The following is a 55,199-nucleotide window of genomic DNA, read 5'->3' as shown; positions in this document are numbered from 1 at the left end:
TGTACCGCAGCAACGCGCAAAGCCGGGTGATGGAAACCGCGCTGTTCAATGCCGGCCTTCCTTACCGTGTGTATGGCGGCCTGCGGTTTTTCGAGCGCGCTGAAATCAAGCATGCGCTGGCTTATTTGCGCCTGCTCGACAACCCGAACGACGACACCAGCTTCATGCGCGTGGTGAACTTTCCGCCGCGCGGCATCGGCGCCCGCACCATTGAGCAGTTACAAGACATTTCACGTGCCTCGGGGTGCTCGCTGCATGACGGCGTGAGCGCGGTGCCGGGCAAGGCGGGCACCAATCTGGGCGCGTTTGTGGCGAAGCTGGACGTGGTGCGCGAACAGACCGAAGGCGCTACGCTGCGCGAAATCATCGAACTCGTGCTGCAGCACAGTGGCCTGGAAGAACATTACAGAACCGACAAGGACGGCCAGGACCGGCTGGAAAACCTGGCCGAGCTGGTGAATGCAGCCGAGGCCTTTGTTAGCCATGAAGGCTTTGGCCGCGATGCAGTCGCCTTGCCGGTTGATGAACTGGGCAGCGGCTTGAGCCAGTCGCCCGTCAGTCAGGGGCTGGACCTGAGCGCGCCGGTGATTGACCAGCCTTCACCCGAAGGGCTGGCGCCGGACCTGGAGACCGGCGAAACGCTGTCGCCGCTGGTCGCCTTTTTGACCCATGCCGCGCTGGAAGCCGGCGACAACCAGGCGCTGGCCGGCCAGGATGCGGTGCAGCTCATGACGGTGCATTCATCCAAAGGGCTGGAATTCGACTGCGTGTTCATCACCGGCCTCGAAGACGGCATCTTTCCGCATGAAAACGCCTTGAGCGACGCCGGCGGCATCGAGGAAGAACGCCGGCTGATGTACGTCGCCATCACGCGCGCCAGAAAGCGCCTGTATCTGAGCCATTCGCAGACGCGCATGCTGCATGGCCAGACGCGCTACAACGTCAAGAGCCGGTTTTATGAAGAACTGCCCGACGCAGCGCTCAAATGGATCACGCCGAAGAAACAGGGATTTTCATCGGGCTTTGGTGCTGATAATTCAGGCGCGGGTCATGGCCGCGGCGATTGGGCCAGCAGCCTGTTTGCTTCAAGATCCGGCAGCGCAGAACGTGCGGCCAGCCCGCCCGTGCCGGCGCAAAAAAGCACGCCTTCGCACGGGCTGAAAAACGGAACCAATGTGTTCCATGCCAAGTTTGGCGAAGGCCGGGTGGAAATGCTCGAAGGCACGGGCGACGACGCCAGGGCAAAAATCAACTTTACCCGGCATGGCGTGAAATGGCTGGCGCTGGGCGTAGCCAAGCTGACGGTGATTTAGCGCGGAATCCGGTGAGTTTGCTTGCTGACCACCGTTGCAATCAAAAAATCCAGCTTTTTTGCTATTGAATCAATAGCTTTGAGCACATATTCAGCCGGCGAAAAAAGCCTTTTCAATACTTGAAATTGATTTCTGGTCAGCGCAAATACGCTCTGCCCCCGGGACGCCAGGAAATCAGGCCGGTTCGTCCTGCAGCAACTCGTCCGTCTCTGAAAAACAGTCGCGAAACGTGAAATAAATCGAGGTGAAGAACATGGCGACGATCACCAGCGCCACCGGAAACATTGCGACGGTGGCCAGCATCGGATTGCCCAGCAGCGTGGCAATCAGCGACACCACAATGGCTGCCAGCACGAACACACCAGTCCAGGCCAGACCAAAAATGGTGAAGGCGCCAAAGTTCTTGTAGCAGGCCATGGCGCTGAAAAACAGGCTCTTGACCGGCGACACGCCATGCCAGTGGACCAGCGCCGGCGCATGCCAGAACAGCAGCGACAGCGGGAGATACAACGCCATTGCCACCCACATCGCCATCTGGAAGCTGTCCTGCATGACCAGCTCTTCGGTAATCTTTCCGCCCACCAGGTACAGGCTGGCAAACTGCCCGCCATCGATCAGCGCGGAAATGCCCATCAATGCCAGGAAGCCTGCGGCATACAGCCCGCCCAGCACCATCATGGCGCGCATCCGCTGCTGGCCGGCGCGAAAGGCGCTGATCAGGATCGATGGCATGGGGAACTTGCCTTTGGCCGCTTCCTGGGTCGCCGCCATCAGTCCCAGGGTGGCAGCGGGCAGCAGCGCCAGGGCCAGGGCCGCGCCGATGAAGGGCACCAGCGTGGCGATCGAGAGCATCGCCATGAACATGAAGAACAGGCCGGCCATGGCCAGCGGTTGCTTTATGAAGGTCTTGATGCCCAGCTTGACCCAGGTCAGGCCGGTGCGGGCGGGAACAATATTCAATTTCATGGCAAGGGGCTACAAAAGATAGGGCTGTGCAAGCCGTTCGCGCAGCACGCGCTCGAAATGGCCCGGATCATGGGCTTTCAGCATGGCGGCATCGCGCGGCAGGTGGAAATCCCACAGCCGCGATACCCAAAAACGCAGCGCGCCGGCACGCTGCATGGCGGGCAGCAGCGTGCGTTCCTGCGCTGTCAGGGGCCGGACTTTCTGGTAAGCCGTCATGAAGGCATCGGCACGCACTGTGTCGAGCTTGCCGGTTTCCAGCGCAATGCACCAGTCGTTCAGGCAGATGCCGATGTCGAACAAAAAGGTGTCGCAGCCGGCAAAGTAAAAATCGAAAAATCCCGTGAGCTGGCCGTTTTCGAACATGACGTTGTCGCGGAACAAATCGGCATGGATGACACCGCGCGGCAGGCTGCGGTAGCCGGGCGACGCGGCAACATGGTTTTGATACGCCAGTTCGCCCATAATCAGGCTGCGCTGGTCTTCATCCAGGTGGGGCAGCACCACCGGCACGGTTTCGTTCCACCACGGCAGGCCGCGCAGGTTGGGCTGCTGGCGCTCGTAGTCGAGGCCGGCCAGGTGCAGGCGGGCCAGCATGTCGCCGACCCCGGCGCAATGGGCCGGAGTGGGCGCAAGCTCGCTATGGCCGCGCAACTTGTGCACCACGGAGGCAGGCTTGCCCTTGAGGCGATGCAGCAGATTGCCCTTGGCGTCAGGCGCAGGGTTGGGCACGGGAATGCCACACGTCGCCAGGTGCTTCATCAGGTGCAGGTAAAACGGCAATTGCTCGAAGCTCAAGCGTTCAAACAGCGTCAGCACATACTGGCCCTGGTCGGTATCGACGAAGTAATTGGTGTTTTCGATGCCGCCTGATGCCCCCTTGAGGTGCTGCAGTTGACCCAAATCTAGAAAGCGCAAGAACGCTGCAGCCTCGTCAAACGAGACCTCGGTGAATACGGCCATGCGTGAAAAAGAACCTTGTGCTGAAGAAAAAAAGAATCGGAAATCAGAACTTCAGCACATTCCAGACGCGCGAACCGTTGGTGTCATTGTTGCTGGCTGCAGGCGCCGTGCCCCGGGCGCCTTCGGCCGGCATGACTTCGTAGGCGGCGCCGCCGGTTTTGGGTTGCACCGTGATTTGCTGGGTTTCGCCGCCGACGCGCAACTCGTCGATGCGCGTGCCGCCATCTTCGGTGCGGATGCGCTCAATCTTCCTGTCGGGCCGGGCTTGTTTTTCGCGAACCGCCGCCTCGGCAGGTGCCGGCGTTTGAGCCACGGCCGCAGCCAGCGGCAGCGCTGCAAGGGCAGCGACAAAGAGAAGGCGAAGAGCGGTTTTCATGCTTGTATTGTAGGCGTGCGAAGCCTGGCCCAGGCAGGAATAAAACGGCATGGCACCTTGTCAAATACTCTTTGAATGCCACGGCCAGGCCCATGCCGAAACGCCGCCAAATGGCTGTGTTCACGGGCCGCAAGCGTCTGGCCGATATCCCCGACAATCTCGCCTTATGACCCTTGACAAAAAAACCTTGCTGCTGGTCGATGGCTCCAGCTACCTGTACCGCGCTTTTCATGCCATGCCCGATTTGCGCGTCAACCCTGGCGACCCGGCGAGCCCGGCCACCGGCGCGATTCGCGGCATGGTCAACATGATGCAAAAGCTGCGCAAGGACGTGCGGGCTGACTACGCGGTGTGCGTGTTCGATGCCAAGGGCCCGACCTTTCGCGATGCGCTGTATCCCGAGTACAAGGCCCAGCGCTCCCCGATGCCGGACGACCTGCGCAGCCAGGTCGAGCCGATCCATGAGGTGGTGCAACTGCTGGGCTGGAAAGTGATGGCCGTGCCCGGCGTCGAGGCCGACGACGTGATCGGCACTCTGGCCTGCATGGCGTCCGCCCAGCAAATCGAGGTCATCATCTCCAGCGGCGACAAGGACCTGAGCCAGCTGGTCGATGAGCACATCACCGTCATTGACACCATGAATGACCGCCGTCGCGACCTGGCCGGCGTCGAGGCCGAGTTCGGCGTGCCGCCGCGCCTGATGGTGGACTATCAGGCGCTGGTCGGCGATGTGGTGGACAACGTGCCGGGCGTGCCCAAGGTCGGCCCGAAAACCGCCGTCAAGTGGCTGCTCGAATACGGCTCGCTCGATGCGCTGGTGGCGCGGGCCAGCGAGGTCAAGGGCATCGTCGGCGAGAACCTGCGCAAGTCGCTGGACTGGCTGCCCAAGGGCCGCGAGCTGCTGACGATCAAGAAAGACTGCGATCTGGCCGACTACATCGATGGCCTTCCTGCTATGGAATCAGTAGCTATAGGCGCACAGCAGACGAGCGCATTGAGGACTTTTTATCTTAAATACGGCTTCAAGGGGCTGGCCGGCCAGATCGACGCCGAAAGCACACCGCCCGAACTGGTCGGCGGTGCCGAGCGCCGCAAGCCGCGCACGCCCGTGGTGTCGCCGGATTCGCCCGGACTGTTTGACGACGACGAAGACAAAGACAAAGAGGCTTCACAGCCCGATGCGCCGCTGGCCGGGCGCGCTAGCAACCTGCTGTATGAAACGATATTGACGTGGGAAGCATTTGAAATCTGGCTGGCAAGAATCGAAGCCGCCGAACTGGTGGCAGTCGATACCGAAACCACCTCGCTTGACGAGATGCGGGCGCAGATCGTCGGCATCAGCTTCAGCGTCACGCCGGGCGAGGCTGGCTATATTCCGTTGACGCACGACTACCCCGATGCGCCGGTGCAGTTGCCCATCGACGAGGTGCTGGCCCGGCTCAAGCCCTGGCTTGAAAACCCGGCCCGTTCCAAGCTCGGCCAAAACGTCAAGTACGACCGGCACGTGTTCGCCAACCATGGCATCGAGGTGCAGGGTTATGCCCACGACACCATGCTGCAAAGCTATGTGTTGGAGGCGCACAAGCCGCACGGGCTGTCCAGCCTGGCCGAGCGGCACGTGGGACGCAGCGGCATCCACTACGAAGACCTGTGCGGCAAGGGGGTGAACCAGATCAAGTTCAACCAGGTCGAGATTGCCAAGGCGGCTGAATATTCCTGCGAAGACTCCGACCAGACGCTCGACGTGCACCGCGTGCTGTGGCCGCAACTGCAGGCAAATGAAAAACTGCTGTTTATCTATGAACTGGAAATGCGCAGCAGTGAATCGCTCTACCGCATCGAGCGCAACGGCGTGCTGATCGACGCGCCGATGCTGGCCAGGCAAAGCCATGAACTTGGCCAGCGCCTGCTGCAGCTGGAGACCGAAGCGTATGAAATCGCCGGCCAGCCTTTCAACCTGGGCAGCCCCAAGCAGCTGGCGGAGATTTTCTTTGACAAGCTGGGCATGAAGGTGGTCAAGAAAACCCCCAGCGGCGCGCGCAGCACCGACGAGGAAGTGCTCGAAAAGCTGGCCGAAGACTTTCCGCTGCCCGCCAAGATATTGGAACACCGGGGCCTGTCCAAGCTCAAGGGCACCTACACGGACAAGCTGGCGCAACTGGCGTTGCCGCGCACCGGCCGGGTCCATACCCACTATGCGCAGGCTGTGGCCGTGACCGGCCGGCTGTCGAGCAACGACCCGAACCTGCAGAACATTCCGGTCAAGACCGCCGAAGGCCGACGCGTGCGCGAAGCCTTCGTGGCGCCTGCTGGCAGCCAGATCGCCAGCGCCGATTATTCGCAGATCGAGCTGCGCATCATGGCGCACATCAGCGGCGACGAGGCCTTGCTGCATGCCTTCACCGCCGGGCTGGACGTGCACCGCGCGACGGCTGCCGAGGTGTTCGGCGTGGGGCTCGATGCCGTCAGCAGCGAGCAGCGCCGCTATGCCAAGGTCATCAACTTCGGCCTGATCTACGGCATGAGCAGCTTCGGACTGGCGAAAAACCTGGGCATTGAAACCAAAGCGGCGGCCGCCTACATTGACCGCTATTTCCAGCGCTACCCCGGCGTGAAGCGTTACATGGATGAAACGCGCCAGCTGGCCAAGGACCAGGGCTATGTAGAAACGGTGTTCGGCCGGCGACTGTACCTGGCCGAGATCAACTCGCCGAACGGCCCGCGCCGCGCTGGCGCCGAACGGGCCGCCATCAACGCGCCGATGCAGGGCACGGCGGCCGACCTGATCAAGTTGAGCATGGTCAGGGTGCAGCAGGCACTGGACGACGAACAGCGCCAGACCAGAATGATCATGCAGGTGCATGACGAACTGGTGTTCGAGGTGCCCGAGGCCGAGGCCGAATGGGTGCGCACCGAGATTCCTCGCCTCATGGCCGGCGTGGCCGAGCTGAAGGTGCCGCTGCTGGCTGAAATTGGCTTCGGGCCGAACTGGGAACAGGCACACTGAAACGTGCCATTTCCTGACATGGCATACGGGAGTTGCCGCTGACTTGTACGAAACAGCGCACGATCAGGCGCGTCTTGCACCGCTAACCTTGCTGCATCGGATATTTTTGGACTATTCATCAAAACAGTTTCAGGAATGTTGCCCATGAATGAACACCCCGGTTTCACAGCTGGCTGCACGCGCCGCGACGTTTTTCAGGCCCCGGCGGCTTCCGTTTTGACTGCAGGCGCCGCACATGTTGAGCACGCAGCTGACCGTGAACGGAAAAAGCCACACCCTCAAGGCCGATACACGCACCAAGCTGTTCAATGTCCTGCGCGAGCATTTGCAGCTGACCGGTTCCAAAAAAGGCTGCGACCACGGCCAGTGCGGCGCCTGCACGGTGCTGGTGGAAGGTCGGCGAATCAATGCCTGCCTGACGCTGGTGGCAATGCACGACAGCCAGGCCGTCACCACCATCGAAGGGCTGGCGCGGGGCGACGTGCTGCATCAGCTGCAGGCGTCATTTCTGCAGCATGACGGTTTTCAGTGTGGCTAGTGCACGCCGGGGCTGATCTGTTCAGCGGCAGGCATGTTGTCCGAAGTCCGGCTCGGCGTGCCCAGCCATGCCGCAGTCGACATTTCCGGCATGTCCAAAGCAGATGCATTGACCGACGAGGAAATCCGCGAACGCATGAGTCTGGGGCGTGGGTTCGGCGCTGCACGAAGAAGCAATCATTGACCCGCGATTCGGTTTTTTCGTCAACCACAACCTGGCTGAATACCATGTGCCCGTGCATGCCGACATGCCGGCCATCGAAGCCATCTTCTTGCCCGAAGTTGATGACAAGACCAATCCGCTCAAGATCAAGGGCGTCTGCGAGCTTGGCATCTGCGGCGCCGGTGCAGCGCTGGCCATTGCGGTGTTCAACGCCTGCGGCGTGCGCATTCGCAACTACCCGCTGACGCTCGACAAGGTATTGCCTGCACTTCCGGTCATTGTCTGAAGTTTTCACCTTTTTGTTGTTAGCGCAGCACTTACCGGCCAGTGCTTGACGGGATGCTGGGGCATTGGCTGAATTGCGATGATGCACTGCTGCGCTCCACTGAAAGTGGAGCGCATTTTCAGGCGCTCTCCCAGTCACCCTTGATAATCGGCACGGATTCCGATTTTGCGGTGGACGCCAAAACCGGGTTTTTCATGTTTATCGATCATTTCGGGCTCTGGCCCAATCAGGACGGGCGCAGGCAGCTATGGTTTTAATGGCAATCTTGTTGGGCACCATGGCGGCCGGCATTGGCAGTGTCTGGCTGGCGGCGCTGCTCAGTTTTGGCGCACTGGCCCGTTACACCCAGCACATGCTCAGCCTGGCGGCTGGCGCACTGCTTGGCACGGCCTTCCTGCATCTGCTGCCCGAAGCGTTTGAAAGTCAGGTCGCCCCTGACGATTTGTTTGCCACGCTGCTGGTCGGTTTGGTGTTTTTCTTTCTGCTGGACAAGGCGGAGTTGTGGCACCACGGCCATGAACATCATGGCGAAGCCTCGGGCCACGCGCATGCACCCCACCACCACCATGCCGCGCATGGCCACAGCCATCCGTCCGGTGGCTGGGCCATCCTGGCTGGCGACAGTGTCCATGCCTTCGGTGACGGCATCCTTATTGCGTCGGCTTTCATTGCCGACATGCGCCTGGGCTTTGTCGCCGCCCTGGCGGTGCTGGTGCATGAAGTGCCGCACCACATGGGCGATCTGATCGTGCTGCGCCGCCAGAGCGCCAACAACCGGCGAATTGCCATCGTCAAGGTGTCGCTGGCAGGCGCTGTCACAGCCCTGGGCGGCGTGGTCGGTTATGTGCTGGTGGACCAGTTGTATGGCTATCTGCCGTTTTTCCTGGTTCTGGCGGCCAGCAGCTTCATGTATGTGGCCCTGGCCGACCTGATTCCACAACTGCAAAAACGCGCCTCGATGCAGGAAACCGCCGCGCAGATTGCCTGGCTGGCCATTGGTATCGGGATGGTGATGGCGGTCAGCCGCCTGGCGCACGCACACTGAATCAAGCGCCGACTGGCGGAAAGCGCAAAAAAAGCACGGCGCTCGTGTCAATGCGCGCGGTACTGATCAAGCCAGCATGGTGAACAGCTCAAGTCTAGACTTGATTGCTACTGTTTTAATAGCTGAATATGCTTTCTGGTATTGCGCATAGGACAGTTTTAATCAATATTTGAATATCAACCAAAGGATTTGGCTCAGGACGCTGATTCGGCAAAAACCGCCGCAGGGCTCTCGCCGGCCAGTGCCTGCAACAGATTCGTGGTCGCCAGCACCGCCATGGCGTGACGCGTTTCAAACGTCGCCGAGCCAATGTGCGGCAACGCCGTCACCCTGGGGTGCAGGCGCAGCGGCGAATCCATCGGCAGCGGTTCGGTGGCGAACACGTCCAGGCCAGCCGCGCGCAGTGTTCCGTTGTTCAGCGCATGGAGCAAGGCGGTTTCCTGAACGGTAGCGCCGCGTCCGCCGTTGATGAAAATTGCGCCAGGTTTCATCAGACTGAACTCGCGCTCGCCCATCAGGCCCCGGGTTTCGCGCGACAGCGGCAATACGGCAGCCACGATGTCGGCACGCTGCAGCAGTTCATCGAGCGGTGTGTGCGCCGCCTTGCCCGCCAGGTCTGGCGCCTGACTGGCCAGGTCCACCGGGCGGCGGCTGTGGTACAGCACCGGCATGCCAAAGCCCAAGGCGCCACGTCGCGCCACGGCCTGGCCGATGCGGCCGAACCCCAGCAGTCCGAGCGTCTTGCCATGCACGTCCGAGCCGAACAGGTCTTCACCGATGTTGCGTGTCCAGCGGCCTTCGCGCACATGGTTTGCCAGCTCGACAATGCGCCGGCTGGTCGCCATGACCAGGGAAAAAACCGTGTCGGCGGTGGTTTCGGTCAGCACGCCGGGCGTGTGGCACAGCATGATGCCGCGCGCCGCCAGAGCATCGAGCGCGTAGTTGTCCACGCCGACCGATACGCTGGAGATGACCTTGAGCAGCGGCGCCCTGGCCAGCAGCGCTGCGTCCACCGGGTAGCTGGAACCGATCAGGCCTTCAGCGGTCGCCAGCCCGGCCTCGAAGGCCGCCAGCTGCTCGGGGAGGCGAGGGTTGGCGATCGTCACGTCGTGCTGCGCTTGCAGCCGTGCCAGCTGGTCCGGGGGCAATTCCCTGAAGACCAGAACCTTCTGGCGTTGAGTGGTAGCAGCCATTGTCAAAGTCCTGTCGGATGGAATTCAGTGAATTCATTGAGTTCGGCGCGGGTCGGCAGGCCTTCGCTGTCGCCCAGCACCTGTACCGCGCGGGCGCCAATCCAGGCACCGCGCTTGACCGCGTCGACAACGTTCAATCCTTCTAGCAATGCGCTGATCACGCCGACCGCAAACCCATCGCCTGCGCCCACGGTGTCCACCACCTGGTCCACCGGAAAGCCCGGCTCATGGCCGCTGCCGGCGGTGTCACTGTCAAAGTACGCGCCTTTCGCGCCGAGCTTGACGACCACCAGTTTGGCGCCTCGTTCGCGGTAGAAGCGGGCAATGCCTTCGGCGCTGGCTTCGCCTGTTAATAAACGGCCTTCTTCCAGCCCGGGCAGCACCCAGTCGGCGCGCCTGGCCAGGTCATTGATCGATTCACGCATCAGTTCGGGGCTGGACCACAAGGTCGGGCGAAGGTTGGGGTCGAACGATATGCTGCGGCCCGCCGCGCGCATCAAGTCCATGGTCTTGCGCGCAGCGGGCAGGGTGCCGGCCGAAATGGCGGCAAACACACCGGTGGCATGCAGATGGCGCGCCGACTGCAGCCAGACCTCGTCAATGTCATCTACATACATATGACTGGCCGCCGAACCCTGACGGTGGTATTCCACCTCCGGGTCACTGCCATCCAACACCTTGGACTTGAACTGGAAACCGGTCTTTTGTGATGGGTCGCACACCACGTGCGAGCAATCGATACCTTCCATTTGCATGGCGGCCAGCAAATACCGGCCCATGGAATCGGTGCCCAGGCGGCTGCCCCAGCCAACTTTCAGACCCAAGCGCGCCAGGCCGATGGCGACATTGGTTTCGGCACCGGCGGTGCGCTTGTAAAAAGCTTCGGCCTGCTCCAGCGGGCCGGGCCGGTCAGCGACCAGCAACAGCATGGCTTCGCCAAAGGTGATCACGTCCAGGGCGGGTGTCATAAGAGCTTCATTTTTGCGATAACGGAAAAGGAGAACGGTTTGCCATGACGGCAGCCACGCTGCGCAACTGGTCGATTTCGTGCCGCGTGACGGCCAGAATGTCGTCGCCGATCAGCGGGTATTCGATGGCCCACGGCACATCGGCCGGCAGGGCGCGCAGCACGGCACGCCAGGGCGCACTGGATTCAGCCAGCGGCACGGCCACCCAGCGATGCGGCAGGCGCTGCACGCCCTTGCAATGCACGTAGCGCACCTGGGTGGCCAGCGCGGCAGCGGCCAGCAGCGGGCATTCGCCGGTCCAGTGCCAGTTGCCCATGTCGAAGGTCATGCCCACGAAAAGGCCCTGGTCATTGACCGCATCAAAAAAGTCCTGCAGTGCGGGAAGGGTGCCGGCCGTGGGTGTCTGGTCGTTCTCGATCACGAGTTCGATCTTGGCCGTCTGCAGGCTATCCCGCAGCGTCATCAGGCTGGCGTGGGAGGCAGTGCCAAAACCACCAATCGCCATTTTCAGCCGTGGTGCGCCTAAAGTTTTGGCGGCCTGCAGGGCGTTCTGGAGTGCCGTCCTGTCCAGCGCGCCGTCAGCCGTCCAAAGGCCGTCAGCACTTGAATACACCACGCGCATCTTGGTGTCGTGAAGCGCTTGGGCCAGGGCGGGTAGTTCCCTGGCAGCATCGACCAGCAGTTCGCTGCGCACTTCAATGCCGTCAGCGCCGGCTTCGTGGCTCAGCCGGGTAAACCAAAGCTGCCCATGGCGGCGCACTTCAGCGGCACCAAAAGCGGTCAGTGAAACCAGGATGGGCGGCGCGCCCAGGGCTACTGGGACTTCAGTGCGCATGTTGCGAATTCAGGATCTGGCCGAGAAAATTACGGGTTTTTTCGTTTTGCGGGTTGCTGAAGAACTGCTGCGGCGGCGCCTGCTCGATGATCTGGCCGTCGGCCATGAAGATCACCCGGTCGGCCACGCTGCGGGCAAAGCCCATTTCGTGCGTGACGCAGAGCATGGTCATGCCGTCGTCGGCCAGGCTGATCATGGTGTCCAGCACTTCCTTGACCATTTCCGGGTCGAGCGCCGACGTCGGCTCGTCGAACAGCATGATCTTGGGCGTCATGCACAAGGCGCGCGCAATGGCCACGCGCTGCTGCTGGCCGCCTGACAGTTGGCTCGGGTATTTTTTCGCCTGCTCGGGAATGCGCACGCGGGTGAGGTATTTCATGGCGATGGTTTCGGCTTCCTCCTGCTTCAAGCCGCGCGAGCGCATCGGCGCCAGCGTGCAGTTCTGCAAAATCGTCAGGTGCGGAAACAGGTTGAACTGCTGGAACACCATGCCGACTTCCTGACGCACCGAATCGACATTCTTGCCGCCGGCCGTCAGGTCAATGCCATTGACGACGATGCGCCCCTTTTGCACCACTTCGAGCCGGTTGATGCAGCGAATCAACGTTGACTTGCCCGACCCGGAGGGCCCGCAGACCACAATGCGCTCGCCCTGCGCAACGCTCAGGTTGATGCCGGTCAGCACCTGGAACTTGCCATACCACTTGTCCACCGCCTCGATGCGGATGATGGGTTCGGCGCCGTCAGCCGGCGAGGGGGAATGCATTGTGTCTGTCATAAAAGCACCGTGGTCAGTCGCGTATCAAACATTACTGCAGCTTGGGCAGGTCTGTCTGCAGCCATTTCTGGTACAGCTTGTTGAGTTCGCCATTGGCCGTGTTGCGGGCGACAAAGTCGTCCACAGTCTTGAGCAACTCGTCCTGGCCGGGACGCATGGCCACGCCCATGACCTGCTGGCGCAGCAGGAACTTGTTTTCATACGTATTGGCCGGGGCGCGCTTGGCAATCTGCGCGGCCACGGTGGTCGAGCAGCCAATGGCGTCCACCTGTCCCGACAGCAGCGCCTGCATGGCCGATGCGTCGTCGTCGAAGCGGCGGATTTCAGTGCCTTCGGGCGCCACGGCCGTCAGCGCCACGTCCTGCGTACTGGCACGGGCGACACCGACGCGCTTGCCCTTCAGATCGGCCGGCGACTTCAGGTCAGCCTTCTTGTCGCCATACAGCACAATGCTGGCGGCAGCATACGGCTTGGAAAACTGCACCTGCTTGGCGCGCTCGGGTGTGACGGCCAGCGAGGCGACCAGCAGATCGACTTTGTTGGTGAGAAGAAATGGAATGCGGTTCGGGCCGGTCACCGGCACCAGATTGACCTTCACGCCCAAATCCTTGGCCATCAGGCGCGCCACGTCAGCGTCGTAGCCGTCGGGCTGGTTGCTGCTGTTCATGGTGCCGTAGGGCGGAAAGTCCACCAGCATGCCGACGGTCAGCTCGCCTTTTTTCTTGATCTCGGCCACGCTTTGCGCGTTGGCGGCGGGTGCCCAGACGCCCAGGGTGGCGGCCAAGCCAAGGGCCAGCGCAGTGCTGGTGAAAATGCGGCGTTGCAGATGCTTGGTCATGGTGAAGTCTCCAGTTGGTATTGAAAAACAAGTCGAAAGCGGGTCCGAATCAGCGTGCCAGTGCCGCTGCCTGCCGGCGTTCCATGCGCGCAGCCAGCAGCGACAGGGGCCAGCACAGTGCAAAATAAATCGCTGCCACCACGCTGAACACAATCAGCGGCTGAAAGGTGGCGTTGTTGATGATCTGGCCGGCACGTGTGATTTCAGTGAAACCGATGATCGCCGCCAGCGACGTGCCCTTGATGATTTGCACCATGTAGCCGACCGTAGGCGCCAGCGCAATTTTGAAGGCCTGCGGCAGGACGACAAAGCGCATGCGCGAGACATAGGACAGGCTCAGCGCGTGCGCCGCTTCCACCTGGCCGGCAGGAATCGCCTGAATGCAGCCGCGCCAGATTTCGCCCAGGAAGGCACTGCTGTTCAATATCAGCGCCACGCCGGCCGCAACCCACGGGTTGATGTCAAAGCCCAGCACCGGCGCGCCGAAAAACACCAAAAACAGCTGCAGCAGCAACGGCGTGCCCTGGAATATCTGGATGAAGACACCCGACACAAACTGGGCCAGCCGGTTTTCGGACGTGCGTGCCAGCGCCACCAGCAAGCCCCCAATGGCGCCGCCGATGAAAGCGATCAGCGACAGCAATACCGTCCACTGCGCCGCCTGGAGGATGAACAGGAATTCAGGAAATCCGAAAGTACGCATTACCGACGATCCGGGTAGTTGAGGCTGATCCTGTAGATCGCGCGGAACAGCGCCGAGAACGACATCGCCAGCAGCAGGTAAATGCCTGCCACGACGATGTAGATCTCAAAGCTGCGAAAGGTTTGCGACTGCAGGTTGGCGGCCACCGAGGTCAGGTCTTCTGCGGAAATGGCCGACACCACTGCCGAACTCAGCATCAGCAGGATGAACTGGCTGGTCAGCGCGGGGTAGATCGCCTTGAGCGCCGGCTTCAAAATGACAAAACGAAAAATCTCGTGGCGCTTCAGGTTCAGCGCCAGGCCGGCTTCGATCTGACCCTTGGGAATCGACTCGATACCGGCGCGGATGATTTCGGTTGCGTAGGCGCCCAGGTTGATGACCAGCGCCGTCAGCGCCGCTGTGTAGGCCGACCAGCGCAGGCCGAGCGCTGGCAGGGCGAAAAAGAAAAAGAACAGTTGCACCAGAAACGGCGTGTTGCGGATCAGTTCGATGTAGGCGTTAATGACAAAGCGCAGCGGTTTCGGCCCGGCGGTCTTGCCCCAGGCGCAAACGATGGCCACCACCAGCCCGAGCAGCATCGCCAGCAACGACAGCTCAATGGTGTTCCATGTGCCCTTGAGCAGCAGCGGCCAGGCTGCAAAAACGTCGCCGAACTGGAAGCTGTAGTTCATGGGTGGAGCGCTGGCGTCGTAAAAAACGTCATGGCCTTATGGACGGTGGAAAAGATAAGTTGCTCTGGAAACATGGCGAGGCGTTGGTTTTTGTTAATCCTGAAACCGGTTTCATTGAATTATAAAATCAAGGGTACGGGGTCTGTAACTCCGTGAAAACCCTAGCTTGTTGAAATAACTACGGTGCCACCGATACCGATGGAACCGATGAGCCGCGCGGCAAAAGGCGGCCTGACAACAGAATCTGGCGCGGCGGCAGGTCCAGACCCTGGAGCCGTTCCATCAAGCAATTGGCCGCCAAACGGCCGATTTCGTCAGTGGGTTGGGCGATGGTGGTGAGGCCGGGGCCAATGTAAGGCGACCATTCGGTGTCGTCAAAACCCACAAGCCCCAGGTCGCCGCCCAGTTGCCAGCCAAGTCGCGCCATGCTGGCCACCACCCGCAGCGTGACCACGGCATTGCTTGAAATGACACCTGCCAATTGCCCGCCGGCGCGCTGCCGCTGGTCGCGCAGCGCCTGGTCCAGCGCGTCGTCGCTGTCTTCCGTACTTTCAAAAGTATGGCCCTGAAGGTCTGGAAACTCTGGCTTGGCATTGCCAATGAAGCTGCGAAACGCCGTATCGCGTTCCACACGGGAACTCACGTTTTTGACCGGCTCCGAGATAAACAGCAGTTCGCGGTAGCCGGCTTCAACCAGATGGCGCGCGCCGAGCTGCACGGCGCCCGCATTGTCGAGGGAGACAAAGTCGGCCTGCATGTTTTGGTGGCGCCGGTCCACCAGCACCACGGGCTTGCCGTGACGGGCTGCATCGGCGGCGGCGCCGGCGTCGCCGCCCAGTGTGTTCAGGATGAAGCCTTCGACCTGATACGCCGAGAGTGCTTCAATGGCTTTGCCCTCGCAACGGCTGTCATTGCCGAGGTTGAACAGCATCAGCAGGTAGCCGGCTTCCTGACAGGCCTTTTCCGCGCCACGCAAAACAGCCACTGAAAAAGGATTGGTCACGTCGGCCACCACCAGGCCGATCAGCCGTGAGCGGCCGCGCTTGAGCGCCCGCGCCATCGGGCTGGGGCTGTAAGACAGTGCGGCCACCGCCACCTCGACGCGCGCGGCAATGTCGGGCGTGAGCAGGGTTTCACGGTGGTTCAGGAAGCGCGACACCGTGGCTTTTGAAACACCGGCTTTGCGAGCGACATCTGCAATCGTGGCCCGTGCAGGGGAGCGTGTGATGGAAGGCTGGATTTTTGGCAAAGACATGGACAGAGCGGGAGTGAAAAGCAGAAAGTTTTTGACGCAGTGTTGAAACCAGTTTCAGGAATGGTAGCACCGCCAACAGGCCGGCAAGAACTTGTTCTTGCTTCTATTTTTATAGCAAAGAAACAAGGTGATGTTAGCGAAAAGCCTGTTTTTATAAAATTTAATGCTGGCTGATGTGTCAGCCCTGGCGTTCATGACGCACTGTGTTCTTCGCCAAATTTTGCGCCAACGCAAAATTTGGCACCGCAGCAATAACGGCCCTTGGCTGAATGCTGCGCCAGATATTTCTGAACATTTCTGGCTGTGCCGATTTGTGCTTTCCCGGGCTTCAGCCCAACGCTTACATCGTCAGGGCATTACGGCCTATGAACCACTTGCACTGAACATCACAAACTAAGCCATAGAACAATTTACTCTGCAATGAAGGCAGGCCGGCATGAACAAGCTTTCAGACATTTCAATTGCAAACAAGCCCTGTGTCACCGTGACAGGCAAGTGCAAAAAATCCGCAATCCGCGCTCGTCAGTCCGGAAAGCTGCATGCCAGGTTTGCAGGTCACATCGCTTTCGGCGCGGCTGTACTTGTTTCACTGATGGCAGCCGCGACCGTTGCCAGCCATGACGTTCCCTTGGTCCTTGGAGGATTTTGAAATGAATGTTTCTGCTGAACCCCGTGGCGCAAGCGGATCAGACGGCGCAGCTGTTTCTATTGACGAAAACATTTCCAGCAAAGGGACTGCAGCATCGGTTCATCAACCCGATGCAGAGATTTCGACTACGCCATCGAACCAGGCTGTCGCGGACGAAGAACCCAATATGGCACTTGAACCCGATCTGCCTTCAGACGGCCGGGACGTTGTTGGCGAGGCCATGATCCGTGATTTGAAACAACGTCCCGAATTGCGCGAGTCGCCCAACCCGCCAGACCCATTTACTCAAGAAAATTGAAAGCAACATATGGCCACCAACCCAAACGTACCTCCTCCGGAACCTGTTCAGCCTTTGTCTACACCCCCTGAACCTGGGGAAGTGCAACCCACTCCAATGCCTATGATTTCCTGAACTGGCTCAGTTTCAAGCCAATCGGAAAAGTAACTTGACCCGCTGTTTATGGGGTTAGCAGGACTAAAGCATCAAATGCTTTGAAGTCTTTCAACTGTCATGTCTGTTTGGTCAGCAGTTAAGAATTTCCTTAATGCCATTTCAATAAATTCCTACAAAGCGGACTTGCTGTGTTGCTTAAAGTAAGTGCCAGACATTGGCGTTCTGTAGCTGCCTGTTTTTCGTTTCGGGTCGGTTGCCAATCTGTAGGGAGGGCATCGTGAAAACTTACAAGCCAGACAGCGGGCGAGAGTCGAAACCTTCGAGAAGCCAGCCAGAGCGTCCCGATAACGGCACTAAGGGCTGCAAAGAGCAGGGTCCGAATTCAGAGCAGTTGAAAGACAATCCACATAAATCGTTGGGTCTGGCACGTCACGCATGGTTGATCAATTAAAACACTGACGGCCAATGTCTTCCGGTTTTCATGCACAGCCGGATTGGATCAGTTGAAAGCCTGGATTTAAACATTTCAACCAAATCTTGGTTCCGGTTTTTCCCTGAAGATCGTAGAAGGGGTTTCAAGTTGAAAGTAAATTTTTAATACTTCAGCCTGTGGCGACCATTTAAAAAGCGTTGGCTAATTACCGCTATCTGCGCAAGCCGTCTGAATGCAACAGTTGATTATTTTCAGACAAAGTGCAAGCACAAAACAGCGCCTGAATTGCCCTTTGCTGCTGGCCGATACGGCTTTTTAGCGCTGCTTGGTACTTGCCTGGCCCCCTTTGCGACCGGCTATGCGCGCTTCTTCCGAAGTGAACTCATGCGCGTTGCCGCTTTGGTGTGCCGCCCTGCCACCTTCCCTGGCAATTTCACGCTGTCGCTTGGGGTCCATGGCCGCAAAGCCACGTTCGCCTTTTCCACCTGGATTGCCAGTGAATTTACTGTCTTGCTTGCTATTTGCCATTTCAGTATCTCCTTTAAATACACGCTTTGAAATTCGCAATCCATGTCAGCGCCTCATGGACGAAAGTAACCTGCGCTATATTTTTTGAATTATTGTTTTAAATATAATTTTTATCAATTTTGTCGATATTGGATGATTTTTTTGTGTAGGACAGCAGGAATCAAAAAGATCGGTTTTGTCTTGATCCGTGCAGATGTCTGGTCTTATTCCAAGACGCCAAGGCGAAAAATTCCTACATTTCGAGAAGCCGGTGTCTCATGTGTCAATTAAAAGAAGACCCGCTAAATTGACCACTGGCTGACAGTTAGTTAGCCGCCCCTCTTTTTCAAAGGAAACCCCTATGCATCCATCCAAACTGAAAACCGGAACCGCTGCTGCGCTGGCTCTGGTTGCTGCGCTGGCCCTTTCAGGCTGCAACAAGACATCAGACACTTCGACTCCCAGGACACCAGGGACTTCTTCCACCAGCCCGCCCATGGGTTCATCTGGTACCGGATCAGGGTCGATGGGAAATGGCTCCGCCATGCCGCCTGCCAAAGCCGCTAGCGGCTCTGGCGGCTGATACCAAATCAAATATATTTGATTCTCCAATTTTAAAAAAGCCTGATGCGCTCATCACGCATCAGGCTTTTTTGCCATGCAGTGGGTTCTGGCGCGTTTCAACCTTGCGCGACAGCACGCTCCGGATCCTTGCACCAGTCGCTCCAGCTGCCAGCGTACAGCGCCGTTCGTCCCAGTCCCGCAATTTCCATCGCCACCAGGTTGGGCAGGGCGCTGACGCCGCTGCCGCAGTGGTGAACCACGCTGGCCGGATCACGCTGACCCAGCAGGGCCATGAATTCGGCTTTCAATTGATCGGCAGGCTTGAATTTTCCGTCTGGCATCAGGTTCAAGCCAAAAGGGCGGTTGAGCGCCCCCGGAATATGCCCGGCGACCGGGTCAAGCGGCTCGATTTCTCCTTTGAAGCGCGGCGTGGCCCGTGCATCGATCAAGGTCTGGGTTGGACGGCCGAGCTGGCTGACAATGGTTTGCGCATCCACCAACAGGGCGCGTTCCGGTCCGGTCAGAAAGTTGGTCTGGAAGTGGCCAGGCTCTTCGCCGCTGTTGACTGCGCCGCCTGCTGCTTGCCAGGCCTGCAGACCGCCATCAAGCATGGCGACATTTTCATGGCCGGCCCATTTCAGCATCCACCACAAGCGGCCGCAGTAGTTGGCCTGGTTGCAGTCATAGACGACCGCCTGCATTTCATTGCCCATGCCGACGCTGGACAGCCAGGTGGCGAACTTTTCGCGGTTGGGCAGCGGATGGCGTCCTCCCGAGGCCGGCGCATCGGCGCCCGAGGCCGTAATCAACCCATGCGCACCGGGCACGCCGTGACGCGCCGTCAGGGCGGTTTCCAGATCCGCGTAGATGGCGCCGGGAATATGCGATTTCAGGTAGTTTTGCATTCCCGCGTGGGGCTGCATTAAATCAAAACTGCAGTCGAAGATGCGCAGTGGCTGACCGCTTTTCGTCAGGGCTTGCAATTGTTCGGCTGAAATCAGGGTGGTGTAGTTTGTCATGAGGGTTCCTTGGGTAAAGCAGTCTCAATGTTCTTCAGCCGGCGCATTGGGTGCCGCGCGGGCCCGCAGCATCGTGGCAGCCACAGCGCTGACAACGATCAGTGCCATGCCGGCCCAGCCCGTCAGGGGAATAGTGTCACCAAAAAGGACCAGGCTGTAGAGCGCGGCAAACACAATTCCCGAATATTGCAGATTGGCGACCATCAAGGTGCTGCCATGGTTTTTCGACATTGCGTAGGCCTTGGTCATGGCCAGTTGTCCGAGTGATGCCAGGATGCCGATGGGGGGCAGCCACAAAGCCTGCTCCCAGCTCCACGCCGAAGTGCCGGTCAGTGCCATGCCCAGGCCGCCCGCGACCGCGGTGCCAACGCCAAAGTAAAACACCGTGCGTATTTCGGGCTCTCCCATGCGTGAAATCGCCATGACCTGCATGTAGGCAAAGGCGGCACCCAACCCCGACAGCAGCCCAATCAGGCCGGCAAAACTCTGGTTCTGGTCCATCGCGGGGCGCAGCAGCATGACCACGCCGCCAAAGCTGGCCAGAATCGCCAACACCAGCGGACCCTGTTTCGGTCCCTTTTTGCCCGGCTTGCCAAGCATCAGCGCGCCGCCGACCAGAAAAGCGGCAATCCATACGCTGCTCATGTAGTTCAGCGTCATGGCAGTGGCCAGGGGCAAGTGGGCAATCGCATAAAACCAGGCCGACAGCGACATCACGCCGATCACGCTGCGCCAGGCGTGCATGGCCGGGTAGGCCGTGCGCAGGGACGTGCCGTGGACACGCGCATACATTGCCATGAAGACAACGCTCACCACGCCCCGGTAAAACACCAGTTCGGCGCTGGTGAAGTGCGCGGACGCAAACTTGACGCACACGCCCATGGAGGCGATCAGGAAAGCGGACAGGACCATCCAGACGGCTTGCATCGTTTGATTTTCGGATTTTGTGGGTTAAAAATGTCTTTTGCGCATGCCCAGCATGCGTGGGCAGCTATTCAATAAATAGCATCAAGCTGACGGATGCATGCCCTCAAATCATCTGGGTAGTTTTGCTGGCGCCCATTTCACGGCGGTACCACTCGTGAAAGTGCTGCATGCCGTCTTCCATCGGGCTCTGGTAGGGACCGAATTCGTTGTCGCCGCGCAGCATCAGCGCCTTGCGGCCGGCGTCCATGCGCAAGGCCAATTCATCGTCTTCCACGCAGGTTTCCATGTAGGCGGCCTGCTGGGCTTCGATGAACTCGCGCTCGAAGGCGCAGATTTCCTCGGGATAGAAAAATTCCACCACGTTCAGCGTCTTGTCCGGCCCTTGCGGGTGCAACGAGCTGACCACCAGCGTATGCGGGTACCACTCGATCATGATGTGCGGGTAGCACGTCAGCCAGATCGCACCGTACTTGGGCGGCTGGCCATTTCGGTACTGCAGCACCACGTCGTGCCAGAGCTTGTAAACATCGGTGCCAGGCTTGCCGAGTTTGTCGGACACACCCACGGTCTGCATGGAATATGTGGACGCCAGCTCCCAGCGCAGGTCGTCGGTGGTGACGAAGCCGCCCAGCCCGGGATGGAAGGGGCCGACGTGGTAGTCCTCCAGGTAGACCTCGATAAAGGTCTTCCAGTTGTAGTTGCATTCATGCCGATGCACCTTGTCGAGCTGATAACCCGAAAAATCCAGGTCAGCCATATGGCCCAGCGCTGCCATGTCGGTGGCCACATCGCGGCCGGTGTCTTCGAACACCAGGCCGTTCCAGGTCGTTGTCTTGTAGCGGTTCAGGTTCAGGCAGGGGTCAACTTCAAAATGCGGCGCACCAACCAGTTCGCCCGAGGTGTTGTAGGTCCAGCGGTGCAGCGGGCAGACGATGTTGCTGCCGGTGTTGCCCCGTCCCTGCAGCATGATGGACTGGCGATGCCGGCAGACGTTGGAAATCAGCTCGATGCCCGAGGCATTGCGCACCAGCGCGCGGCCATCGCCTTCCTGAGGCAGCGTGTAGTAATCGCCAAGGTTGGGCACAGCGAGTTCATGGCCCAGGTAACGCGGTCCGTGCGCAAACAGTTTTTGCTGTTCGCGCTGGTAAAGCCCGGTATCAAAATAGCTGGAAATGGGAAGCTGGCTGGTGGCTTGCAACAGCCGAAGGCTTTTATCGGTCATCGGGTTTCTCTCAACAGGCGGCCGAAGCCAGGCGAGGCAACGGTATAAAAGCCGGGTGAACAAGCAGGCAGTAAGCAGCCTGCGGACAAAAAATAGGGTGAATTCGCCATGTATATGGCCAGATCCGGCATCAAGAATGGTTATCAAGTGTACCTGCGCAGCCTGCCTTCAAGTGCCCATCTGCAGCCAGCGGGATAATGCCTGACCACCCGGCTTTGCGGGTGCCTACATTCAAAATAACTGCAAACCTTTAAAATCAGCCACAGAACCTTATTCACATGGCCAAAAGCTCCGCTTCCTCTACTGCCTCTTCGCCTGCGCCGGGCTTAACTGCCAGTGCCACGCCCTTGCCAGCGCTGCCTGCCACCTACGAGGCCGCGCTGCAGGAACTCGAAGGGCTGGTTGCACGGCTGGAATCTGGCCAGTTGCCGCTGGACCAGTTGCTCACGGGCTATCAGCGCGGCGCGCAGTTGCTCAAGTTTTGCCGGGACCGGCTCGAAGCAGTTGAAACCCAGATCAAGGTGCTCGAAGGCTCCGAGCTCAAACCCTGGACCCAGGCTTAGACCATTGTTTGGCATTTTCAATGCAACCCGCCCATGCTTGACCTTGCGCGTAGCGCTGCAGGCAAACATGCAGCGGGCTGGCTTGTACTGAATACGTTCCCATGTTTCCTGTTATCAACGGCGTCACCGCCCCAGCGCAAAAGACCACTGAATTGAACGCTCCTGAACATATTCCCCTGTTTGACCTGGACGCCTGGAGCGCTGGGCAACTCGCCGCCATCGAAGGCGCCTTGTCCCGATGGGTGGCCAGCCCGGCCGATGCGCCAGCACCGGCCGGCCTTGGTGACGCCATGCGCTATGCCGTTCTTGACGGCGGCAAGCGGCTGCGTCCGTTGCTGGTCATGGCGGCCTGCAACGCGGTCAATGGCGCTGCGCCGGTGGCTTTGCGTCCGGCCTGCGCGGTCGAGCTGATTCATGCCTACTCGCTGGTGCATGACGACATGCCGTGCATGGACAACGACGTATTGCGCCGCGGCAAGCCCACGGTGCATGTGCAGTTTGGCGAAGCGCAGGCGCTGCTGGCCGGCGATGCCCTGCAGGCGCTGGCGTTCGAGCTGCTGACCCCCGACGATGCGTCAGTCGACGCCGCGACGCAGGCGCGCCTGTGCCGCCTGCTGGCCATGGCGGCCGGTTATCAGGGCATGGCCGGCGGTCAAGCCATTGACCTGGCCAGCATTGGCTTGCCGCTGACCTCTGCACAATTGCACGAAATGCACCGCCTCAAGACCGGCGCATTGCTGCAAGCCAGTGTGATGATGGGCGCTGCCTGCGGCAGCGCCGCCCCGCTGGCGCTCGATGCCTTGCGGGACTACGGTGCCGCTATCGGCCTGGCGTTCCAGGTCGTCGACGACATTCTGGACGTGACGGCCGACGCCGCCACGCTGGGCAAGACAGCCGGCAAGGATGCGGCCCAAAACAAACCCACCTTCGTCTCGCTGATGGGGCTGGAGGCTTCGCAGCGCTATGCACAAGAATTGCTGGCAAAAGCCCTGGCCAGTCTTCAGGCCAGCCAGCTTGAAAATACCCACGCCTTGCGGGCACTGGCCGACATGCTGGTCAACCGGCAGCACTGATCACGGCCTGGCCCGGCCATAAAGGAAACACACCACGATGTACTCATTGCTCGAAACCATCAACAGTCCGGCTGACCTGCGCAGGCTGCCACGCGCGCAGATCAAGACGCTGGCCGACGAATTGCGCGCCTACGTGCTCGACAGCGTTTCCAAAACCGGTGGGCATCTAAGCTCCAACCTGGGCACGGTCGAACTGACGGTGGCCCTGCACTATGTCTTTAACACGCCCGACGACCGCCTGGTCTGGGACGTGGGCCACCAAACCTATCCGCACAAGATCCTGACGGGCCGACGCGAACGCATGGCCAGCTTGCGCCAGTTTGGCGGGCTGTCGGGTTTTCCGCGGCGCGACGAGAGCGAGTACGACACGTTCGGTACCGCGCATTCATCGACCTCGATCTCGGCAGCACTCGGCATGGCGCTGGCTTCGCAGTTCAAGGGCGAAGAGCGCAATGCCGTGGCCATCATCGGCGATGGCTCGATGAGCGCCGGCATGGCGTTTGAAGCGCTGAACAATGCCGGTGTGCATGACGACAGCCGCCTGCTGGTGGTGCTCAACGACAACGACATGAGCATCAGTCCGCCCGTGGGCGCGCTCAACCGCCACCTTGCGCAACTGATGAGCGGACGCTTCTATGCGTCGGCCCGGCAGGTCGGCAAGCAGGTGCTGCGCGTGGCGCCGCCGCTGTTGGAGTTGGCCCGTCGGCTCGAATCCCATGCCAAGGGCATGGTCGTGCCGGCTACGCTGTTCGAGAACTTTGGCTTCAACTACATCGGCCCGATCGACGGCCATGACCTGGAATCACTGATTCCCACGATGGAAAATATCAAGCACCTGCTGGCGACCGGCGCAGGGCCGCAGTTCCTGCATGTCGTGACGAAAAAAGGCCAGGGCTACAAGCTCGCCGAAGCCGATCCGATTGCCTATCACGGCCCCGGCAAGTTCGATCCATCCTTGGGCTTGCAGAAGTCCAGCACGCCCGCCAAGCAAACCTTTACCCAGGTGTTTGGCCGCTGGCTTTGCGACATGGCCGAGCACGACCCGCGCCTGGTCGGCATCACACCGGCCATGCGCGAAGGTTCGGGCATGGTGGAGTTCCACCGCCGCTTTCCCAAGCGATACCACGATGTCGGCATTGCCGAGCAGCATGCGGTGACCTTTGCCGCCGGCATGGCCTGCGAGGGCCTCAAGCCCGTGGTGGCGATTTACTCGACCTTTTTGCAGCGCGGCTACGACCAGCTGATTCACGACGTGGCGCTGCAAAACCTGCCGGTGGTGTTTGCCCTTGACCGCGCCGGGCTGGTGGGTGCCGATGGTGCCACCCATGCCGGTGCCTACGACATTCCATTTTTGCGCTGTATTCCCAACATGGGCATTGCCTGCCCGGCTGACGAAAACGAGTGCCGCAAATTGCTGACCAGCGCATTCGAGCAGAACTCGCCGGTGGCCGTTCGCTATCCGCGTGGCGCTGGCGTGGGTGTCGAGCCCGAGGCGGGTTTGAAGTCGCTTCCGTTTGGCAAGGGCGAGGTGCGCCGGGAAGGCCATCACATTGCCATTCTCGCTTTCGGAACGCTGCTGTACCCGGCGCTGCAGGCGGCTGAAAAGCTTGGCGCAACCGTTGTCAACATGCGCTGGGCCAAGCCGCTGGACACTGAACTGCTGCTGAAAATCGCCGCCAGCCATGAAGCCCTGGTGACAGTGGAAGAGGGTGCCGTCATGGGCGGTGCAGGCAGCGCAGTCGGTGAAGCATTGCAGGCAGCAGGCATTCTCAGGCCACTATTGCAGCTCGGGCTGTCCGACGAGTTCATTGAGCACGGTGACCCGGCTCATCTGCTCGCCTTGCAGGGCCTGGATGCCGCCGGCATTGAGGCCGCCATCCGCCAGCGTTTTGGTGACATCAAGGTTCACGACCCGCTGGCCAAGGTCATACTGAAATCGGTGGCCTGACCAAGCAGGGGCACAGAAGAACTTGTCCACCGCGTTTGGCACCTGCCTGCCGTTTTTGCGCTTTTCTACGGGTAACAACGGGGCGAAAGCGGTACAAAAACTGACAAAATGTCAGACAGGCCGCTACCGGCGGCCATCGTGACTGTCACGGGCATGGCCGCAAGAAATCTTGGGTGCTGACCGACAGGCAAATACGACACAAGCAATCGTTAACTTTTCAAAAAGAGAGCACTCATGGATCGTCGATCACTCATTAAAAACGCTGGCATTGCCGGTGTGCTGGCTGCAGGCATTGCACCCGCCGTGCATGCGCAGACCGCTGTTCGCTGGCGCATGGCGTCCAGCTTTCCCAAATCGCTGGACACCATTTTTGGCAGCGGCGAAATGTTCGCCAAGACGGTGAAAGCCCTGTCAGGCGGCAAGTTTGAAGTGTCGGTGCATGCGGCCGGCGAACTGATGCCGGCCTTTGGCGTCGTCGATGCCGTGCAAAACGGCACCGTCGAGATGGCGCAAACGGCGTCTTACTATTTCTCTGGCAAGGACCCGATTTTTGCTTTTGGCTGCGCCGTGCCTTTCGGCCTGACGGCCCGCCAGATGGATTCCTGGATGGAACACGGCAACGGCCGCAAGCTGATGGATGCGTTCTACGCCCAGTACAACATCAAGAGCCGCAGCGCCGGCAACACCGGCACCCAGATGGGCGGCTGGTACCGCAAGGAAATCAAGACTGTCGCTGACCTGAAGGGCCTGAAGATGCGCCTGGGCGGCGGGTTGTTCGGCGAAGCCATGCAAAAGCTCGGCGTCGTGCCGCAGAACATGCCGGCGGGCGAGGTGTACCAGGCTCTTGAAAAAGGCACGCTTGACGCGGTGGAGTTTGTCGGTCCTTACGACGACGAAAAGCTCGGCTTCAACAAGGTTGCGCCGTTTTATTACTACCCCGGCTGGTGGGAAGGCGGCGCCGAGCTGGAGTTCTTCATCAACACCAAAGCCTATGCAGCGCTGAGCCCCGAATTCCAGGCCATCGTCGATGCGGCCACCGCCGTTGCGGCCCGCGACATGACGGCCAAGTACGATGCCGTCAACCCGATTGCCCTGAAAAAGCTGGTCGGCGCCAAGACCCAGCTCAAGGCCTTCCCCAAAGCCATCATGGATGCCGGCTACAAGGCGTCGATGGAAGTGTTTGCCGAGCACGAGGCCAAGTCGCCCGAGTTCAAGAAGATTCATACCGACATGCGTGCGTTCCAGCGTGACCAGTTACTGTGGGCACGTTTCTCTGAATCGGCTTTCAGCAACTACATGGCGTCGGTCAAGATCTAAACGCTGACCAGTCAGTACCCGTTAAAAAGCCTGGCTGCATCTCTGCGGCCAGGCTTTTTTTGGTTTGGCCAACAGCGCCGGCCACCCGGTTCACCGTGAAAATCACCGGGCCGGCTTGGCGCTTCTCGCAAGCGCCTCCTGCATCGCCTTCATTGGATCGATTGCCTCGGCGGCTGGCGCTTCAGCATCGTTTTCTGCCGGTACTGCCTCGCCGCCAGGCATCTCCGGATCGACAGGAAAAGGCTCAGGTTCCGGCATGCGCAGGATGTCCATGATTTCCGAGTTGCTCAGGCTTTTTTCCTTCACGATGCCGCCGGTCACCAGTGACGGGTAGATCATGATGGAAGCCACCATGATCAGTTGCAGGCAGATGAAGGCGATGGAGCCCTTGTAAATCTCGTTGGTGGTGACGGCCTTGATGTTCTGGCCCGTCACGCGGTCCTTGTAGTCCTTTTTGGCCGCCACGCTGCGCAGGTAAAACAGCGCAAAGCCAAACGGCGGCGTCAGGAACGAGGTTTGCAGGTTCATGGCGATGATGACGCCAAACCAGATCATCGCCGCATCCGGCGTCATGCCCGGAACCAGGCCTGGCAGGATTTTTTCAGCCGCCGGCGCCAGCAGCGGAATCACGATGAAGGCGATTTCAAAGAAGTCGATGAACATGCCCAGGATGAACACCAGGATGTTCACGACGATCAAAAAGCCCCAGCCGCCGCCCGGAATGCTGTCAAACAGATGCTCGACCCAGATATGGCCGTCTGCGGCATTGAACACGAAGCTGAACACCGTCGAGCCGATCAGGATGAACAGCACGAACGACGCCAGCTTGGCCGTGTTGTCAAGCGCTTGCTTGAGCAGCGACCACGACAGGCGCCTTTTGCCAAGTCCCAGAATCAACGCGCCCAGCGCGCCCATGGCGCCGCCTTCGGTGGGTGTGGCCACGCCCAGAAAAATCGTGCCCAGCACCAGAAAGATCAGGATCAGTGGCGGCATCAGCACAAATGTCACCTGCTCGGCCAGACGCGACAGCAGGCCCAGGCGGCTGACCTTGTTGATGATGGCCAGCGCCAAGCCGGTCAGCGACGCCAGCGTCATCGACAGGATGACGATTTCATCCCCCGGTGCAGGCATGCTGCGCTCCAGCCAGACCGTCAGCAACTGGTTGTGCACCTGCGCCCAGCCAAAGCCGACTGCCGTGCAGATCAACGCCAGCACCAGCAAGGAACGGTGGCCCGAACTGCCCGTGGGCTCGCGGTAAATGCGCGCCTCCTGCGGCAGCGCCGGCACCAGGGCCGGTTTGAAGAGGGCCACCACGACGATGAACAGGATGTAAAGGCCAACCAGCAGCAGGCCGGGCACCAGCGCGCCCGAATACATGTCGCCCACTGATCGGCCGAGCTGGTCAGCCAGCACGATCAGCACCAGGGAAGGCGGAACCGCCTGCGCCAGCGTGCCCGACGCGGTGATGGCGCCTGTGGCAATCACCCGGCTGTAGCCATAGCGCAGCATGATGGGCAGCGAGATCAGGCCCATCGAGATCACCGCTGCGGCTACCACGCCGGTGGTGGCCGCCAGCAGCGCGCCCACCAGGATCACCGCGATGGCCAGTCCGCCGCGCAGCGGGCCAAACACCTGGCCGACGGTTTCCAGCAGGTCCTCGGCCATGCCGGAACGCTCCAGGATGATGCCCATGAAGGTGAAAAACGGAATCGCCAGCAGTGTGTCGTTCTGCATGATGCCGAAGATGCGCAGCGGCAGTGCCTGGAACAGTGCGGCCGGAAAAATTCCGGACTCAATGCCGATAAAGCCAAACCCCAGGCCGGCGGCAGCCAGTGCAAAAGCCACCGGAAAACCGGTCAGCAGCAGGAGCAAAAGCCCCCCGAACATGAGCGGCACAAACTGTTGTGCCAAAAAGGTGGTCTGCATTCAGGATTTCCCGGCCAGTTTGCGGGCGGCAACGGCCTCCAGCTCTTCAATGTGTTTTTGTTCGTCGGACTTGACGTCCTCGCCCGATATGACGTCCGGCCCCTGGCCTGTCAGAAACGCCACGCGCTTGATCAGCTCGGACAGGCCTTGCAGCATGAGCAGGGCAAAGCCCAGCGGCACCAGGCCGTACACCGGCCAGCGGATCAGGCCGCCGGCATTGTGCGACATTTCACCTGATTCCAGCGCCTGCATGAACAGCGGCCAGCTCAGCGAGATGATGATGACGCAAAACGGGAACAGCACCGCCAGGATGCCAACAACGTCGATCCAGTTGCGTGTCCGGTCACTGAAGCGCGAGGAAAGAAAATCGATGCGCACATGTGAATTTTTCAGCAAACCGTAGCCAGCGCCTAGCAGAAACACCCCGGCAAACAGGTACCACTGGATTTCAAGCAGCGCGTTTGAACTGGAGTCGAAGATTTTTCGAACGATGGCATTGCCTGCGCTGATCAGCGTGGTCGCCAGGATCAGCCACATGGTGACTTTCCCGACCAGGGTGTTCAGGCCATCCACGGCCTGTGAGAGTTTAAGTAATGCGCGCAATTTTTTGTCTCCGGATTAAAGAACGACGTCACATCAAGCGATCAGGCCAGGCTGGATGAGTCTGGTCGATACAGTTTTGTGTAACGGGAAGGATTCTAAAGAACTGTTTTGCCACTGATGAACAGTGTTGTCCCTTGAAGCCTTTTTTTTATTGCGCGGGCCCGCTGAATTCGAAGCGATAGCGATCTGACCGGCAACCGCTTTATGCAAAAAGCAAAATTCCCTGTGGTGAGCTTGCTATTTAATTAATAGCTGTAAACGATTTTGCAGCATGCGAAAAATGCCTTTTTTATATAAATTTGGCCAGCAGGTCAGAGTGGTTCTGGGTTGGTGGCGTGGCGCTGGCCTTCCTGCGCGCCAGTCACCGGGTTTGCTGCGCTGAAAATCAGACGACTTCGACGCCGCTGCCCTCGACCATCGTGCCTATCTGGCGCGCGCCTTCAAAGCCGTGGCGTTGAAAGCACGCCAGCACTGCATCGGCTGCCTCGGGCGCGCAGGCCACCAGCAGGCCGCCGCTGGTTTGCGGGTCGCTCAGCAGGGCTTTGCGGGCCACGCTGATATCGGCCGGCAGTGAAACTTCTGCGCTGTAGCCTTCCCAGTTGCGGCCTGAAGCGCCGGTGACCATGCCTTGCTCCGCGAGTTCGAGCACGCCGGGCAGCAGCGGAACCTGGTCGAGCTGAATCTGCATTTTGAGCGCGGCGCCGCGCGCCAGTTCAAGCCCATGGCCGAGCAAACCAAAGCCGGTCACGTCGGTCAAGGCATGCACCGCATCCATCTTTGACAACTCAATGCCCGGCTTGTTCAGCTGGGTGGTGACGGCAATCATCTGTGCGTAGCCTTCGGCGCTCAGCGCTTCTTTTTTCAGCGCGGCCGACAAGATGCCGACGCCCAGCGGCTTGCCCAGAATCAGCACGTCGCCCAGCTTGGCACCGGAGTTTTTCTTGACCTGCGAAGGATGGATCAGCCCCATCACCACCAAACCGTAAATCGGCTCGACCGAGTCAATCGTATGGCCGCCCGCGATCGGAATGCCGGCATCGCGGCACACGTCCTGGCCACCGCGCAAGATGGCGCCTATGGTTTCCAGGGGCAGCACGTTGATCGGCATGCCAACGATGCCCAGCGCCATGATGGGCGTGCCGCCCATGGCGTACACGTCGCTGATGGCGTTGGTCGCGGCAATGCGGCCGAATTCATAGGGGTCGTCAACGATCGGCATGAAGAAGTCGGTGGTGGCAATCAGGGCCTGCTCGTCGTTGAGCTTGTAAACCGCGGCATCGTCGGCGGTTTCAATGCCTACCAGCAGCTCGGGTGGCAAGTTCAGCCCCGGCATATTGCTGGAATTTTTCAGGATTTCACTGAGCACGCCAGGCGCAATCTTGCAGCCGCAGCCGCCGCCGTGCGACAGGCTGGTCAGGCGGGGGACAGCGGGAATTTTCAGGGTGTCGGATGTCGTCATCAGGATGCTTTCAAAGGCGAAAAAGACAGGGTAGGCCGGTCGCGCAGGCTGTCAGGGGCACCCAGCGCAGAAGCCAGCAAGTTTATGACAAGGCGCTTTTCTTGCTGTGGCGAAAACAAGACTGCCCGTGCGCTGCACTGGCTTTGCAGCAGCGCCAGAAAATCCGGCTCCGCCGCGCAGCGCCGCACCAGCGCCGCCAGCTGCGCATCATGGCCGGGTGAAAAGTAACCGGCATAGGTTTCGCCGAGCATTCCGATGTTGCCGCTGATGCGCGTCGCCAGCACCGGCGTGCCCGACTGCACGGCTTCCAGAATGACCTGCGCGCCGCCCTCCATCAGCGAGCAGTTCACCAGGACGTGCGCGCGCTTGATGCGCTGGCGGGTGGCCGCGCGGCTCAAGCCGCCAAACCAGCGGTAGCGCGCGGTGTGTTGTTCCGTGGCGCGGGCAGCGACTGCAAAAGTCGGCGCCAGCGCCATGCCGATCTGTTCAAAATGAACACCGGCGGCAAAGTCACAGGCCGCAGCCCGCATGAAGGTCAGCGGGTCTTTTTCGTCACGCAGATGGCCGACCATGAGCACGCCAAAACGGCGGGTGGACTTGTCGGCAGGCTTCAACGCCGGGGCTGACTGGTAAATCACCTGTGTCTTGCTCCGCCACACTTCCGGCAATGCCGCCAGTCCGGCGTCCTGCAGCACCACCAGATGCGTCGCCAGCGCCAGCGACTGCTGCGCTTGAGCATCATTGTGGATGTCGCGGTACAGGTCGGTGCCGGTCAGCACCACAACCAGCGGTTTGTCGGGCCAGGCCTTGGCCCAGGCCCGGATCGAAGCTGCCGAACGCAGGGCGTGCAGCGCCACCAGCGCTTGTGGTGTGCGCTGCAGCAACGGCGATGGCCAGTGCGGCAACAGCGCAATGTCACAATGATTCGACAAGAAATTTGCCCAGCGGTAAGCTGTGTGCCAGTTGCCGTTATTTGATTCGGCCATCGCCGGGCTTACCAGGACCACTGTTTTGGCTTTAGATTCCATACCCAATACATCACCCAATTTGATCGATTCACCTCTCATGCGCAAGGCGGACCGGGAACTCCTGTCGCTCGCGCTGATGGACGCGCGCAATCATACGCTGCACCTTTTCGGGCAGTACCAGAACGCGTTGGAGAAAACCGGATTTGCCGTGCCCCTGCTTGCCACGCTGAATCCGCCGCTGTGGGAACTGGGCCATGTGGCCTGGTTTCAGGAGCGCTGGATTGGCCGCAACCTGCAGCGGGCGCGGGGCACGCGTTGCGACCCGGCACAGGCCCGCCAGGCGTCCATCGAGCCCAACGCAGACCGCTGGTGGGATTCGGACCAGGTGCCGCATGATTCGCGCTGGACACTGGATGTCCCGGACATGGCCAATTGCCGGGCGTATCTGTTGAACACGCTGGAAAGCACACTGGAGTTGCTTGAAAAAGCCGACAGCGACGATGACGCCTTGTACTTTTACCGCCTGTGCCTGTTTCATGAAGACATGCACGGCGAAGCGCTGACCATCATGGCGCAGACCATTGGCTTGCCGCTGGACAAGCCCTTGCAGTCGGCCTTTACGCCACCACCGATGGCGCTGCGCGAGCCAATGCTGATTCCTGCCACGACCTGGCAGATGGGCACTGCCTCAGGCGCCGGCGCCGGTTCAGGGTTCGCGTTTGACAACGAAAAGCAGGGCCACACCGTCAACGTGCCCGAGTTTGAAATTGACGCCCAGGCTGTGACCTGGGCGCAGTACGTCGAGTTTGTGGCCGATGGCGGTTACGACCGGCAGGAATTGTGGCACCCGGACGGCTGGCAATGGCTGCAGGCGCAAGCGGCGAGCGAGGGCCGCCGGGGGCCGCGTTACGTCGAGCAGATCGGCATCGGCAGCGGTGCGGTCATCCAGACGCGGTTTGGCCAGCCCATGCGCATGCAGGGCACCCAGCCCGCCATGCACATGACCTGGTGGGAAGCCGACGCCTGGTGCCGCTGGGCCGGCCGCCGGCTGCCCGCCGAGGTGGAATGGGAAGTGGCGGCCCACACCGCGTCGCGCCGGGGTTTTCGCTGGGGCGGGGTGTGGGAGTGGATGGGCACGACGTTCCGGCCTTATCCGGGTTTTGCGCCAGATCCGTACCAAACCTATTCTGAGCCCTGGTTCGGCACGCACAAGGTGTTGCGCGGCGGCTCGTTTGCGACCCGTGCGCGCATGAAATATCCGAAATACCGTAATTTCTATATGCCTGGGCGGGACGATATGTTTTGTGGGTTCAGGTCTTGCGCGCTATGAAATAAATAACTGCTTACCCAATCTGGTATTGCGCCGGAAGCTTATTTGGTTTGATATCTGTTTTGTCATTGCGGACTTGATCCGCAATCCATGACCCGGCTGGGTGAAAGGCATGGTTCCCGGGTCGGGTCCGAAATAGTATGGATTTCCTGTGTTGCGCCGTCATCTGAATCGTCAAACAGACGCGCATTTCGTGGGAAAACATGGCTGCTCCTGCTTGGCGGCTTGAAAAGTTGCTATCACGCAGCCATGCTGTGTCGTCACACTTTGCGCAGCAACCCACCCATCCTCAAGCCGCTTTCGCTTTGCGGTAGCTCCACCAAGGCAACAGCGCGCGCAGGGACAGCACCTTGCCGCTCCCGGCCTGCGCGCCGCTGTAGCCGGGCAGCTGGTTCAGCGTGGTTTGCCATTCGTCGCTTTGCAGTTCCTTGATCAGCGCCTGCACTTGCGGCGTGGGCAGTTCGGAGTTCAGGCAGACCAGGTGGTAGCGCTCTTGCACCAGGGGCACAAACCCCAGGCCTTTTTCCCGGGCGGCGGCTTCGATGCCCAGGCCGGCGTCGGCCGCGCCGCTGGCAATGGCTTGCGCCACGGCGGTGTGCGACGGTTCCTGGCTGTCGTAGCCTTCAATAGCGGACGGCGCCAGGCCGGCTTCGGCCAGCAGGTCGTCAAGCAGTACACGCGTTCCCGTACCTTCGGACCGGTTGACATAGCGCATGCCGGGCAGCGCCAGATCGGCCAGCCCCTCAATTTGCAGCGGATTATGTCTGGCCACCATCAGGCCTTGCTTGCGGTGTGCAAAGCCGATCAGCTTGTGCAGGCCGGGCTTGAGCAAACTGCGGTAGGTGCGCGCCGACGCCGAATGGCGCGCCGGCTGGTCGCGGACGTGAAACCCGGCCATCATGCAGCGCCCGTCGTTCAGCGCTGCCATGGCATCGACGCTGCCCATGAAGCGAATGTCCAGGTGCAGGCCGTGTGCGCTGGTCTGGTCGCGCAACGCCGACAGCGCCGCGTCGTGGCTGGCAAACAGGGTCAGCACATGGGCGTTGTCGTCAAAAGCGGTTGAAAAAGCGCGTTCGATGTCGCCACGCAGGGCTTCGATCTGCGGTGCCAGCCGGGCCTGCGCCTGGCGTTCGGCCCAGAGCAGCTTTTCGCCGAATTCCGTCAGGCGCGCGCGCTGGCCCTTGTCCCAGACGATCAGGCTGCGGCCCAGCGTCTGCTCCCATTCCTTGAGCGCGCCCCAGACATGGCGGTAAGAAAAGTCGAGCGCCTTGGCGGCTTTTGAGATCGAGCCCTGCTCGCTGACGGCATGCAGGATGTCCATCATCGGGTTGCGGATCAGCGCGTCTTTGCCGCGCTGGGGGCTCAGGAGGTAAGAGAGTTCGACTTTGTGCATGGGGTGTGCACGGATTATCGATGCGGGCCATGGCGCTGCACGGTTTGTCGCCGTCCGTTTTTCCTATGCAAACAGCTTCCTAACGACAAATACCTAAGGGCCGGGAAAGTAGGAAAGCTGCGCTACAGTCTCGCCACCCCTGACCCATGAACACCTTTTCCGACAGCGTCGTTACCGCTTTTTCGCTCATCACCTCACTGGATCCGCTGTTTGCCGGCATCGTTGGCTTGTCGTTGTCTGTCAGCGCGCTGGCCTGCCTGATTGCCTGCAGCGTCGGGCTGCTGCTGGGCGCCTGGCTGGGTGTGGCGCGCTTTCGCGGTCGGGCTGTCGTGCTGGCGCTGCTCAATACCGCGCTGGCCCTGCCTTCGGTGGTGGTCGGGCTGGTGGTGTATTTGCTGCTGTCACGCACCGGGCCGCTGGGTTTTCTGGGCTGGCTGTTTTCCTTCAAGGCGATGGTGCTGGCGCAAACCGTGCTGGTGCTGCCGATGGTGACGGCGCTGGTACGCCAGACGATCGACGACGCCGACCGCAGCCACGGCGAGCAGTTCCAGTCGATGGGCGCGGGGCGCTTTGTGCGCAGCCTGATTTTGCTGTGGGACGAGCGCTATGCCTTGCTCACGGTGCTGATGGCTGCGTTTGGCCGGGCCATATCCGAGGTCGGCGCAGTGATGGTGGTGGGTGGCAATATTGAAGGCTTCACGCGGGTCATGACGACGTCGATTGCGCTGGAAACCAGCAAGGGCGACTTGCCGCTGGCGCTGGCGCTGGGCATCGTGCTGCTGGGCGTGGTGCTGCTGCTCAATGTCCTGATTGCCGTGGTTCGGGGTTGGCGCGAGCGGCTCGACGACCCTTTGCCCACCGCTGAAAAACTGCTGCTGGCGCAGACAGTGGCACCCAGCGCTGCGCCATGACACCGATCTTCAGCCTGGACGCTGTCAGTGTGAATTTTGGCCCTGTGCAGGCCTTGCGCCACTGCACGCTGCACATCAACGCTGGCGAACGGCTGGCGCTGGTGGGCTCCAACGGCAGTGGAAAAAGCACCTTGCTGCGAACGCTGCATGGGCTGATCACGCCAGCGGCGGGCAGTTTTCAGCAGGATCTGCGGGTGCGCCAGGCCATGCTGTTCCAGCGCCCTTATATGCTGCGCGCCAGCGTGCTGCACAACGTGGCCCTGGGTTTGTGGCTCAACGGGGTGTCCTGGAAAAGCGCCAAGGCGCAGGCGCTGCAGGCGCTGGAGCGCGTCGGGCTGGCCGATTTGACGAACCGTTCAGCCAAAGCCCTGTCGGGCGGTCAGCAACAGCGCGTGGCCTTGGCGCGGGCCTGGGCCCTGAAGCCGCAGGTCTTGCTGCTCGATGAACCCACGTCCAGCCTGGACCCGGCGGCCAAGCGCGAGGTCGAGCGGCTGATGGCCGAATTTGCCGACGATGGCATGACGCTGATTTTCAGCAGCCACAACCTGGGCCAGGTCAAGCGCCTGGCCAGCCGCGTGATGTATCTGGAGCAGGGCCGCTTGATTGCCGATTTGCCGAACGCTGCTTTTTTCGGGGGGCCTTTGCCGCCGGCTGCTGCCCATTTTTTAAAAGGAGAACTCGGATGAATGGTTTCAACAGGTTTTTCAAGCCTTTCAGGCTTCTTGCGCTCGTCCCGCTTTCCCTGGCAGCTACTGTTTCGATAGCGCAGACGCCCAGCATCGTGATGGCGTCCACGACCTCGACCGAGCAGTCGGGGCTGTTCACCTATTTGCTGCCGGAATTCAAGAAAGCCACCGGCATCGACGTGAAAGTGGTGGCGGTCGGCACCGGCCAGGCCATCGACATGGGCCGCCGGGGCGATGCCGATGTGCTGTTCGTCCACGACCAGGCGGCCGAAGAAAAAGTGGTGGCCGAAGGCTTTGCCCTCAAGCGCTACCCGGTCATGTACAACGACTTCGTGCTGATTGGCCCGGCCGCTGATCCGGCGAAGGTCAAGGGCAAGGACATCAGCGAAGCGCTGAAAAAGCTCAGCACTGCCAATGCCGGTTTCATTTCGCGCGGTGACAAGAGCGGTACCCATGCGGCCGAATTGCGCTATTGGAAAACGGCGGGTGTCGAGCCGACCGCCTTTGCCGGCTACAAGGCCTGCGGTTGCGGCATGGGGCCGGCGCTGAACATGGCTTCCAGCCTGGGCGCTTATGTGCTGGCCGACCGGGGCACCTGGCTGAACTTCAAGAACCGAGCCGATCTGGCGGTGCTGGTCGAGGGCGACAAGCGACTGTTCAACCAGTACGGCGTGATGGTCGTCAACCCGGCCAAGCATCCGCAGGTCAAGGGCGCGCAAGCGCAGAAGTTTGTGGACTGGGTGATTTCCCCCGCCGGGCAGGGCGTGATTGCCAGCTACAAAATTGGGGGCCAGCAGCTGTTCTTTCCGAACGCAGAGAGGTGATGCGCCGCTGGCTGCTGCCTGTCGGGTGTCGGGCTAACCGACCAGCGCAGCAGACTTCACCTGCGCCCAGACCGGCTTGCCGGGCTCCAGGCCCAGCGCATCGGCGGCCCGCGCGGTAATGCGCGCCAGCAGCACCGATTCGCCGCACGTCAGCTGCACCAGTGCCTGCGAAGGATGGGTGTCCGGCACGATGGCCTTGACCTCGCACTGCAGCAGGTTCTGAATGCTGGTGGCGCTTGGCGCTTGCGTGGACAGGCTCACGTCGCGTGCCAGTACGCGCACCCGCACCCGGGTGCCCGTCGCCAGGCCGCTGTCGCGCAGCCAAAGGCTGCCGCCGGCAAACGCCATGCGCATCAGGTGCCAGCGCGCATCGCGTTCCACCACCGCGCCTTCGAGCAGCGCGCCGGCGTCTTCGCCCAGCACCACCGGCAGATCAATGCGCGCCAAGACGTCGGTGACGGCGCCGGCGGACACGACGCGTCCCTGGTCCAGCACCACCAGCGTGTCGGCCAGCCGCGCCACTTCGTCGGCCGAATGCGTGACATAAAGCATCGGAATGTGCAACTCGTCGCGCAGCCGCTCCAGCCAGGGCAGGATGTCCTGGCGACGCGCATGGTCCAGCGCGGCCAGTGGTTCATCGAGCAGCAGCACCCGGGGCTGGGTTGCCAGGGCGCGGGCAATCGCCACGCGCTGCCGTTCACCGCCCGAGAGCTGGTGGGTACGGCGCGCCAGCAGGCCGCCAATGCCCAGCAGCTTGATGGCCGCTTCCAGCGCCAGCGCGCTTTCGCCTGACTTGACGCGGCGCAGGCCGTAACTCAGGTTGCCCTGAACATCGAGATGGTCAAACAGGCTGGCTTCCTGGAAGACATAGCCGAGTGGGCGTTGCCAGGTGGGCAGAAAAATGCGGCGGCTGTCGTCCTGCCAGGTCTGGCCGGCAATCTCGATCAGTGCGCCATCGGCCCGCTCCAGGCCGGCCACACAGCGCAGCAGCGTGGTCTTGCCCGAGCCCGACGGGCCAAACAGCACGGCGATGCCGCGCGGCGGCAGCAACAGGTCGGCCTCCAGCGTGAAGGCGGGCCGCTGCAGCGACAGGCGAATGCGGTTGTTGTCCATGCCGGTCACGCCAGCACGCGCGCATTGCGCCGGTTCAGCAAGGCCAGGCCCAGCAGCACAGTGAATGAAAACAGCACCATGCCACCGGCCAGCCAATGCGCCTGCGCATACTCCATGGCTTCGACATGCCCGTAAATCTGGGTGGACACCACCCGCGTCTGGCCGGGAATGTTGCCGCCAATCATCAACACCACACCGAACTCGCCGACCGTATGGGCGAAGCTCAAAATGGCGGCAGTGATGAAGCCTGGCTTGGCCAGCGGCAGCGCAACGCTGAAAAAAGCATCCAGTGGCCGCGCACGCAGTGTGGCGGCGACCTCCATCGGGCGGCTGCCAATGGCTTCAAAAGCGTGCTGCAGCGGCTGCACCGCGAAAGGCAGCGAATAAATCACCGAGCCGATCAACAGCCCGCCAAAGCTGAAGGGCAGCAAGCCCAGTCCCAGGGCCTGCGTGAACTGTCCGCCCCATCCGTTCGGCCCCAGCGACACCAGCAGGTAAAAACCCAGCACCGTGGGCGGCAACACCAGCGGCAGTGCCACAACGGCCCCCACGGGCGCCCGCCAGCGCGATGGGGTACGCGCCAGCCACCAGGCCAGCGGTGTCGCCAGCAGCAAGAGCAATACGGTGGTCAGGCTCGCCAGCTTGAGCGTGAGCCAGACGGCGGCCAGGTCTTCTGCGCTGAACGGCATGGAACGTGCTGCTCAGAACTCGTAGCCGTGGGAAAGGATGATGGCGCGGGCTTTTTCACCGCGCAAATAGCCGGTCAGCGCCAGCGCTGCAGGGTTGTCCTTGCCAGGGTTCAGCAGCACGGCGTCCTGCAGAATCGGCGCATGCAGCCTGGCCGGAACCACCCAGGCAGAGCCTTTGGCAATGCGGCCATCGGCCATGACCTGGGACAGGGCCACAAAGCCCACGGGCGCATTGCCGGTGGCGACGAACTGGTAGGCCTGGGCAATGCTTTCGCCCTGCACAAAACGCGGCTGCAGGCGCTGCAGCAAGCCCAGCCGCGTCATCGACTCGATGGCGGCAGCGCCGTAAGGGGCGAGCTTGGGATCGGCCAGCGCGACTTTGCCGTCGGTGCTGGTGCGCAGCACGTCGCCTTTGTCGTCAACCACGCCCGGCTGCGCACTCCACAGCACCAGCCGGCCCGTGGCATAGGTAAAACGTGTGCCTGCCACGGCAAAGCCTTCTTTTTCGAGCAGGGCGGGGGTTTCCTTGTCGGCGGCCAGCAGTACCTGAAATGGCGCACCGTTCCTGATTTGCGCATAGAACTTTCCGGTGGCGCCAAAGGCCAAAACCGCCTTGTGGCCAGTGTCTTGCGCAAAGGCTTCGGCAATTTTTTGCATCGGCGCGGTGAAGTTGGCGGCGACGGCCACCGAGACCTCTGCCGCATGGGAAACGCCCAGCGTCAGAGCGGCAATGGCGATCCAACGGCAGAAAAACTTCATCATGGCGGGCTCGCTATTCAAAAATGGAATAGCGAAAGTATAGCCAACCGATGCTCTGGCAGACCGACAATGCGGGCATGCAAAAACCCCAACTCCAGCTGGCGGGCGCGCTAGGCCACGAGGCCGCTGACAAGCGCATCGACATGCTTCGCCGCATTGGCGAGACCGGCTCAATTTCCGAAGCGGCACGCGCCGCCGGTGTCAGTTACAAGGCGGGCTGGCAGGCGATTGACACGCTGAGCAACCTTGCGGGCATTGCGCTGGTCGAGCGGGTGGTGGGCGGCGTGGGCGGCGGCGGTGCGCGCCTGAGTGATGCGGGCCAGGAACTGTTGCGTGCTGCGGATGAACTGGCGCAGGCGCGCGCCCAGGTGCTGGCGCGTCTGGCGCGAAGAGCGGGTGAAGGCGATCATTTGCCCAAGGCTTCTGCGCTGGCCGCACTTGGTTTGCGCACCAGCATGCGCAACCAGCTGCCTTGCACCATCGTGCGCCTGCACGCCCATGGCCAGACGGTGCGCGTGCAACTGGAACTGGCCGGTGCACTGCGGCTGGTGTCGCGCATCACCCGGGAAAGCGCGCAACTCTTGGCGCTGCATCCCGGCCAGCAACTGCTGGCTTTGTGCAAGGCCACCGCCGTCAAGGTGTCCGCCGGCGATCTGCCGGCTGAAGCTGGCAACTGGCTGCACGGTCGGGCGACACGCGTTTCGCGTGCTGCCGGTGGTGGCGAAGTGGCGCTGGAACTCGCCGGTGGCCTGCAGCTGGTGGGTTTTTGCGGCGCGGACAGCGGTTTGAAAGCAGGCCGCCCGGCGCTGGCTTTCATCGACGAGTCCGCTGTTGTGATCGCTGTAGCTGGCTAAGATGATGCAGATTTCGACGCGCTGGCCATGGCGCCTGTCCCTATAATCTCGCCGTGCCTTACCACCCCCATTCCCGCCCGACACATGCCGTGTGGGCACGACTGGCTGCCTGGCTGGGTTTTCTCGCCGTGCTGTCGGCCTTGTGGGCGCCGGTGTCGATGTTGGCCCAGGATGTGCGCAGCGGGCAACTGAGCGGCATTTGCAGCGTCAGCACCAACCTGTCCAGTGCTTCCGATGCGGGACTGAATGATGCGCCGCCGGCTGCCGCGCATTGCAATTTGTGCGCATCGCTGGGCTGGGCGTCGTCGCCGCTGGCGGTGCTGGCAATTCCCAGCTTTCCCAGCCTGCAAGTGGTCGCGTTTGATTTTCCGGCGAACTTCTCCGCCGCCATACCCGGGCTGCCTTTCAGTCGCGGACCTCCTGCACTTTGAACTGATCCGCCTGTGCCGAAGCGATTAAGCCTGACCGTATTCGGGTCAGGCTGGCTGGTGCCACACGGGGCAAATATCCGCCGTCTGCCCCAGGCTTCCTGCACGTTTAGCGTACGTTAAATCACATCGCGGTTCTTCAGCCCGAACGTCAGCAACGGCAACGTAATTGCCATCGATGTTCGTTTTGCATGGGCAGACCAGTAAGCCCCTGATCCCGCGCACTGATCCGGCTGAACTGAACTTCGTGCTGCGGTCCTTCCTGCTAGCCATAGCTCCGATCCATCAAAAAGCTGAACATGAAATTTTCAACTGCTACAAAATTAATAGCCTATAGCGCAACGTGCATGACTGCCATGCCCGCTTTTTCTCATGTTCTTCTGGAAACCAAAACGGCTCCGTCTGGAAGCAACTACAAAGCGGTTTTCCAGGTGGGTCATGGTTGCGAGGGCTCGGCCACCACCGGCATCACGGTGCGGATTCCCGCCGGTTTCCAGGGCGCCAAGCCTTACCCGAAAGCCGGCTGGACGCTGGCGGTGAAGCAGGAAAAACTTGCCCAACCCTACGCTAGCCACGGCAAGCCGGTGACGGAGGACGTGAGCGTGGTGAGCTGGACGGCTGCCAGCCAGGACGCGGCGCTGCCAGATGCCTTTTTCGACGACTTCATGCTGCGCGGAAAACTGCCGGAAACCGCCGGACCGCTGTGGTTCAAGGTGCTGCAAACCTGCGCAAGCGGCAGCCTTGACTGGGGTGACGTTCCCGCCGCAGGCGTATCCTCGAAAGGATTGAAGTTTCCGGCGCTCTTGCTGGATGTCACTGGCCCTGAAACTGCTGCCGCGACAGATTCTGCCCCGGCGCATGCGCCCGGCGCGCATCAACACTGATTCCTGTTCAGACGGAAATAATTCCGGACTGGATTTTTTAACTTTGCCTTGAGAGACTCCCATGAAACTGAAACTATTGACCGCTTCCCTGCTGCTTGCCTGCGGCGCTTTGCAGGCCCAAACCGTTGATGTCAGCGGCGCCTGGGCCCGCGCCACCGTGCCGGGCCAGAAAGGCACGGGTGCTTTCATGAACATCACCGCCAGGGACGGCGCCCGTCTGGTGGGCGTTTCATCGCCGGTGGCCGGCGTGGCGGAAGTGCATGAAATGAAGATGGACAACGACATCATGAAGATGCGCGCCGTGCCCGTGCTGGAACTGCCCGCGGGTCAAGCCGTGCAGCTCAAGCCCGGCGGCTACCACGTCATGCTGATGGACCTGAAGCAGGGCTTGCCCAAGGGCAGCACGGTGCCGCTGACGTTGCGCCTTCAGGATGCGCAGGGTGTGGAAATCAGTCAACTGGTCAGCGTGCCTGTCAGCACAGTGGCCCCGGCAGGCAGCATGGCAGGAAAAGCGGCAGACCACGGCGCCCACAAGCCCTGACCACGGGCAGCATGGCGAAATTTGCAGGGAAATCGCACCGCGGGAAATGCCCGGGGTGTCTGTAACTGCGTGCTTTCGCAGGCCTTGAAGTTGATGAAAACTTGACCTGCGTCATGGCGTGCGGACCGGGCGCGGGGCATGCTGTGCACTCGTTATGAAAATTTGAGGAGCCTGTCATCAAACACACCAGCCTGCAAATCATCCGCGACGAACATTCGTCGCTGGCCGCCATGCTCCGTTCCATGAACATGATGGTGGATCGCGGCCCCGGAGACAATCCTGAGCAGTTTTTCAACGTGCTGCAGGCCATGCTGTTCTACATTGACGAGTTTCCCGAGCGCCTGCACCATCCGAAAGAGTCCGACCTGCTGTTCCCGCGCGTGGTGCGGGCGTCGCCATCGCTCATGGCCGCAGTTGAGCGGCTCGAAAGCGACCACATGAACGGCGAAAAAGCCGTTCGCGAACTCCAGCACCTGCTGCTGGCGTGGGAGCTGCTGGGCGAGCCGCGCCGGCCCGCGTTCACGGTGCAATGCAAGCAGTACATCGCTTTTTACCTGGACCACATGCGGCTTGAGGAAGCCGTGATCCTGCCGGAAGCCGAAAAAGTGCTGACCGATGCCGACTGGAAGGAGCTGGATGCCGCCTTTGAAAAGAACTGCGATCCGCTGACCGGCAAATACCCGCCCGATCCGGCCTATGACCGCCTGTTCACGCGCATCGTGATGCGGGCTCCGGCGCCGATTGGGCTGGGCAGCAGCTGATTCGTCAGGACTGCGCAGCCGCTGTTGCCGCAACCATGGTAAGTCCTTTGAAATTCAAGGAAAATAGTGCTTTTGCGTTTGCCTAGCTTATTCGGGAAGCTATGAAAAACGTAGCAGTCTTGATGCCTGCCACAGTCATCAAGAGCGACCCCGCCACATGGATCAGTGCCACGCCTGCCGCCATGCCATAGCGGGCTTCGAGCAGGTAATCCACGACTTCGGCCGAAAAGGTAGAAAACGTCGTCAGCCCACCCAGAAATCCGGTAATCAAGAGCAGGCGCCAGACCGGGTCGATCTGCGGGATGGCCTGGAACACTGCAATGGCGATGCCGATCAGGTAGCCGCCCAGCAGGTTGGCGGCCAGCGTGCCCCAGGGAATCAATCCGCCGGGCGACAGCCACAGCGCCAATCCCCATCGGGACAGCGCGCCCGCCGAGGCGCCGATGCAAATCGCCAGTACCGCGCCCATGGCGTCAGTTGGCCATTTTTTGCGGCAGCCACGTGACGATGCCGGGAAAGACATAAATCAGTGCCACCGCCGCGCACATCAGCAAAAACATCGGCATCGTGACCTTGGCAATCCAGGTCAGCTGGCGCCCGGTCATGCCCTGCAGCACGAACAGGTTAAAGCCGACCGGCGGCGTGATCTGCGCCATCTCGACCACCAGCACGACGAAAATGCCGAACCAGATGGGGTCGATGCCAGCCGCCTGCACCGTGGGCGTGAGCACGCCCATGGTCAGCACCACCATCGAGATGCCGTCCAGAAAGCAGCCCAGGATGATGAAGAACACCGCCAGCGCCACGATCAATTGCGCCCGGCTCAGGCCCAAAGTGCCAATCCATTCGGCCAGGTGACGCGGCAGGCCGACATAGCCCATGGCCAGTGTCAAAAAGGCCGCGCCCGCCAGGATCAGTGCAATCATGCAGTACAGCCGGGTCGCGCCCATGAGCGCATCGCGAAACGTCGCCCAGTTCATCGAACCCTGCAGCGCGGACAACACCAGCGAGCCGACCACGCCGACGGCAGCCGCTTCGGTGGCCGTGGCCACGCCGGAATAGATTGAGCCCAGCACGGCGGCAATCAGGAGCACCACCGGAATCAGGCTGCGCGAACTGGCGATTTTTTGCATGAAGGTGGTCTTGCCGTCGGCGGCTGGTACCTGTTCGGGATGGCGCAGCGCCCAGAACATGATGTAGCCCGAAAACAGCGCGGCCAGCAGCAGCCCCGGAAACACGCCGGCGATGAACAGCTTGGAGATTGACACCTCGGCCGCCACGCCATAGACGATCATGATGATCGATGGTGGGATCAACAAGCCCAGCGTGCTGGCGCCGGCCAGCGTGCCGACGACCATGTGCTCGGGGTAGCCGCGCCGCGTCAGTTCGGGCAGCGTCATCTTGCCGATGGTGGCGCAGGTGGCGGCGCTCGACCCCGACACGGCGGCAAAAATGGTGCAGCCGATCACGTTGGTGTGCAGCAGCCGCCCCGGCAGGCCTTGCACCCAGGGCGCCAGGCCCTTGAACATGTCCTGGCTCAGCCGGGTGCGAAACAGGATTTCGCCCATCCATATAAAGAGGGGCAGGGCGGTCAGCGTCCAGCTCGAAGACGAGCCCCAGACCGTCACGGCCATGGCGTCGCCGGCCGGGCGCGAGGAAAACAGCGTCACCGCCAGCCAGGCCACGCCGGTCAGGCTCAAGCCGACCCAGACGCCGCTGCCCAGAATCAACAGCAGGGCCGCCAGCAGGGCGGCGGTGATGGCAAGGTCGTTCATGAAAAGTCGCTTGTGGGGGGAAAGTGGATCGGTTTATTCATTGCGCGATGCCTCAGCGCTGCTGTGGACCACGCGCTTGCCGGTGATTTCAAGCACCAGCTCATCGACAAAGGCAATCGCCAGGATCACCGCGCCAACAGCCATGCCAATCTGCGGAATCCACAGCGGCGTGGCGTCGCTCGACGTGGAAATGTCGTGAAAGCTGTGCGACTGCCAGGCCAGGCGGCAGCAGTAATAGGCAAACAGGGCGCTTAAGGCGCTGGCAAAGCCCAGCGCCCACAGCTCCAGCCCTTTTTTCCAGCGCCCGGTCAGCGCCCCGAGGATCAGCGTCACCCGGATGTGCTCGCCGCGCTTGAGGGTGTGGGCCAGCGCCAGAAAGCCGCTGGCCGCCATCAGGTAGCCAGCGTAGGCGTCAGTGCCCGGCACATGAAAGTGCAGCTGCCTGCTGACGATGGACAGCACCACCATTGTCAGCAGGCCGACCAGAAACAGCGCGGCCAGTCCAGCGGCGCCGTTGTACAGGGCATCAAGCGCTTTTCGCATTGGCCGTGCTTCAGGACTTGTTGAACGCGTCGATCAGCGCCTTGCCATCGGGTCCGGCTTTTTCCAGCCATTCCTTGAGCATCACATCGCCGACCTTCTTCATGTCGGCCTTGAGCTGCGGCGACGGCGGCAACACGGTCATGCCGTTGGCCTTGAGCTTGTCGAGCGAGTCGGCGTTGGTCTTTTTCGACGCCGCCAGGCCGCGCACTTCGGCGTCCGCCGCTGCCTTGAACACTGCCTGCTTTGTCGGCGCATCAAGCGCATCGAAAGCCGCCTTGTTGACGATGACCGCATTTTTCGGCAGCCAGGCCTGGGTGTCGTAGAAATACTTCAGGCTTTCGTAGGTCTTGGTGTCCATGCCGGTGGAGCCGGAGGACATGTAGGACTCGATCACGCCAGTGGCCATGGCCTGCGACAACTCGGCCGCCTGCACAGTGACCGGCTGGGCGCCCACCAGCTCGGCAATGCGTGCGGTGGACGGGCTGTAAGCGCGCCATTTCACGCCCTTCAGGTCAGCGCCCGAGTTGGCCGGATTCTTGGTGAAAATTCCCTGGGTGGGCCATGGCACCGTGTACAGCAGCACCATCCCTTGCTCGGCCAGCTTTTTCTCCAGGAAAGGTTTTTGCGCCTTGGCGAGTTTTTGCGACTGCTCGTAGCTGTCGGCCAGAAAGGGGAGGCCATCGACGCCGAACAGCGGCCATTCATTCTGGAAGTTGGCCAGCAGAATTTCGCCGGCCTGCGCCTGCCCGCCCTGCACGGCACGCTTGATTTCGGGCGCCTTGAACAGCGCGCCGTTGGCATGCACCGTGATTTTCAGCTTGCCGGCGCTGGCCTTGTCGACATCGGCGGCAAACTGGACCAGGTTTTCGCTGTGAAAGTTGGTCGCCGGGTAGGCGGCCGGCAAGTCCCATTTGGTTTGGGCAAAAGCTGATGCGCCCATGGCGAGGGCAGCGGCGGTCAGGACAATTTTCAGTTTCATAAAGACTCCAGGTAATGGCTTGCGTGCGGTATCGGGATACGGGAATGGTAGAAGCAAATCACGCGCCAGCGTCCCCGTGCATACCCCGAAAATCAGGTTTTGGCGCATGATTTTGTTCATTGAATGTCAGTTTTCGCCAACCCTTGCCAGGCGCTCACGGCGGCAAGAACGGTTTGCATTTGTACCGTGTGGGCGAAGCGAAAACGCTCGTCTGCCACGGTTTCATCGGGAAACTCGGTGATCAGCGTCACGGGCGGCCCGGGGCGCGTGGTTTCCGACAGGCTGCAGGCCGTGCCGTTGATTACCTCGAAAGGCAACTCGCCGGCATGGCGTTCGTAGAGCGCCATCTGGCGGGCGTTGTAGGCGGACAGGCCGCCGACCTGACGCAGCGCTGCACTGACCTGCTCCAGCAGGGCGCGTCCCTGCGCTTGCCAGCCTGGGTGGTGGCGCAGGATCAGGAAAAACCCTTTCGGGATCATCCACAACTCAAATCCGCGCGGCACGTAGCCGGACAGCGGGCGCGTCCATTCGTGGGCCGGGTAGCCGTGCAGGTTGACGTGCAGCTGGGCGCCTGACAGCGCAAGCGCCTGTTCGCGGGCCTCGCGCTCGTACAGTGGCGCTTGCTCACGGTATTCAATGTCATCGCCAAGTGCGCTGTAGCGGGCAGCGTGGTGCATGTGGCGTGGGTGCTGTAAGCACAGCTCGCGGTGCAGGGCATAGCCATCTGGATTTTCGAGCGCGATTAACGCAAAGTGCGCCTTGCCACTGGCCTTGAGCTGTTGCGCGGCACGCAGTGCGCCGACCACGCCCGAGGTTTCGTTGGCATGCTGGCCGCCGCTGATGATGACGGCTGCGCCCGGTCCTGCGTGGTACAGACCTTCGACGGCCCGGCCCTGGCGCGACAGCGCGCCAAAACGCTGGCCGCCCAACGCGCGCATCTCTGCGGCAATTCGCTCGGGGTGAGGTGCCGCACCAAGAAGGTCTAGCACTTGCTCTGGCGCTGGACTTGGGCACGCGCGCAGGTCTTGCGCTAGCACGTCAAAGCGGCTCAGTGCCATGCGCAAGCGCGGCGCCTTGTTGCCGGGGCGCACATCCGGCACGATCTGGCCGGGTTGCAATCTTCTGTCGCTGGTGGCGCGTCCTGACTGGCGCTGGAAGACTTCCAGCAGCGAAAAATAGATGTCTTCGTGCAGCGCCTCGCTGGTGCTTATGCATTCATGGTCGACCGGCAAGGGCTGTTCAAAACAGGGCAGGTCCACGCGAATGTCGAGCCGCTCGAAGTAGGGCTCCCGGGCCGGCCAGGGCTGCTGCTGAACGATTTGAATGATTTTCTCGAAAACCTGTTCGTAATCGGTTTTCTGGGCTGTGTCCATCTGGACCAGTGGGCCGGATGTGGTCCGGGTCCTGAGCCAGCCGGTGGGGGAAAGCAAGTTGACGTCCAGGTGGTCGACATGAACGCGGTTGGGAGCCCACACCTTGGCGTTCAGCTGACGGCCATCTTTGAAGGTGAGTGCCAGCCAGTAGTGCAGGTCGTCGGTGCCGGGTTCAAACGCCAGCTGGCAGCCCGCAAGCAATGCGGCCAGCGGATAGGCTTCCAGCAGAAAACGGCGCGGCGATGCAGCCGGATGCACGGGGTAGGTAACGCTCGCCTTGGCCAGCGCAGCGCAGTCGACTTCTTCCAGAAAGTAGTGCAGCAGCGGCTTGTAGGCACTGCGCAATGTCACCGTGACCCCGGCAGCAGCCAGTTGCCGCTCGGCAGCGCGGCGCGCAGCCACGCCCTCGAACAGCCAGCCTTCCACCTGGGCGCCGCGCCATTCGGGGTGTTCAAACTGGCCGACCCAGTCGTCCAGCGTACGCGGCAGGATCACATCGAGGAGCAACTTGTCAGTCATCATAGTTTTCCGGTGGGGTCGATGCGGTCGCGCAGCCAGTCACCCAGCAGGTTCAGGCCCAGCACCGTGAACATGATGGCCAGGCCGGGGAAGACGGTGACCCACCAGGCCGTCTGCATGTAGGTGCGGCCATCGGCCAGCATGCCGCCCCAGCTGGGAATCAATGGATCAACGCCCAGGCCCAGAAAGGTCAGGCTGCTTTCCAGCAGGATGTTGTTGGCCACGTTCAGCGTCATCAAAATGATGACCGGACCAATGATGTTGGGCAGGATGTGGTGGCGAATCATGGCGAAATCCCGAACGCCAAAAGACCGCGCCGCCTGGACGAACTCGCGCTCGCGCACCGACAGCACCATGCCGCGTACCAGCCGTGCATACTGCACCCACTGCGAGACGATCATGAACAGGATGATGTTGCTTAAGCCGCCGCCCAAAATTGAAATGAAGGTGAGCGCCACCAGAATAAAGGGCAGGGCCAGCTGCACATCGACGCAGCGCATCAGCAGCATGTCCCAGAAGCCCCGGTAATACCCTGCGATCAGTCCCACGGTGATGCCCAGCACCGAGGCGCCCAGCACCGAGACAAAACCGACCATCAGCGAAATCCGGCCGCCTACCAGCACGCGCGCCAGCACATCGCGCCCCAAGGGGTCTGTGCCCAGCGGATGTGCCCACGCGGTAAAGGGTTGCGTCAGGCGAGCCGCCAGGTCCATCAGCGAGCCCCGGTCCGGGAAAATCCAGACCGACAGCAGCACCAGCGTGAGCATGGCCCCGGTCAGCAGGGCGCCCAGGATGAATTCAAGCGAGCGCCACTGCATGGCGCGGGCAGGCACGGTGGCGGGAATGGCTGTTTGCATGGAATTCATTTGTTGCGAATGCGGGGGTCGACCAGCCCGTAAGCAATGTCAACCAGCAGGTTCACCGCCACAATGATCACGGCCAGTACGGTGACGGTGCCTTGCAGGACCGGGTAGTCCCGGTTGGCGATGGCGTCAAAGGCCAGCGTGCCGAGCCCGGGCCAGTTAAAAACTTTTTCCACCACGACCAAGCCGCCAATCAGGTTGCCGAACTGCAGGCCGATGTAGGTGATCAGGGGAATGGCGCAATTGCGCAGCGCATGCTTATAGAGCACAACGCGTTCCCGCAGCCCCTTGCTGCGCGCCACCATGATGTACTGCGCTGACAGCGTTTCCAGCATGGCGGTGCGCACCAGCCGCACGTTGGTGGCTGAGAGGATGATCGCCATGGTCAGCGCCGGCAAGACCAGGCTGATGGGCCCGTCCCAGCCCGAAGGCGGCAGCAAGGGAAATGTGATCGACAGCAGCAGCACCAGCATGATGGCGAGCCAGAAGTTGGGAAACGACAGCCCCACCAGCGAGATGATGCGGATGAACTGGTCAACGCCTTTGCCTTTGTTGACGGCGGCCTTGATGCCCATCGGCACCGACACCACGATCGACAGCAGCAGCGAGACAAAGGCCAGCGCCAGCGTGGCGGGCAGCGCGTCGCCTATCAGCCGCGCCACCGGCGTTCCGCCCATGAAGCTCTGTCCAAAGTCGCCCCGTACGGCGCCGCCCAGAAAGTCGCCGTACTGCACCAGGAATGGACGGTCCAGCCCCAGGCCGGTGCGGATGTTCTGCAGGTCTTCTTCCGTTACGCTTCCAGCCCCCTGGCTCAGCATCAGCGCCGGATCGCCTGACAGGCGCACGGCATAAGACACAAACAGGACCACCACCAGCACGACGAAGATCGCCTGCAGCAGTCGCTTGATAAGAAATCCACTCATGGTGTTGGCAACCTGTCAGATCAAAAAACGTGTCAGTCGACGGTGGCATCCACAAAACGGAAGCGGCCGTCGGCAGGCAGCGAAAGATTCTTGGCGCGTTTGTTCAGTCCGTAGGTGGTGTTCAGGCTGTACAGCGGCATCTCCAGCGCCTGGTCGGCCACGTAGCGGCCAATCTCATGGAGCGTTGTTTTGCGCACCGCCTGGTCCCAGGTGTTGCGCTGGGTGTGCAGCAGGGCGTTGAGTTTGGCGTCGTCGTCATACGGATTCCAGCGCTGCTTGGTGTAGTACATCGCGTAGGCCGTGTTGTCGTAGTCAAACGTCCAGCCGCCCCACTGGTTTTGCCACATCTCGCCGGTCTTGCCGTTGGGGATGATGTCGTTGAGCAGCACATTGGTTTCATACGGTTTTAGCGACACCGTGATGCCGACGGCCTGCAGGTAGCCGGCGACGGCCTGCGCCACTTCGCGGAAGTTGCTGTCGGGGCCGCGAAAGTCGAGCTGGATCTGTGTGCCTGGCTTGACGCCGGCTTTTTTCAGCATGCTCTTGGCCAGGGTCGGGTTGAACGGCAGGGGCTTGAGCGCCGGGTCGTTGCCAAACGACAGCATGCCCTGGAAGCTGGCGATGGGCTTGGCATGGCCCAGCAGGATGACCTTGATGATGGTGTCGCGGTCCACCGCCATGGTGAGCGCCTTGCGCACCTCGGGATCCTTCATGATGCCGCGCTGCGTGTTGTAGCGCAGCGCCAGCGCGACCGGGCCATCCATGCTGGCAACGGTGAGCTGCGGGTCTTTCTTGAGCGTTTCGATCATCGCCAGCGGAATCTGGTTGGCCACATCCAGGCGTCCCGACTGCAGTTCGGCCGCCTGGGTCGCGGGCTCACTGATGAAGCGGTAAACCAGTTCGTCCAGCTTGGGCGCGCCACCCCAGTAAGCGCTGTTGCGCTCGAATGACAGGCTGATCTTGGGTTTGTACTCGGTGAACTTGAACGGGCCGGTGCCGACCGGGTTCATGCCGAAGAACTGGCTGCCTTTTTCCTTGATGTACTTGGGCGGAACAATCATGGCGCCGTAACCTGCCAGCTTGGTCAGCAGCACCGGATCAGGACTCTTGAGAATGAAGTCAACCGTCGTGGCGTTGACGATCACGACTTTTTCAATCGCGTTGTAGTTGGACTGCTGCGGGCCTTTTTTGCCCTCTTCGCCGAGCAGCCGGTCAAATGTGAATTTGACGGCTTCGGCATCGAAGGGCTCGCCGTTGTGGAATTTGACGTTCTGGCGCAGGGTAAAGCGCAGCTTGGTGTTCTTGTCCAGGAACTCCCATTTGGTCGCCAGGCCGGGCACCAGCTTCATGTCGGGCGTGCGCATGATCAGGCCGTCAAACACCTGGCTGCCGACAGCGCCCCAGGACACCAGGAAAGTGGCAATCGGGTCCCAGTTGCCCGGGTCCTGGTGCAGCGCCACGGTCAGTGTTCCGGCGGCGTGGGTGACGGGCGTCACCAGGCAGGTGAGCACCAGGCTGGTGGTGGCTAAAAGGATTTTCAGCTTCATGCGATTTCCTGAGTAAGTGTGAAAAATGAAAAGGAGGCCAGCGCTAGCGGGGGCGTCAAGCCACGGCGACGGGCTGCGCCACGCGGTGGCCCGGGCCAACGTCGACGAGTTGCAGGATGTCCGGCTCCTGGCCGACCTGGCGCACCGGACTGGGGATTTCGCCATGGACCAGGCGGGCATCAATCTGCCGGCCTGGCTCGGCCACTGGCACGGCCGCCAGCAGTTTGCGCGTGTAGGCATGCTGGGGGTTTTCGAAAATGTCCTGGCGGTGGCCGATTTCGACGATCTGCCCGAGGTACATCACGGCGACCCGGTGGCTGATTTTTTCGACCACCGCCATGTCGTGCGTGATGAACAGGTAGGACAGGCCGCGCTCGGCCTGCAAGGCCATCAGCAGGTCAATGATCTGCGCCTGGATCGACACGTCGAGCGCCGAAACGGATTCGTCGGCGATGATCAGTTTCGGATTGCAGGCCAGTGCGCGGGCAATGCACACGCGCTGCCTTTGGCCACCCGAAAATTCGTGCGGATAGCGGCTGGCGTGCTCTGGCTTGAGGCCGACGCAGTCCAGCAATTCCGTCAGGCGCCGCTCGATGGCTTTGGGGTCGGTCAGCAAGCGGTGGGTAAGGATGGGCTCGGCGATGCTGAAGCCGACCGTCTTGCGTGGATCAAGCGAGGCAAACGGGTCCTGAAAGATGTACTGGATGTCTTGCCGCAGCTGCCGCTTGCCGGCAGCGCCCAGCGTGGCGATGTCATGGCCGTTGAAACGGATGGCGCCGCTGGTTGATTCGACCAGCTGCTGCAGGGTCTTGCCGATGGTCGACTTGCCACTGCCAGACTCGCCAACCAGCGCCAGGGTTTCGCCCGGGTAAATCTCAAAGCTGACGGCTTCAACCGCATGCACGCGGTGCGTGGCACGTCCCAGCAGGTTGTGGGCCACGTCAAAGCGGGTGCTGAGTTTTTCGACCGACAGCAGGGGCGCGCGCTTGTCGACCGTGTCCTGGAGTTGCTCGGTGCCGGTTTCTCGCAGTTCGCCGCCTTCCAGCACGGTCAGCGGCATGCGTTTGGGCAAGGCCTGGCCGCGCATGCTGCCCAGCCGGGGAACGGCTGCCAGCAAGGCCCGCGTGTAGGGGTGTTGGGGCGCGTTGAAAATCTGGTCGACCGAGCCGTGCTCGACCTGGCGGCCGCGCCACATCACGACCACGTCGTCGGCCATTTGCGCCACCACGCCCATGTCGTGCGTGATGAACATGACAGCGGTGTTCAGGTCGCGCTGAAGCTCGCGGATGATGTTGAGAATTTGCGCCTGAATCGTCACGTCAAGCGCCGTGGTTGGTTCGTCGGCAATCAGCAGCGCGGGCTGGCAGGCCAGCGCCATCGCAATCATGGCGCGCTGGCGCATGCCGCCGGACAGTGCATGGGGATAAGTGTCGAGCAGCCTTTGTGCATCGGGCAGGCGCACCTTGTCGAGCAGCGCGCGGGCTTGTGCGCGCGCCTGCGACGGGCTCAGGCCCTGGTGCAGGATCAGCGTTTCGGCGATCTGGTTGCCGATGGTGAACACCGGGTTCAGCGACGTCATCGGTTCCTGGAAGATCATGGCAATTTCATTGCCACGAATGGCGCGCAGCGTGTCATCGCTGGCTTGCGTCAGGTCCAGCAGCCCGCTGCCCGGCGACTGGAACAGCACTTGGCCCGCCACGATTTTTCCACCCGAATAATCGGTCAGCCGCATGATGGCCTGCGAGGTCACGGACTTGCCTGAACCGGACTCGCCAACGATGGCCAGCGTGCGCCCGGCCGTGACATCGAAACTCAGGCCGTCCACCGCACGAAAGCGTCCGCCGGGGACCTCGAATTCCACTGCGAGAGAACGAACGGACAGCAGCGGGGAGGTGGGGGTGGACGGATCGTTCAGGCGCATGGGACGGTGGGTAAAGGCAGGGCGGGGCTCATGAGGCAACGTCGTTCAAGGTGAAAAAATGACAAGTAAATGTAAATCGCATTTGTGCGCTGTCGGTTGGTGTTTTCCCTAAACGTCAACAAATTGTTGATGAATTGAGCTTTAACTGCCTACAATTTGTTCACGCAATAAAGATGCCAACCCGGAGCTTGTTCATGGTCAAAAAATCCGTCGCCACCGCGCCTGCTGGTGTTTCGCCCGGCAAGCCGTCCATCGTTTCGTCGGCCCACCTGGTGTCGCCGCGCAGCGCCGAGATGAGCGAGTTCGAGTTTGGCCTGATCGTGGCCGGCAATGCCTTTCACCGCTGGGTGGTGCACTGCATGAGTGCGGCCGGCCTGCCGGACCTGACGCCGCTGGACGTGCTGGTGCTGCACCATGTCACGCACCGCGCGCGCAACAAGCGCCTGGCTGACATCTGCTTCATCATGAATGTCGAAGACACGCATTTGATCAACTATTCGCTCAAGAAACTGCAAAACCTGGGTGTGGTGATCTCAAACAAAAGCGGCAAGGACGTGACCTATGCCTGCACCGAGATGGGGCTGGACCACGTGAACCGCTACCGCGAGATCCGCGAGTCCTGCCTGATCAATGCCCTCAATGCCGACGACGGACTGAACCGCGACATCGGCGAGCTGGCACGCCTGTTGCGCCTGCTGTCGGGCATTTACGACCAGGCGGCGCGCTCGGCTGCCAGCCTTTAGTCCACTCAATCCCTTCACCCTTTTTACCCTCTAGGCACCTCATGGAAAAAAATGGCACCAAGCGCTGGCAGTTCTGGATAGACCGGGGCGGCACATTCACCGATGTGGTCGGCAAGCGCCCTGACGGCTCGCTGGTCACGCACAAACTGCTGAGCGAAAACCCCGAGCAATACCGCGACGCGGCCGTCGCCGGCATTCGCCACCTGCTGGGCTTGAAGGCCGGCGAACCGGTCAGTGCCGAGGTGGTGGAGTGCGTGAAGATGGGCACCACGGTCGCCACCAATGCACTGCTGGAGCGCAAGGGCGAGCCGACGCTGCTGGTCACCACCCGGGGTTTCAGGGATGCGCTGCGCATCGCCTACCAGAACCGTCCGCGCCTGTTTGACCGCCACCTCGTGCTGCCCGAGCTGCTCTACAGCGCCGTGGTTGAAGCCCAGGAGCGCGTCAGCGCGCAGGGTGGCGTACTGCAGCCACTGGACGAAGCGCTATTGAAAGAAGAGCTGCTGGAACAATACCAGAAAGGGCTGCGCAGTGTTGCGATCGTCTTCATGCACGGCTACCGCTTCACCGACCATGAAAAAGCCGCCAAACGTATTGCCCGGGACGTGGGCTTCACGCAGATCAGCACCTCACATGAAACCAGCCCGATGATGAAGTTCGTCAGCCGGGGCGACACCACCGTGGTTGATGCGTATCTGTCGCCCATCCTGCGCCGCTATGTCGAGCAGGTGGCGGCCGAAATGCCCGGCGTGAAGCTGTTCTTCATGCAGTCCTCGGGCGGCTTGAGTGACGCGCATGCGTTCCAGGGAAAAGACGCGATTTTGAGTGGCCCCGCCGGCGGCATCGTCGGCATGGCGCGCACGGCGGCGATTGCGGGCATTGAAAAGGTGATCGGTTTTGACATGGGCGGCACATCGACCGACGTGTCGCACTACGCCGGCGAATTCGAGCGCGAGTTTGAAACCCAGGTGGCCGGCGTGCGCATGCGCGCGCCGATGATGAGCATCCATACCGTGGCGGCCGGCGGTGGCTCGGTGCTGGCGTTTGATGGCGCGCGCTTTCGCGTCGGGCCCGAAAGCGCCGGCGCCAACCCCGGCCCGGCCAGCTACAGGCGCGGCGGGCCGCTGGCCGTGACCGACGCCAACGTGATGGTCGGCAAGGTCCAGCCGCGCTACTTTCCCAAGGTGTTTGGGCCGCAGGCCAATGAATCACTAAGCCTTGAAGCAGTGCATGAAAAGTTCGGCGATCTGGCTGTGCAAACCGGCCGCAGCGCCGAGGACGTGGCCGAGGGCTTCATCAACATCGCCGTGCAGCAGATGGCCAACGCCATCAAGAAAATTTCGGTCGCTCGCGGCTACGACGTGACGCGCTACA

General features: G+C 61.3%; 55 protein-coding genes and 2 pseudogenes (2 of these 57 only partly in view). 25 read left to right on the top strand and 32 right to left on the bottom strand.

What is annotated here, in order from left to right; all coding sequences use genetic code 11:
* Window positions 1-1,313, top strand: the 3' portion of a protein-coding gene (locus tag IWX87_RS07440) for a UvrD-helicase domain-containing protein (protein WP_196862886.1). Its footprint begins 1,123 nt before the window's first position; the window shows 1,313 of its 2,436 coding nt (coding positions 1,124-2,436); its start codon lies off the left edge, out of view; its stop codon occupies window positions 1,311-1,313.
* Between the two features lie 174 nt (window positions 1,314-1,487).
* On the opposite strand, the gene IWX87_RS07435 is transcribed toward IWX87_RS07440, so the two are convergent.
* From IWX87_RS07435 to IWX87_RS07425, 3 genes are read right to left on the bottom strand one after another with little or no spacing between them, the layout of a single operon-like run.
* The gene (locus IWX87_RS07435; protein WP_196862885.1) at window positions 1,488-2,279 is read right to left on the bottom strand and encodes a BPSS1780 family membrane protein; all 792 of its coding nucleotides are present in this window, start codon (window positions 2,277-2,279) and stop codon (window positions 1,488-1,490) included.
* A gap of 9 nt (window positions 2,280-2,288) precedes the next feature.
* Complete coding sequence (locus IWX87_RS07430; RefSeq protein WP_196862884.1) at window positions 2,289-3,239, bottom strand: homoserine kinase; 951 nt, start codon at window positions 3,237-3,239, stop codon at window positions 2,289-2,291.
* A 43-nt stretch (window positions 3,240-3,282) separates the two neighbouring features.
* Entirely contained in the window at window positions 3,283-3,615 is a 333-nt protein-coding gene (locus IWX87_RS07425) for a hypothetical protein (protein WP_231374655.1), read from the bottom strand.
* Between the two features lie 166 nt (window positions 3,616-3,781).
* Between IWX87_RS07425 and polA the strand changes: the two genes are divergently transcribed.
* From polA to IWX87_RS07405, 4 genes and pseudogenes are all read left to right on the top strand, one after another.
* Complete coding sequence (gene polA / locus IWX87_RS07420; protein WP_196862882.1) at window positions 3,782-6,622, top strand: DNA polymerase I; 2,841 nt, start codon at window positions 3,782-3,784, stop codon at window positions 6,620-6,622.
* 238 nt (window positions 6,623-6,860) lie between these two features.
* Window positions 6,861-7,301: pseudogene (locus IWX87_RS07415) on the top strand (2Fe-2S iron-sulfur cluster-binding protein); the annotation flags it as partial.
* 4 nt (window positions 7,302-7,305) lie between these two features.
* A pseudogene (locus IWX87_RS07410) lies at window positions 7,306-7,608 on the top strand (xanthine dehydrogenase family protein molybdopterin-binding subunit); the annotation flags it as partial.
* A 247-nt stretch (window positions 7,609-7,855) separates the two neighbouring features.
* Window positions 7,856-8,653, top strand: a complete 798-nt coding sequence (locus IWX87_RS07405; protein WP_196862880.1) for a ZIP family metal transporter — start codon at window positions 7,856-7,858, stop codon at window positions 8,651-8,653.
* 194 nt (window positions 8,654-8,847) lie between these two features.
* Here the strand turns inward: IWX87_RS07405 and IWX87_RS07400 are convergent, their stop codons facing one another.
* The 8 genes from IWX87_RS07400 to IWX87_RS07365 form a co-directional block, all read right to left on the bottom strand.
* Window positions 8,848-9,846 (bottom strand): D-glycerate dehydrogenase, encoded by a 999-nt coding sequence (locus IWX87_RS07400; protein ID WP_196862879.1) that lies wholly within the window; start codon window positions 9,844-9,846, stop codon window positions 8,848-8,850.
* 2 nt (window positions 9,847-9,848) lie between these two features.
* Window positions 9,849-10,814, bottom strand: coding sequence for a sugar kinase (locus tag IWX87_RS07395; RefSeq protein WP_196862878.1), 966 nt, complete (start codon window positions 10,812-10,814; stop codon window positions 9,849-9,851).
* A gap of 7 nt (window positions 10,815-10,821) precedes the next feature.
* Window positions 10,822-11,649 carry a sugar phosphate isomerase/epimerase gene (locus tag IWX87_RS07390; protein ID WP_196862877.1) on the bottom strand — a complete coding sequence of 276 codons (828 nt, stop codon included), beginning with the start codon at window positions 11,647-11,649 and terminating at the stop codon, window positions 10,822-10,824.
* Window positions 11,639-12,427 carry an amino acid ABC transporter ATP-binding protein gene (locus IWX87_RS07385; RefSeq protein ID WP_196862876.1) on the bottom strand — a complete coding sequence of 263 codons (789 nt, stop codon included), beginning with the start codon at window positions 12,425-12,427 and terminating at the stop codon, window positions 11,639-11,641. Before IWX87_RS07385 ends, IWX87_RS07390 begins: the two co-directional genes overlap by 11 nt.
* Before the next feature lie 31 nt (window positions 12,428-12,458).
* A complete protein-coding gene (locus IWX87_RS07380; protein ID WP_196862875.1) occupies window positions 12,459-13,265 on the bottom strand; it encodes a transporter substrate-binding domain-containing protein in 807 nt (268 codons plus the stop codon).
* Window positions 13,266-13,314: 49 nt separating this feature from the next.
* Entirely contained in the window at window positions 13,315-13,968 is a 654-nt protein-coding gene (locus IWX87_RS07375; RefSeq protein WP_196862874.1) for an amino acid ABC transporter permease, read from the bottom strand.
* On the bottom strand, window positions 13,968-14,639 hold the full coding sequence (locus IWX87_RS07370) for an amino acid ABC transporter permease (RefSeq protein ID WP_196862873.1): 672 nt from the start codon (window positions 14,637-14,639) through the stop codon (window positions 13,968-13,970). Before IWX87_RS07370 ends, IWX87_RS07375 begins: the two co-directional genes overlap by 1 nt.
* Before the next feature lie 178 nt (window positions 14,640-14,817).
* Window positions 14,818-15,894 (bottom strand): substrate-binding domain-containing protein, encoded by a 1,077-nt coding sequence (locus IWX87_RS07365; protein ID WP_196862872.1) that lies wholly within the window; start codon window positions 15,892-15,894, stop codon window positions 14,818-14,820.
* A 42-nt stretch (window positions 15,895-15,936) separates the two neighbouring features.
* Here IWX87_RS07365 and IWX87_RS19870 point away from each other — a divergent pair, with 42 nt between their 5' ends.
* From IWX87_RS19870 to IWX87_RS07350, 4 genes are read left to right on the top strand one after another with little or no spacing between them, the layout of a single operon-like run.
* Window positions 15,937-16,068 carry a hypothetical protein gene (locus IWX87_RS19870; protein WP_255532236.1) on the top strand — a complete coding sequence of 44 codons (132 nt, stop codon included), beginning with the start codon at window positions 15,937-15,939 and terminating at the stop codon, window positions 16,066-16,068.
* Window positions 16,058-16,291 carry a hypothetical protein gene (locus tag IWX87_RS07360; RefSeq protein WP_196862871.1) on the top strand — a complete coding sequence of 78 codons (234 nt, stop codon included), beginning with the start codon at window positions 16,058-16,060 and terminating at the stop codon, window positions 16,289-16,291. Before IWX87_RS19870 ends, IWX87_RS07360 begins: the two co-directional genes overlap by 11 nt.
* A gap of 39 nt (window positions 16,292-16,330) precedes the next feature.
* The gene (locus IWX87_RS07355) at window positions 16,331-16,543 is read left to right on the top strand and encodes a hypothetical protein (protein WP_196862870.1); all 213 of its coding nucleotides are present in this window, start codon (window positions 16,331-16,333) and stop codon (window positions 16,541-16,543) included.
* 1 nt (window position 16,544) lies between these two features.
* Complete coding sequence (locus IWX87_RS07350) at window positions 16,545-16,841, top strand: hypothetical protein (protein ID WP_196862869.1); 297 nt, start codon at window positions 16,545-16,547, stop codon at window positions 16,839-16,841.
* A gap of 844 nt (window positions 16,842-17,685) precedes the next feature.
* Here IWX87_RS07350 and IWX87_RS07345 read toward each other — a convergent pair.
* Window positions 17,686-17,826 (bottom strand): KGG domain-containing protein, encoded by a 141-nt coding sequence (locus IWX87_RS07345; protein WP_370583802.1) that lies wholly within the window; start codon window positions 17,824-17,826, stop codon window positions 17,686-17,688.
* Between the two features lie 412 nt (window positions 17,827-18,238).
* Between IWX87_RS07345 and IWX87_RS07340 the strand changes: the two genes are divergently transcribed.
* The gene (locus IWX87_RS07340) at window positions 18,239-18,460 is read left to right on the top strand and encodes a hypothetical protein (RefSeq protein ID WP_196862867.1); all 222 of its coding nucleotides are present in this window, start codon (window positions 18,239-18,241) and stop codon (window positions 18,458-18,460) included.
* 97 nt (window positions 18,461-18,557) lie between these two features.
* Here the strand turns inward: IWX87_RS07340 and IWX87_RS07335 are convergent, their stop codons facing one another.
* From IWX87_RS07335 to IWX87_RS07325, 3 genes are all read right to left on the bottom strand, one after another.
* Window positions 18,558-19,460 carry a sulfurtransferase gene (locus IWX87_RS07335; RefSeq protein WP_196862866.1) on the bottom strand — a complete coding sequence of 301 codons (903 nt, stop codon included), beginning with the start codon at window positions 19,458-19,460 and terminating at the stop codon, window positions 18,558-18,560.
* A gap of 24 nt (window positions 19,461-19,484) precedes the next feature.
* A complete protein-coding gene (locus tag IWX87_RS07330) occupies window positions 19,485-20,387 on the bottom strand; it encodes a DMT family transporter (protein ID WP_196862865.1) in 903 nt (300 codons plus the stop codon).
* A gap of 103 nt (window positions 20,388-20,490) precedes the next feature.
* On the bottom strand, window positions 20,491-21,609 hold the full coding sequence (locus tag IWX87_RS07325; RefSeq protein ID WP_196862864.1) for an aromatic ring-hydroxylating dioxygenase subunit alpha: 1,119 nt from the start codon (window positions 21,607-21,609) through the stop codon (window positions 20,491-20,493).
* 278 nt (window positions 21,610-21,887) lie between these two features.
* On the opposite strand from IWX87_RS07325, the gene xseB reads away from it, so the two are divergent.
* The 4 genes from xseB (at window position 21,888) to IWX87_RS07305 (ending at window position 26,510) form a co-directional block, all read left to right on the top strand.
* Complete coding sequence (gene xseB / locus IWX87_RS07320; RefSeq protein ID WP_196862863.1) at window positions 21,888-22,172, top strand: exodeoxyribonuclease VII small subunit; 285 nt, start codon at window positions 21,888-21,890, stop codon at window positions 22,170-22,172.
* Window positions 22,173-22,273: 101 nt separating this feature from the next.
* On the top strand, window positions 22,274-23,245 hold the full coding sequence (locus IWX87_RS07315; RefSeq protein ID WP_196862862.1) for a polyprenyl synthetase family protein: 972 nt from the start codon (window positions 22,274-22,276) through the stop codon (window positions 23,243-23,245).
* 37 nt (window positions 23,246-23,282) lie between these two features.
* Window positions 23,283-25,193, top strand: a complete 1,911-nt coding sequence (dxs, locus tag IWX87_RS07310) for a 1-deoxy-D-xylulose-5-phosphate synthase (protein ID WP_196862861.1) — start codon at window positions 23,283-23,285, stop codon at window positions 25,191-25,193.
* 234 nt (window positions 25,194-25,427) lie between these two features.
* On the top strand, window positions 25,428-26,510 hold the full coding sequence (locus IWX87_RS07305) for a TRAP transporter substrate-binding protein (protein WP_196862860.1): 1,083 nt from the start codon (window positions 25,428-25,430) through the stop codon (window positions 26,508-26,510).
* Window positions 26,511-26,612: 102 nt separating this feature from the next.
* Here the strand turns inward: IWX87_RS07305 and IWX87_RS07300 are convergent, their stop codons facing one another.
* From IWX87_RS07300 to senB, 4 genes are all read right to left on the bottom strand, one after another.
* A complete protein-coding gene (locus IWX87_RS07300) occupies window positions 26,613-28,436 on the bottom strand; it encodes a TRAP transporter large permease subunit (protein ID WP_196862859.1) in 1,824 nt (607 codons plus the stop codon).
* Window positions 28,437-29,039 carry a TRAP transporter small permease subunit gene (locus tag IWX87_RS07295; protein ID WP_196862858.1) on the bottom strand — a complete coding sequence of 201 codons (603 nt, stop codon included), beginning with the start codon at window positions 29,037-29,039 and terminating at the stop codon, window positions 28,437-28,439.
* A 385-nt stretch (window positions 29,040-29,424) separates the two neighbouring features.
* On the bottom strand, window positions 29,425-30,498 hold the full coding sequence (gene selD, locus IWX87_RS07290) for a selenide, water dikinase SelD (protein ID WP_196862857.1): 1,074 nt from the start codon (window positions 30,496-30,498) through the stop codon (window positions 29,425-29,427).
* On the bottom strand, window positions 30,498-31,526 hold the full coding sequence (gene senB, locus IWX87_RS07285) for a selenoneine biosynthesis selenosugar synthase SenB (RefSeq protein ID WP_196862856.1): 1,029 nt from the start codon (window positions 31,524-31,526) through the stop codon (window positions 30,498-30,500). The genes selD and senB overlap by 1 nt, the downstream gene beginning before the upstream one ends.
* Window positions 31,527-31,563: 37 nt before the next feature.
* On the opposite strand from senB, the gene senA reads away from it, so the two are divergent.
* Window positions 31,564-32,796, top strand: coding sequence for a selenoneine synthase SenA (senA, locus tag IWX87_RS07280; protein WP_196862929.1), 1,233 nt, complete (start codon window positions 31,564-31,566; stop codon window positions 32,794-32,796).
* Between the two features lie 289 nt (window positions 32,797-33,085).
* On the opposite strand, the gene IWX87_RS07275 is transcribed toward senA, so the two are convergent.
* Window positions 33,086-34,189, bottom strand: a complete 1,104-nt coding sequence (locus IWX87_RS07275; RefSeq protein ID WP_196862855.1) for a substrate-binding domain-containing protein — start codon at window positions 34,187-34,189, stop codon at window positions 33,086-33,088.
* A 146-nt stretch (window positions 34,190-34,335) separates the two neighbouring features.
* Between IWX87_RS07275 and IWX87_RS07270 the strand changes: the two genes are divergently transcribed.
* From IWX87_RS07270 to IWX87_RS07260, 3 genes are read left to right on the top strand one after another with little or no spacing between them, the layout of a single operon-like run.
* Window positions 34,336-35,100 carry an ABC transporter permease gene (locus IWX87_RS07270; RefSeq protein WP_196862854.1) on the top strand — a complete coding sequence of 255 codons (765 nt, stop codon included), beginning with the start codon at window positions 34,336-34,338 and terminating at the stop codon, window positions 35,098-35,100.
* Window positions 35,097-35,786 carry a phosphate ABC transporter ATP-binding protein gene (locus IWX87_RS07265; protein WP_196862853.1) on the top strand — a complete coding sequence of 230 codons (690 nt, stop codon included), beginning with the start codon at window positions 35,097-35,099 and terminating at the stop codon, window positions 35,784-35,786. The genes IWX87_RS07270 and IWX87_RS07265 overlap by 4 nt, the downstream gene beginning before the upstream one ends.
* Complete coding sequence (locus tag IWX87_RS07260; RefSeq protein WP_196862852.1) at window positions 35,783-36,610, top strand: substrate-binding domain-containing protein; 828 nt, start codon at window positions 35,783-35,785, stop codon at window positions 36,608-36,610. The genes IWX87_RS07265 and IWX87_RS07260 overlap by 4 nt, the downstream gene beginning before the upstream one ends.
* Window positions 36,611-36,643: 33 nt before the next feature.
* On the opposite strand, the gene modC is transcribed toward IWX87_RS07260, so the two are convergent.
* Genes modC through modA form a run of 3 tightly spaced genes read right to left on the bottom strand, consistent with a single transcriptional unit; the run spans window position 36,644 to window position 39,171 of the window.
* On the bottom strand, window positions 36,644-37,723 hold the full coding sequence (gene modC, locus IWX87_RS07255) for a molybdenum ABC transporter ATP-binding protein (RefSeq protein ID WP_196862851.1): 1,080 nt from the start codon (window positions 37,721-37,723) through the stop codon (window positions 36,644-36,646).
* A 5-nt stretch (window positions 37,724-37,728) separates the two neighbouring features.
* On the bottom strand, window positions 37,729-38,412 hold the full coding sequence (gene modB / locus IWX87_RS07250) for a molybdate ABC transporter permease subunit (protein ID WP_196862850.1): 684 nt from the start codon (window positions 38,410-38,412) through the stop codon (window positions 37,729-37,731).
* Window positions 38,413-38,424: 12 nt separating this feature from the next.
* Window positions 38,425-39,171: a molybdate ABC transporter substrate-binding protein gene (gene modA, locus IWX87_RS07245; RefSeq protein ID WP_196862928.1), complete on the bottom strand. Its 747-nt coding sequence runs from the start codon at window positions 39,169-39,171 to the stop codon at window positions 38,425-38,427.
* A 77-nt stretch (window positions 39,172-39,248) separates the two neighbouring features.
* Here modA and IWX87_RS07240 point away from each other — a divergent pair, with 77 nt between their 5' ends.
* From IWX87_RS07240 to IWX87_RS07220, 5 genes are all read left to right on the top strand, one after another.
* Window positions 39,249-40,025, top strand: coding sequence for a TOBE domain-containing protein (locus IWX87_RS07240; RefSeq protein WP_196862849.1), 777 nt, complete (start codon window positions 39,249-39,251; stop codon window positions 40,023-40,025).
* A gap of 53 nt (window positions 40,026-40,078) precedes the next feature.
* Entirely contained in the window at window positions 40,079-40,456 is a 378-nt protein-coding gene (locus IWX87_RS07235; protein WP_196862848.1) for a DUF2946 family protein, read from the top strand.
* Window positions 40,457-40,809: 353 nt separating this feature from the next.
* Window positions 40,810-41,337 (top strand): YcnI family protein, encoded by a 528-nt coding sequence (locus tag IWX87_RS07230; protein WP_231374653.1) that lies wholly within the window; start codon window positions 40,810-40,812, stop codon window positions 41,335-41,337.
* A 61-nt stretch (window positions 41,338-41,398) separates the two neighbouring features.
* Window positions 41,399-41,878: a copper chaperone PCu(A)C gene (locus IWX87_RS07225; RefSeq protein WP_196862846.1), complete on the top strand. Its 480-nt coding sequence runs from the start codon at window positions 41,399-41,401 to the stop codon at window positions 41,876-41,878.
* Between the two features lie 176 nt (window positions 41,879-42,054).
* On the top strand, window positions 42,055-42,639 hold the full coding sequence (locus IWX87_RS07220) for a hemerythrin domain-containing protein (RefSeq protein ID WP_196862927.1): 585 nt from the start codon (window positions 42,055-42,057) through the stop codon (window positions 42,637-42,639).
* Between the two features lie 82 nt (window positions 42,640-42,721).
* Here IWX87_RS07220 and crcB read toward each other — a convergent pair whose 3' ends face one another.
* The 9 genes from crcB to IWX87_RS07175 form a co-directional block, all read right to left on the bottom strand.
* The gene (gene crcB / locus IWX87_RS07215; RefSeq protein ID WP_196862845.1) at window positions 42,722-43,108 is read right to left on the bottom strand and encodes a fluoride efflux transporter CrcB; all 387 of its coding nucleotides are present in this window, start codon (window positions 43,106-43,108) and stop codon (window positions 42,722-42,724) included.
* A 4-nt stretch (window positions 43,109-43,112) separates the two neighbouring features.
* The gene (locus IWX87_RS07210) at window positions 43,113-44,414 is read right to left on the bottom strand and encodes a TRAP transporter large permease (RefSeq protein WP_196862844.1); all 1,302 of its coding nucleotides are present in this window, start codon (window positions 44,412-44,414) and stop codon (window positions 43,113-43,115) included.
* Between the two features lie 33 nt (window positions 44,415-44,447).
* Window positions 44,448-44,957, bottom strand: coding sequence for a TRAP transporter small permease (locus tag IWX87_RS07205; RefSeq protein ID WP_196862843.1), 510 nt, complete (start codon window positions 44,955-44,957; stop codon window positions 44,448-44,450).
* A 10-nt stretch (window positions 44,958-44,967) separates the two neighbouring features.
* Window positions 44,968-45,936, bottom strand: a complete 969-nt coding sequence (locus IWX87_RS07200) for a TRAP transporter substrate-binding protein (RefSeq protein WP_196862842.1) — start codon at window positions 45,934-45,936, stop codon at window positions 44,968-44,970.
* A gap of 116 nt (window positions 45,937-46,052) precedes the next feature.
* Window positions 46,053-47,828 carry a peptidase M14 gene (locus tag IWX87_RS07195; RefSeq protein ID WP_196862841.1) on the bottom strand — a complete coding sequence of 592 codons (1,776 nt, stop codon included), beginning with the start codon at window positions 47,826-47,828 and terminating at the stop codon, window positions 46,053-46,055.
* Complete coding sequence (locus IWX87_RS07190; protein ID WP_231374651.1) at window positions 47,828-48,685, bottom strand: ABC transporter permease; 858 nt, start codon at window positions 48,683-48,685, stop codon at window positions 47,828-47,830. The genes IWX87_RS07195 and IWX87_RS07190 overlap by 1 nt, the downstream gene beginning before the upstream one ends.
* A 5-nt stretch (window positions 48,686-48,690) precedes the next feature.
* Window positions 48,691-49,614, bottom strand: a complete 924-nt coding sequence (locus tag IWX87_RS07185) for an ABC transporter permease (RefSeq protein WP_196862839.1) — start codon at window positions 49,612-49,614, stop codon at window positions 48,691-48,693.
* A 32-nt stretch (window positions 49,615-49,646) separates the two neighbouring features.
* A complete protein-coding gene (locus IWX87_RS07180; protein WP_196862838.1) occupies window positions 49,647-51,161 on the bottom strand; it encodes an ABC transporter substrate-binding protein in 1,515 nt (504 codons plus the stop codon).
* 55 nt (window positions 51,162-51,216) lie between these two features.
* Window positions 51,217-53,082 (bottom strand): dipeptide ABC transporter ATP-binding protein, encoded by a 1,866-nt coding sequence (locus IWX87_RS07175; RefSeq protein ID WP_196862837.1) that lies wholly within the window; start codon window positions 53,080-53,082, stop codon window positions 51,217-51,219.
* A gap of 194 nt (window positions 53,083-53,276) precedes the next feature.
* Here IWX87_RS07175 and IWX87_RS07170 point away from each other — a divergent pair, with 194 nt between their 5' ends.
* Together IWX87_RS07170 and IWX87_RS07165 are read left to right on the top strand one after the other, a co-directional pair.
* Window positions 53,277-53,825: a winged helix DNA-binding protein gene (locus IWX87_RS07170; RefSeq protein WP_196862836.1), complete on the top strand. Its 549-nt coding sequence runs from the start codon at window positions 53,277-53,279 to the stop codon at window positions 53,823-53,825.
* A 41-nt stretch (window positions 53,826-53,866) separates the two neighbouring features.
* On the top strand, window positions 53,867-55,199 hold the beginning of the coding sequence (locus IWX87_RS07165) for a hydantoinase B/oxoprolinase family protein (protein WP_196862835.1). Its footprint extends 2,258 nt past the window's final position; the window shows 1,333 of its 3,591 coding nt (coding positions 1-1,333); its start codon is at window positions 53,867-53,869; the stop codon falls past the right edge of the window.

This window comes from Polaromonas sp. CG_9.7 (assembly GCF_015752205.1).
Taxonomy (GTDB): domain Bacteria; phylum Pseudomonadota; class Gammaproteobacteria; order Burkholderiales; family Burkholderiaceae_C; genus Polaromonas.
This window is presented reverse-complemented; position numbering and strand designations above follow the sequence as displayed.

What these genes read in the sequence shown, in the direction of transcription:
- IWX87_RS07435 (WP_196862885.1), bottom strand. Translation starts at nt 2,279, where the DNA reads ATGAAATTGAATATTGTTCCCGCCCGCACCGGCCTGACCTGGGTCAAG.
- IWX87_RS07430 (WP_196862884.1), bottom strand. Translation starts at nt 3,239, where the DNA reads ATGGCCGTATTCACCGAGGTCTCGTTTGACGAGGCTGCAGCGTTCTTG.
- IWX87_RS07425 (WP_231374655.1), bottom strand. Translation starts at nt 3,615, where the DNA reads ATGAAAACCGCTCTTCGCCTTCTCTTTGTCGCTGCCCTTGCAGCGCTG.
- polA (WP_196862882.1), top strand. Translation starts at nt 3,782, where the DNA reads ATGACCCTTGACAAAAAAACCTTGCTGCTGGTCGATGGCTCCAGCTAC.
- IWX87_RS07405 (WP_196862880.1), top strand. Translation starts at nt 7,856, where the DNA reads ATGGTTTTAATGGCAATCTTGTTGGGCACCATGGCGGCCGGCATTGGC.
- IWX87_RS07400 (WP_196862879.1), bottom strand. Translation starts at nt 9,846, where the DNA reads ATGGCTGCTACCACTCAACGCCAGAAGGTTCTGGTCTTCAGGGAATTG.
- IWX87_RS07395 (WP_196862878.1), bottom strand. Translation starts at nt 10,814, where the DNA reads ATGACACCCGCCCTGGACGTGATCACCTTTGGCGAAGCCATGCTGTTG.
- IWX87_RS07390 (WP_196862877.1), bottom strand. Translation starts at nt 11,649, where the DNA reads ATGCGCACTGAAGTCCCAGTAGCCCTGGGCGCGCCGCCCATCCTGGTT.
- IWX87_RS07385 (WP_196862876.1), bottom strand. Translation starts at nt 12,427, where the DNA reads ATGACAGACACAATGCATTCCCCCTCGCCGGCTGACGGCGCCGAACCC.
- IWX87_RS07380 (WP_196862875.1), bottom strand. Translation starts at nt 13,265, where the DNA reads ATGACCAAGCATCTGCAACGCCGCATTTTCACCAGCACTGCGCTGGCC.
- IWX87_RS07375 (WP_196862874.1), bottom strand. Translation starts at nt 13,968, where the DNA reads ATGCGTACTTTCGGATTTCCTGAATTCCTGTTCATCCTCCAGGCGGCG.
- IWX87_RS07370 (WP_196862873.1), bottom strand. Translation starts at nt 14,639, where the DNA reads ATGAACTACAGCTTCCAGTTCGGCGACGTTTTTGCAGCCTGGCCGCTG.
- IWX87_RS07365 (WP_196862872.1), bottom strand. Translation starts at nt 15,894, where the DNA reads ATGTCTTTGCCAAAAATCCAGCCTTCCATCACACGCTCCCCTGCACGG.
- IWX87_RS07360 (WP_196862871.1), top strand. Translation starts at nt 16,058, where the DNA reads ATGCTGGCTGATGTGTCAGCCCTGGCGTTCATGACGCACTGTGTTCTT.
- IWX87_RS07355 (WP_196862870.1), top strand. Translation starts at nt 16,331, where the DNA reads ATGAACAAGCTTTCAGACATTTCAATTGCAAACAAGCCCTGTGTCACC.
- IWX87_RS07350 (WP_196862869.1), top strand. Translation starts at nt 16,545, where the DNA reads ATGAATGTTTCTGCTGAACCCCGTGGCGCAAGCGGATCAGACGGCGCA.
- IWX87_RS07345 (WP_370583802.1), bottom strand. Translation starts at nt 17,826, where the DNA reads ATGGACCCCAAGCGACAGCGTGAAATTGCCAGGGAAGGTGGCAGGGCG.
- IWX87_RS07340 (WP_196862867.1), top strand. Translation starts at nt 18,239, where the DNA reads ATGCATCCATCCAAACTGAAAACCGGAACCGCTGCTGCGCTGGCTCTG.
- IWX87_RS07335 (WP_196862866.1), bottom strand. Translation starts at nt 19,460, where the DNA reads ATGACAAACTACACCACCCTGATTTCAGCCGAACAATTGCAAGCCCTG.
- IWX87_RS07330 (WP_196862865.1), bottom strand. Translation starts at nt 20,387, where the DNA reads ATGCAAGCCGTCTGGATGGTCCTGTCCGCTTTCCTGATCGCCTCCATG.
- IWX87_RS07325 (WP_196862864.1), bottom strand. Translation starts at nt 21,609, where the DNA reads ATGACCGATAAAAGCCTTCGGCTGTTGCAAGCCACCAGCCAGCTTCCC.
- xseB (WP_196862863.1), top strand. Translation starts at nt 21,888, where the DNA reads ATGGCCAAAAGCTCCGCTTCCTCTACTGCCTCTTCGCCTGCGCCGGGC.
- IWX87_RS07315 (WP_196862862.1), top strand. Translation starts at nt 22,274, where the DNA reads ATGTTTCCTGTTATCAACGGCGTCACCGCCCCAGCGCAAAAGACCACT.
- dxs (WP_196862861.1), top strand. Translation starts at nt 23,283, where the DNA reads ATGTACTCATTGCTCGAAACCATCAACAGTCCGGCTGACCTGCGCAGG.
- IWX87_RS07305 (WP_196862860.1), top strand. Translation starts at nt 25,428, where the DNA reads ATGGATCGTCGATCACTCATTAAAAACGCTGGCATTGCCGGTGTGCTG.
- IWX87_RS07300 (WP_196862859.1), bottom strand. Translation starts at nt 28,436, where the DNA reads ATGCAGACCACCTTTTTGGCACAACAGTTTGTGCCGCTCATGTTCGGG.
- selD (WP_196862857.1), bottom strand. Translation starts at nt 30,498, where the DNA reads ATGACGACATCCGACACCCTGAAAATTCCCGCTGTCCCCCGCCTGACC.
- senB (WP_196862856.1), bottom strand. Translation starts at nt 31,526, where the DNA reads ATGGAATCTAAAGCCAAAACAGTGGTCCTGGTAAGCCCGGCGATGGCC.
- senA (WP_196862929.1), top strand. Translation starts at nt 31,564, where the DNA reads ATGCGCAAGGCGGACCGGGAACTCCTGTCGCTCGCGCTGATGGACGCG.
- IWX87_RS07275 (WP_196862855.1), bottom strand. Translation starts at nt 34,189, where the DNA reads ATGCACAAAGTCGAACTCTCTTACCTCCTGAGCCCCCAGCGCGGCAAA.
- IWX87_RS07270 (WP_196862854.1), top strand. Translation starts at nt 34,336, where the DNA reads ATGAACACCTTTTCCGACAGCGTCGTTACCGCTTTTTCGCTCATCACC.
- IWX87_RS07265 (WP_196862853.1), top strand. Translation starts at nt 35,097, where the DNA reads ATGACACCGATCTTCAGCCTGGACGCTGTCAGTGTGAATTTTGGCCCT.
- IWX87_RS07260 (WP_196862852.1), top strand. Translation starts at nt 35,783, where the DNA reads ATGAATGGTTTCAACAGGTTTTTCAAGCCTTTCAGGCTTCTTGCGCTC.
- modC (WP_196862851.1), bottom strand. Translation starts at nt 37,723, where the DNA reads ATGGACAACAACCGCATTCGCCTGTCGCTGCAGCGGCCCGCCTTCACG.
- modB (WP_196862850.1), bottom strand. Translation starts at nt 38,412, where the DNA reads ATGCCGTTCAGCGCAGAAGACCTGGCCGCCGTCTGGCTCACGCTCAAG.
- modA (WP_196862928.1), bottom strand. Translation starts at nt 39,171, where the DNA reads ATGAAGTTTTTCTGCCGTTGGATCGCCATTGCCGCTCTGACGCTGGGC.
- IWX87_RS07240 (WP_196862849.1), top strand. Translation starts at nt 39,249, where the DNA reads ATGCAAAAACCCCAACTCCAGCTGGCGGGCGCGCTAGGCCACGAGGCC.
- IWX87_RS07230 (WP_231374653.1), top strand. Translation starts at nt 40,810, where the DNA reads ATGCCCGCTTTTTCTCATGTTCTTCTGGAAACCAAAACGGCTCCGTCT.
- IWX87_RS07225 (WP_196862846.1), top strand. Translation starts at nt 41,399, where the DNA reads ATGAAACTGAAACTATTGACCGCTTCCCTGCTGCTTGCCTGCGGCGCT.
- crcB (WP_196862845.1), bottom strand. Translation starts at nt 43,108, where the DNA reads ATGGGCGCGGTACTGGCGATTTGCATCGGCGCCTCGGCGGGCGCGCTG.
- IWX87_RS07210 (WP_196862844.1), bottom strand. Translation starts at nt 44,414, where the DNA reads ATGAACGACCTTGCCATCACCGCCGCCCTGCTGGCGGCCCTGCTGTTG.
- IWX87_RS07205 (WP_196862843.1), bottom strand. Translation starts at nt 44,957, where the DNA reads ATGCGAAAAGCGCTTGATGCCCTGTACAACGGCGCCGCTGGACTGGCC.
- IWX87_RS07200 (WP_196862842.1), bottom strand. Translation starts at nt 45,936, where the DNA reads ATGAAACTGAAAATTGTCCTGACCGCCGCTGCCCTCGCCATGGGCGCA.
- IWX87_RS07195 (WP_196862841.1), bottom strand. Translation starts at nt 47,828, where the DNA reads ATGACTGACAAGTTGCTCCTCGATGTGATCCTGCCGCGTACGCTGGAC.
- IWX87_RS07190 (WP_231374651.1), bottom strand. Translation starts at nt 48,685, where the DNA reads ATGCAAACAGCCATTCCCGCCACCGTGCCTGCCCGCGCCATGCAGTGG.
- IWX87_RS07185 (WP_196862839.1), bottom strand. Translation starts at nt 49,614, where the DNA reads ATGAGTGGATTTCTTATCAAGCGACTGCTGCAGGCGATCTTCGTCGTG.
- IWX87_RS07180 (WP_196862838.1), bottom strand. Translation starts at nt 51,161, where the DNA reads ATGAAGCTGAAAATCCTTTTAGCCACCACCAGCCTGGTGCTCACCTGC.
- IWX87_RS07175 (WP_196862837.1), bottom strand. Translation starts at nt 53,082, where the DNA reads ATGCGCCTGAACGATCCGTCCACCCCCACCTCCCCGCTGCTGTCCGTT.
- IWX87_RS07170 (WP_196862836.1), top strand. Translation starts at nt 53,277, where the DNA reads ATGGTCAAAAAATCCGTCGCCACCGCGCCTGCTGGTGTTTCGCCCGGC.